The organism is Listeria sp. PSOL-1 (assembly GCF_902806445.1).
In the GTDB taxonomy this organism is placed as follows: Bacteria; Bacillota; Bacilli; order Lactobacillales; family Listeriaceae; genus Listeria.
Genome location: NZ_LR760298.1, coordinates 1,384,113 through 1,441,783, shown reverse-complemented (window position 1 = coordinate 1,441,783; position 57,671 = coordinate 1,384,113). Strand labels below are relative to the sequence as shown.

The 57,671-nt window shown below is 34.9% G+C and carries 53 protein-coding genes and 1 riboswitch (1 of these 54 only partly in view); of the genes, 33 read left to right on the top strand and 20 right to left on the bottom strand.

Annotation, left to right across the window (positions count from 1 at the left end):
• Positions 1-296: 296 nt before the first annotated feature.
• Positions 297-1,787 carry a phosphatidylinositol-specific phospholipase C domain-containing protein gene (locus tag G6Q10_RS06990; protein ID WP_232057799.1) on the top strand — a complete coding sequence of 497 codons (1,491 nt, stop codon included), beginning with the start codon at positions 297-299 and terminating at the stop codon, positions 1,785-1,787.
• Positions 1,788-1,980: 193 nt separating this feature from the next.
• Here G6Q10_RS06990 and G6Q10_RS06985 read toward each other — a convergent pair whose 3' ends face one another.
• Positions 1,981-3,237 (bottom strand): GHKL domain-containing protein, encoded by a 1,257-nt coding sequence (locus G6Q10_RS06985; RefSeq protein ID WP_163654582.1) that lies wholly within the window; start codon positions 3,235-3,237, stop codon positions 1,981-1,983.
• 685 nt (positions 3,238-3,922) lie between these two features.
• Between G6Q10_RS06985 and G6Q10_RS06980 the strand changes: the two genes are divergently transcribed.
• From G6Q10_RS06980 to G6Q10_RS06940, 9 genes are all read left to right on the top strand, one after another.
• A complete protein-coding gene (locus tag G6Q10_RS06980; protein WP_163654580.1) occupies positions 3,923-4,309 on the top strand; it encodes a cyclic nucleotide-binding domain-containing protein in 387 nt (128 codons plus the stop codon).
• 135 nt (positions 4,310-4,444) lie between these two features.
• The gene (locus G6Q10_RS06975; protein ID WP_163654578.1) at positions 4,445-4,639 is read left to right on the top strand and encodes a hypothetical protein; all 195 of its coding nucleotides are present in this window, start codon (positions 4,445-4,447) and stop codon (positions 4,637-4,639) included.
• A 164-nt stretch (positions 4,640-4,803) separates the two neighbouring features.
• Complete coding sequence (locus tag G6Q10_RS06970) at positions 4,804-6,264, top strand: leucine-rich repeat protein (RefSeq protein WP_163654576.1); 1,461 nt, start codon at positions 4,804-4,806, stop codon at positions 6,262-6,264.
• 24 nt (positions 6,265-6,288) lie between these two features.
• Complete coding sequence (locus G6Q10_RS06965) at positions 6,289-6,627, top strand: EF2685/EF0750 family sortase-dependent surface protein (RefSeq protein ID WP_163654574.1); 339 nt, start codon at positions 6,289-6,291, stop codon at positions 6,625-6,627.
• An 83-nt stretch (positions 6,628-6,710) separates the two neighbouring features.
• Positions 6,711-7,745 (top strand): WxL domain-containing protein, encoded by a 1,035-nt coding sequence (locus tag G6Q10_RS06960; RefSeq protein WP_163654573.1) that lies wholly within the window; start codon positions 6,711-6,713, stop codon positions 7,743-7,745.
• A 49-nt stretch (positions 7,746-7,794) separates the two neighbouring features.
• On the top strand, positions 7,795-8,418 hold the full coding sequence (locus G6Q10_RS06955) for a WxL domain-containing protein (protein ID WP_163654571.1): 624 nt from the start codon (positions 7,795-7,797) through the stop codon (positions 8,416-8,418).
• Between the two features lie 15 nt (positions 8,419-8,433).
• A complete protein-coding gene (locus tag G6Q10_RS06950) occupies positions 8,434-9,444 on the top strand; it encodes a WxLIP family cell surface protein (RefSeq protein WP_232057798.1) in 1,011 nt (336 codons plus the stop codon).
• A 430-nt stretch (positions 9,445-9,874) separates the two neighbouring features.
• Entirely contained in the window at positions 9,875-12,793 is a 2,919-nt protein-coding gene (locus G6Q10_RS06945; RefSeq protein ID WP_163654569.1) for a lectin-like domain-containing protein, read from the top strand.
• Between the two features lie 340 nt (positions 12,794-13,133).
• Entirely contained in the window at positions 13,134-13,853 is a 720-nt protein-coding gene (locus G6Q10_RS06940) for a Crp/Fnr family transcriptional regulator (RefSeq protein WP_163654567.1), read from the top strand.
• Between the two features lie 143 nt (positions 13,854-13,996).
• Here the strand turns inward: G6Q10_RS06940 and G6Q10_RS06935 are convergent, their stop codons facing one another.
• Together G6Q10_RS06935 and G6Q10_RS06930 are read right to left on the bottom strand one after the other, a co-directional pair.
• Positions 13,997-14,455: a MarR family winged helix-turn-helix transcriptional regulator gene (locus tag G6Q10_RS06935; RefSeq protein ID WP_163654565.1), complete on the bottom strand. Its 459-nt coding sequence runs from the start codon at positions 14,453-14,455 to the stop codon at positions 13,997-13,999.
• A complete protein-coding gene (locus tag G6Q10_RS06930) occupies positions 14,452-14,868 on the bottom strand; it encodes an SRPBCC family protein (RefSeq protein WP_163654563.1) in 417 nt (138 codons plus the stop codon). Before G6Q10_RS06930 ends, G6Q10_RS06935 begins: the two co-directional genes overlap by 4 nt.
• Positions 14,869-15,250: 382 nt before the next feature.
• Between G6Q10_RS06930 and G6Q10_RS06925 the strand changes: the two genes are divergently transcribed.
• Positions 15,251-19,687, top strand: a complete 4,437-nt coding sequence (locus tag G6Q10_RS06925; RefSeq protein WP_163654561.1) for a 2-hydroxyacyl-CoA dehydratase — start codon at positions 15,251-15,253, stop codon at positions 19,685-19,687.
• 19 nt (positions 19,688-19,706) lie between these two features.
• Positions 19,707-20,057: a DUF2200 domain-containing protein gene (locus G6Q10_RS06920; protein ID WP_163654559.1), complete on the top strand. Its 351-nt coding sequence runs from the start codon at positions 19,707-19,709 to the stop codon at positions 20,055-20,057.
• Between the two features lie 81 nt (positions 20,058-20,138).
• Here the strand turns inward: G6Q10_RS06920 and G6Q10_RS06915 are convergent, their stop codons facing one another.
• The 3 genes from G6Q10_RS06915 to G6Q10_RS06905 form a co-directional block, all read right to left on the bottom strand.
• Entirely contained in the window at positions 20,139-20,780 is a 642-nt protein-coding gene (locus G6Q10_RS06915) for an NAD(P)-dependent oxidoreductase (RefSeq protein WP_163654557.1), read from the bottom strand.
• Positions 20,781-20,851: 71 nt separating this feature from the next.
• The gene (gene rarD / locus G6Q10_RS06910) at positions 20,852-21,778 is read right to left on the bottom strand and encodes an EamA family transporter RarD (protein WP_163654555.1); all 927 of its coding nucleotides are present in this window, start codon (positions 21,776-21,778) and stop codon (positions 20,852-20,854) included.
• 293 nt (positions 21,779-22,071) lie between these two features.
• Positions 22,072-22,605 (bottom strand): YceI family protein, encoded by a 534-nt coding sequence (locus G6Q10_RS06905; RefSeq protein ID WP_163654553.1) that lies wholly within the window; start codon positions 22,603-22,605, stop codon positions 22,072-22,074.
• Positions 22,606-22,761: 156 nt separating this feature from the next.
• Here G6Q10_RS06905 and G6Q10_RS06900 point away from each other — a divergent pair, with 156 nt between their 5' ends.
• Positions 22,762-23,178, top strand: coding sequence for a hypothetical protein (locus tag G6Q10_RS06900; RefSeq protein ID WP_163654551.1), 417 nt, complete (start codon positions 22,762-22,764; stop codon positions 23,176-23,178).
• Between the two features lie 48 nt (positions 23,179-23,226).
• Here G6Q10_RS06900 and G6Q10_RS06895 read toward each other — a convergent pair whose 3' ends face one another.
• A complete protein-coding gene (locus G6Q10_RS06895; RefSeq protein ID WP_370519544.1) occupies positions 23,227-24,630 on the bottom strand; it encodes an amino acid permease in 1,404 nt (467 codons plus the stop codon).
• 177 nt (positions 24,631-24,807) lie between these two features.
• A riboswitch (Lysine riboswitch) is annotated at positions 24,808-24,995 on the bottom strand.
• Positions 24,996-25,247: 252 nt separating this feature from the next.
• Between G6Q10_RS06895 and G6Q10_RS06890 the strand changes: the two genes are divergently transcribed.
• The 9 genes from G6Q10_RS06890 to G6Q10_RS06850 all read left to right on the top strand — a co-directional run bounded on the left by G6Q10_RS06890 (position 25,248) and on the right by G6Q10_RS06850 (position 33,758).
• A complete protein-coding gene (locus tag G6Q10_RS06890) occupies positions 25,248-25,850 on the top strand; it encodes a GTP pyrophosphokinase (protein ID WP_163655802.1) in 603 nt (200 codons plus the stop codon).
• 74 nt (positions 25,851-25,924) lie between these two features.
• Positions 25,925-27,970, top strand: coding sequence for a Na+/H+ antiporter (locus G6Q10_RS06885; protein ID WP_163654547.1), 2,046 nt, complete (start codon positions 25,925-25,927; stop codon positions 27,968-27,970).
• 192 nt (positions 27,971-28,162) lie between these two features.
• Positions 28,163-28,705 carry a helix-turn-helix domain-containing protein gene (locus G6Q10_RS06880; protein WP_163654544.1) on the top strand — a complete coding sequence of 181 codons (543 nt, stop codon included), beginning with the start codon at positions 28,163-28,165 and terminating at the stop codon, positions 28,703-28,705.
• A 15-nt stretch (positions 28,706-28,720) separates the two neighbouring features.
• Positions 28,721-29,815: an ABC transporter ATP-binding protein gene (locus G6Q10_RS06875; RefSeq protein WP_163654542.1), complete on the top strand. Its 1,095-nt coding sequence runs from the start codon at positions 28,721-28,723 to the stop codon at positions 29,813-29,815.
• Positions 29,815-30,624, top strand: a complete 810-nt coding sequence (locus G6Q10_RS06870; RefSeq protein WP_163654540.1) for an ABC transporter permease — start codon at positions 29,815-29,817, stop codon at positions 30,622-30,624. Before G6Q10_RS06875 ends, G6Q10_RS06870 begins: the two co-directional genes overlap by 1 nt.
• A complete protein-coding gene (locus G6Q10_RS06865; protein ID WP_163654538.1) occupies positions 30,621-31,424 on the top strand; it encodes an ABC transporter permease in 804 nt (267 codons plus the stop codon). The genes G6Q10_RS06870 and G6Q10_RS06865 overlap by 4 nt, the downstream gene beginning before the upstream one ends.
• Complete coding sequence (locus G6Q10_RS06860; protein WP_163654536.1) at positions 31,421-32,494, top strand: ABC transporter substrate-binding protein; 1,074 nt, start codon at positions 31,421-31,423, stop codon at positions 32,492-32,494. The genes G6Q10_RS06865 and G6Q10_RS06860 overlap by 4 nt, the downstream gene beginning before the upstream one ends.
• 102 nt (positions 32,495-32,596) lie before the next feature.
• Complete coding sequence (locus tag G6Q10_RS06855; RefSeq protein WP_163654534.1) at positions 32,597-32,869, top strand: DUF3116 family protein; 273 nt, start codon at positions 32,597-32,599, stop codon at positions 32,867-32,869.
• Between the two features lie 292 nt (positions 32,870-33,161).
• Positions 33,162-33,758: an aggregation-promoting factor gene (locus tag G6Q10_RS06850; protein ID WP_232057797.1), complete on the top strand. Its 597-nt coding sequence runs from the start codon at positions 33,162-33,164 to the stop codon at positions 33,756-33,758.
• A gap of 70 nt (positions 33,759-33,828) precedes the next feature.
• Here the strand turns inward: G6Q10_RS06850 and G6Q10_RS06845 are convergent, their stop codons facing one another.
• From G6Q10_RS06845 to G6Q10_RS06805, 9 genes are all read right to left on the bottom strand, one after another.
• Positions 33,829-34,038, bottom strand: a complete 210-nt coding sequence (locus G6Q10_RS06845; RefSeq protein WP_163654532.1) for a lmo0673 family protein — start codon at positions 34,036-34,038, stop codon at positions 33,829-33,831.
• A gap of 77 nt (positions 34,039-34,115) precedes the next feature.
• The gene (locus tag G6Q10_RS06840) at positions 34,116-36,047 is read right to left on the bottom strand and encodes an ABC transporter permease (protein WP_163654530.1); all 1,932 of its coding nucleotides are present in this window, start codon (positions 36,045-36,047) and stop codon (positions 34,116-34,118) included.
• On the bottom strand, positions 36,034-36,291 hold the full coding sequence (locus G6Q10_RS06835) for a hypothetical protein (protein ID WP_163654528.1): 258 nt from the start codon (positions 36,289-36,291) through the stop codon (positions 36,034-36,036). The genes G6Q10_RS06840 and G6Q10_RS06835 overlap by 14 nt, the downstream gene beginning before the upstream one ends.
• Before the next feature lie 164 nt (positions 36,292-36,455).
• Positions 36,456-37,211: a hydrogen peroxide-dependent heme synthase gene (hemQ, locus tag G6Q10_RS06830; protein WP_163654526.1), complete on the bottom strand. Its 756-nt coding sequence runs from the start codon at positions 37,209-37,211 to the stop codon at positions 36,456-36,458.
• Positions 37,212-37,263: 52 nt separating this feature from the next.
• A complete protein-coding gene (gene manA / locus G6Q10_RS06825) occupies positions 37,264-38,223 on the bottom strand; it encodes a mannose-6-phosphate isomerase, class I (RefSeq protein WP_163654524.1) in 960 nt (319 codons plus the stop codon).
• A gap of 17 nt (positions 38,224-38,240) precedes the next feature.
• Positions 38,241-38,960 (bottom strand): NADPH-dependent oxidoreductase, encoded by a 720-nt coding sequence (locus G6Q10_RS06820; protein WP_163654523.1) that lies wholly within the window; start codon positions 38,958-38,960, stop codon positions 38,241-38,243.
• A gap of 130 nt (positions 38,961-39,090) precedes the next feature.
• Entirely contained in the window at positions 39,091-39,264 is a 174-nt protein-coding gene (locus tag G6Q10_RS06815; RefSeq protein ID WP_163654521.1) for a FeoB-associated Cys-rich membrane protein, read from the bottom strand.
• Between the two features lie 18 nt (positions 39,265-39,282).
• A complete protein-coding gene (gene feoB / locus G6Q10_RS06810; RefSeq protein ID WP_163654519.1) occupies positions 39,283-41,274 on the bottom strand; it encodes a ferrous iron transport protein B in 1,992 nt (663 codons plus the stop codon).
• Positions 41,267-41,497: a FeoA family protein gene (locus tag G6Q10_RS06805; RefSeq protein WP_197914085.1), complete on the bottom strand. Its 231-nt coding sequence runs from the start codon at positions 41,495-41,497 to the stop codon at positions 41,267-41,269. Before G6Q10_RS06805 ends, feoB begins: the two co-directional genes overlap by 8 nt.
• Positions 41,498-41,775: 278 nt before the next feature.
• Here G6Q10_RS06805 and pta point away from each other — a divergent pair, with 278 nt between their 5' ends.
• On the top strand, positions 41,776-42,753 hold the full coding sequence (gene pta, locus G6Q10_RS06800; RefSeq protein ID WP_163654517.1) for a phosphate acetyltransferase: 978 nt from the start codon (positions 41,776-41,778) through the stop codon (positions 42,751-42,753).
• A gap of 78 nt (positions 42,754-42,831) precedes the next feature.
• Here pta and pdxT read toward each other — a convergent pair whose 3' ends face one another.
• A complete protein-coding gene (gene pdxT / locus G6Q10_RS06795; protein WP_163654515.1) occupies positions 42,832-43,398 on the bottom strand; it encodes a pyridoxal 5'-phosphate synthase glutaminase subunit PdxT in 567 nt (188 codons plus the stop codon).
• Positions 43,399-43,401: 3 nt separating this feature from the next.
• Positions 43,402-44,289, bottom strand: a complete 888-nt coding sequence (gene pdxS, locus G6Q10_RS06790) for a pyridoxal 5'-phosphate synthase lyase subunit PdxS (protein ID WP_163654513.1) — start codon at positions 44,287-44,289, stop codon at positions 43,402-43,404.
• 121 nt (positions 44,290-44,410) lie between these two features.
• Between pdxS and G6Q10_RS06785 the strand changes: the two genes are divergently transcribed.
• Positions 44,411-45,838, top strand: a complete 1,428-nt coding sequence (locus tag G6Q10_RS06785) for an aminotransferase-like domain-containing protein (protein ID WP_163654511.1) — start codon at positions 44,411-44,413, stop codon at positions 45,836-45,838.
• Between the two features lie 91 nt (positions 45,839-45,929).
• Here G6Q10_RS06785 and G6Q10_RS06780 read toward each other — a convergent pair whose 3' ends face one another.
• Positions 45,930-46,265 (bottom strand): YxeA family protein, encoded by a 336-nt coding sequence (locus G6Q10_RS06780; RefSeq protein ID WP_163654509.1) that lies wholly within the window; start codon positions 46,263-46,265, stop codon positions 45,930-45,932.
• 191 nt (positions 46,266-46,456) lie between these two features.
• Between G6Q10_RS06780 and G6Q10_RS06775 the strand changes: the two genes are divergently transcribed.
• The 6 genes from G6Q10_RS06775 (at position 46,457) to G6Q10_RS06750 (ending at position 52,714) form a co-directional block, all read left to right on the top strand.
• The gene (locus G6Q10_RS06775; RefSeq protein ID WP_370519520.1) at positions 46,457-47,791 is read left to right on the top strand and encodes an MATE family efflux transporter; all 1,335 of its coding nucleotides are present in this window, start codon (positions 46,457-46,459) and stop codon (positions 47,789-47,791) included.
• A gap of 397 nt (positions 47,792-48,188) precedes the next feature.
• The gene (locus G6Q10_RS06770) at positions 48,189-50,480 is read left to right on the top strand and encodes a ribonucleoside-diphosphate reductase subunit alpha (RefSeq protein ID WP_163655794.1); all 2,292 of its coding nucleotides are present in this window, start codon (positions 48,189-48,191) and stop codon (positions 50,478-50,480) included.
• A 43-nt stretch (positions 50,481-50,523) separates the two neighbouring features.
• Positions 50,524-51,573, top strand: a complete 1,050-nt coding sequence (locus G6Q10_RS06765) for a ribonucleotide-diphosphate reductase subunit beta (RefSeq protein WP_163654507.1) — start codon at positions 50,524-50,526, stop codon at positions 51,571-51,573.
• Positions 51,570-52,007 carry a flavodoxin gene (locus tag G6Q10_RS06760; RefSeq protein ID WP_163654505.1) on the top strand — a complete coding sequence of 146 codons (438 nt, stop codon included), beginning with the start codon at positions 51,570-51,572 and terminating at the stop codon, positions 52,005-52,007. Before G6Q10_RS06765 ends, G6Q10_RS06760 begins: the two co-directional genes overlap by 4 nt.
• On the top strand, positions 52,004-52,330 hold the full coding sequence (locus tag G6Q10_RS06755; RefSeq protein WP_163654503.1) for a thioredoxin family protein: 327 nt from the start codon (positions 52,004-52,006) through the stop codon (positions 52,328-52,330). Before G6Q10_RS06760 ends, G6Q10_RS06755 begins: the two co-directional genes overlap by 4 nt.
• A 90-nt stretch (positions 52,331-52,420) precedes the next feature.
• On the top strand, positions 52,421-52,714 hold the full coding sequence (locus G6Q10_RS06750) for a nucleotide pyrophosphohydrolase (RefSeq protein WP_163654501.1): 294 nt from the start codon (positions 52,421-52,423) through the stop codon (positions 52,712-52,714).
• 282 nt (positions 52,715-52,996) lie between these two features.
• On the opposite strand, the gene G6Q10_RS06745 is transcribed toward G6Q10_RS06750, so the two are convergent.
• Positions 52,997-53,590 (bottom strand): competence protein ComK, encoded by a 594-nt coding sequence (locus G6Q10_RS06745; protein ID WP_163654499.1) that lies wholly within the window; start codon positions 53,588-53,590, stop codon positions 52,997-52,999.
• 208 nt (positions 53,591-53,798) lie between these two features.
• Here G6Q10_RS06745 and G6Q10_RS06740 point away from each other — a divergent pair, with 208 nt between their 5' ends.
• The 3 genes from G6Q10_RS06740 to addA form a co-directional block, all read left to right on the top strand.
• Positions 53,799-54,035: an IDEAL domain-containing protein gene (locus G6Q10_RS06740; protein WP_163654497.1), complete on the top strand. Its 237-nt coding sequence runs from the start codon at positions 53,799-53,801 to the stop codon at positions 54,033-54,035.
• Positions 54,036-54,191: 156 nt separating this feature from the next.
• Positions 54,192-57,656 (top strand): helicase-exonuclease AddAB subunit AddB, encoded by a 3,465-nt coding sequence (gene addB, locus G6Q10_RS06735; RefSeq protein WP_370519519.1) that lies wholly within the window; start codon positions 54,192-54,194, stop codon positions 57,654-57,656.
• A protein-coding gene (gene addA / locus G6Q10_RS06730) for a helicase-exonuclease AddAB subunit AddA (RefSeq protein WP_163654493.1) crosses the window boundary here: on the top strand, positions 57,646-57,671 show its beginning. It continues 3,706 nt past the right edge of the window; the window shows 26 of its 3,732 coding nt (coding positions 1-26); its start codon is at positions 57,646-57,648; its stop codon lies off the right edge, out of view. Before addB ends, addA begins: the two co-directional genes overlap by 11 nt.

Genomic DNA, 57,671 nt, shown 5'->3' with positions numbered 1-57,671 from the left:
AGGCCTAAACTTTGTATAGCGTCTAAGTTTTGCTTGCAAGAAATGCGAAGTATTGCGAAAAAAGTTCTATTTTAGATCTTTTCGGGCTGTAAACAAAGTAAGGAAAACTTTGTTTACAGTCTTTTTGTTTATAATTAACATAAATGTTAGTTAAAGAAGAGAAATGATGTTGAAAAAATAGGATTCCGCTGTTGCATCACTATCAATGTTTTTTGAATTATTTGAATTGTTATTCTCATAATGTTACCATGATATATGGAGCGTGCGATATTTTATAAAAGAAGGGATAGAATAGATTGAAAAATAAAATAATTTCTTTGTTGTTATGTGTAGTGTGCGCACTGTTACTAGTTCCTACATCGGCTTCAGCACATTATAACCGAGCGTATTTAAGAAGTGCAGATGAATTTAGGTTTAATAATACGGATTGGATGTCACAAATAGATGAGGAGAAAAGACTTTCTGACATCTCTATTCCAGGGACACATGATACAATGTCTATTGGATATGGGGGGGATATTGCCCAAACACAAGGATTAACCCTTCAATCACAGCTAGCAAAAGGGATACGTTTTATTGATATTAGAGTTAGGGCATATGATAATGCCTTTTCTATTCATCATGGTCCTATTTATCTGCATAAAAATTTTGATGATGTGTTAAATACATGCATACAGTTTTTAAGAGAACATCCAGGTGAAACCATTTATATGCGATTAAAACAAGAATATAGCAGCGTAGATAATGCTGAATTAAATAGAATATTAATGAACTACCTAAACAAGACTGAATTTAATAAATATTTGTATAAAGGAAATAGTAGCAATCCACGATTAAAAACCACTAGAGGTAAATTTGTTTTGTTTAAAGATTTTAGACAATCAGTTGCCCCGGGACTTGAATATCCATATGATTTTGATATTCAAGATAAATATAGTTTAAGTACAAATTGGGATTTATATAGCAAATGGTTAAGCGTCAAAAATCAATTAGTTAAAGCCGATACTTCAAGTAGAAATTCAATATTTATTAATTATCTTTCAGGTTCAGGAGGCTCGTTCCCTTATTTTGTAGCTAGCGGCCATAGTAGCCCAGGAACCGGTGCACCACGCTTATTAACTGGGCTGACAGTTCCTGGTTGGGCCGGAGCATATCCGGATTTCCCAAGAGTAAATTGGGTTGGATCAGTTGCTTCAATCGCCTTTGAGGGGACGAATATATTAACGAATGACTTTATCAAAAAAGATAAACTTCAACGTACGGGGATTGTTGTTGCAGATTTTCCTGGAGAATCTCTTATAAATACGATTATCGGCTTAAATAATAACTTTACAGCTCAAAAGGAACTGATTGATGGCGAATACCAAATAAAAGTTTCTCATGACCGTTCAAAAGTGATAGATGTTGAAAATAAAACCAATCGACAAGTATTAATATGGAAAAATCATGGTGGTGGAAATCAAAGGTGGACATTTAAATATCATTCGAAAAAAGACGCTTACCAAATTTTCACAAATAATGGAACAAATGAAGTCTTAACATGGGACAAGCAAGGAGGCTCTAAACGTGTAGTATGCGCTCCTAATGAAAACGATACTACATCCTATTGGAAAATAGAGCAAACAAAAGATGAGCTTTATGTGATTCGTAATTATTCCAATCTCGACTGGGTGTTAGATGTTGATAATTATTATCCAGTGCAAGGAACCCATATTAAAATGAACGAATACCATGGAGCAAATTCGCCTCAGGTTGCAGCTCAAGTATTTGAAATTGTTCGAAGTTAAATGGAACCAATTCAAAACCAAGGTCCATCTAAGAAGCGAAACATAAAAGAATAAATCGGCGACAAGCGCTTGCAATTGAAGAGGTTTACCAGATTTCCGGTTCTAACGTACAGCCCGTACGCTCCACTTTCCGGTTTCTAGCAAACCTCTTCACTTTGCTCGATTTATCGCATGATGTCTTAGCCGCGTTTAGTTATTTTTTAGTAATGCTCAATGAAAAAATAAATCGTGAGTCTATTTTGTTAACATCGATATGGTAATGAATATTTTCATAAGAGTTACATATTTTCTTGAGATTAAACAGGCCTAGCCCGCCATCTTTTTTACGAGACTGCTTTCGCTGGAATATTTTAGTTAGGTCGATATCTGTATTTATTGGATTGCTAATATGAAAAGCAATCCCTTCATTATTTGTTTCGATTTTAACAATAATAGGAGCACTTGAAGTAGAACCATTATCATAATGCTCAATACTATTATTTAAAATAATTGTTAACACGCGTGCGATATCAAATGTGGAGTCGGTAGGTACTTGAATAGGCTGAGTTAAGGAAACTTGTACCTCCAAATTTGCTCCTTGCGCTTTAGATATAAAACTAGTGAATACACCTCTAATAATAGGTGATGAAATAAATTCTAATTGCTTACTTAGACTACTATGAATGAAATTGGACGAGCGTTTTTCTAAATCATTCAAAAAAGCTAGACTATTTTCCCAATCTTTTATTTCAACTAAATATTTTAATGATAGTAATAGATTTAAGTAATCATGTTTAAATTCTTCAATTTCTTTATAAGATTGTTTTTGTTCCGTGTATTTTTGAATATAATAAATCACCATATTCTCTCGTTTGATATTAAACATGATCGCAATAATACATGTAATTCCAAAGAGTTGGTAAAAAATTAAACTTAAAGAAGTAAAAATATAAAGAGGCTGGTAAAAATCTTGGCCAACAAAATGGATGATTGAAAAAAGAATAAAGAAGGTCGTGTATAAAATAGCGACGATGGTATGTTTTCTTGTATACATAAAAAGCTGCTCTAAAATATGGTATTTCCTATTTAATAATTGAATAATTAAAATAACGATAACAAAGAGAATAAGCACAATAATAGCACTTTCAAAACCATTTATATTAAATAAAAACCTTAATAAGTCAAATCCGATAAAGTTTGAAATACTGACCATATTAAATGAAACGATGACGATTAAAAAATTAATAAAATAATTATTAGTGCGTTCAAAAAGAAAGCAAAATAGGATAATAAAATAAAGCAAGTATATTAATGAATTAAATGAGTATAGAAAAAGACTACAGCCATATAAAAGAACAAGCAACATAAAATAAAGTTTATGAAGCCTAATTTTTTTAAATAGAAAAAGAGATAATATGAACATATTGATAAATAAAGCTGATGAAAAGAAAATTCCATCAAATGAATCCATTGTTAAATTGCTCCATTCGATCACTTATAAAACGTTTTTTTCCCTTTGGTTGGTGAAATAAGCTATAAATATTCATATTTCAGTCTCCTTATCATACTGTCTTATAAAGTGAGTATAACGCATTTTATTGGAAATTTAAAGCATAAGAAAAGATAGAACTGAAAATGCTAACTTTTCACATATTATACTGACTATCAAGTAACGTATTCTTTATAGCATGTCTTGGGCGTAAATGGCAGGGATACTCGCAAAAAGTAATCCGAGTTGTCGATTTGCAAGATAAAAATTGTGACATAACGCATGGAAACTCCATCTAAAATGTTCTCAGATATAGCACTGGCTAGTTCTAATCCATTATGTGCTAAAGTTATTGATTATTCTTATTGTATGAAAATTTACTTATTTAGCTAGCGATGTCTAACCTTAATAAAGTGTATAAAATTTGTCAATAAACCAATAAAAAAGGGAAAAAGTCACGTTTTTATAGAAGAAAAAAAATACATTTTATGGATTTAATTGACATATTTCTTGATAATTAAGCTATTATGGGATTTTTAACGGCATAGAAGAAATTGATTATTGTCAATAAAATGAAACATTTTATGGTAAAAATTGTTAAAACTTCAGAGAAAACATTTTTTTTTTTGCGTTATTATTGTTTAAAGAAAGAGAGGATGAAACAATAATGGAATCTAAAGTAGTTTATAAAACAAGCAATATTTTAAGTTCAAACGAGCAATTTTCCGCGATGTTACTTGAGTTAGAGATGAATAAAGTAAAGAGACATCAATTTTTTTTAAAATGTTTTACTAAAAATCAAGATGTATATGCTGATTTTAGTGTTACTAAATATGTCGTTTTTTTGAAGCAAGGCCTTTGCGTAGTTAGTGAAGCGGATCTCAGTAAAAAAAGAGTTGTGCTAGAAATTTTGGGGGAGCAAGAATTTCTAGGTCTTGGAAGATTATTTGGAGATTCATTAAATGGCAATTATAAAGTAACTACGAAGACATATAGTGAGATTATTTTTATTGATAAAGAATATTTTTTAAATTACTTATCAATAAGACCTTAATTTTCAGAATTGCTAATACAATATACAAGTAAGAAAATATGCAAACTACATAGTAGGATGATTTCTCTTACTCATTATACTAGACGGAAAAAAGTATTGCATTCTTTATACTACTTAGGAGAATCATTAGGTTTTGTGGATGGGGATCATGTCCTCCTTCCTTATGAAGTTACAGCAAAATTATTAGCTGAATATAGCGGAGTAGACCTTTACTTTTTTAATTTAGTGTCAAACGAACTTCTTAGTATGGATGTTTTAAAGTACACCAGTAATGGTGAACTTGCTATTAATACACGAAAACTTGAGGATCTATTTGAAGTTCGTTATTAGTTAGAATATTCCATCTAGTATGGCTTTTTTATCAATTTTGAAGTAGATGAGAAAGCTTTATTTATAGAAAATAAATTTTTCATTGTAGGTAATTATTACAGCAAGATTAGTTTCTAATAAATGGTGAAAAATTTATAAATAGTTAACCAGCAAGGAGGATAAAAATGTTTGTAAGAAAAATATTGTTTGCTGTTATCTCTGTTTTTCTTTTTTGGACAGCGCTAGTATCTTTCCCACTAGATAGCGCAGCAGATGATAAGGAAAGTAATGAAGACTCACCTCAGGTTAAAGCAGCTAAAATCATTGCAAAGGGAGGATTAAATGCAAACCAAGGAGGATACGACTTGGATGCTGGAAAGTGGACATTAGATTCTGAAGGGCTTTTATACATTTCAGGTATGGCTTTTTCACGAGGAAATAATGATCCTGTACCCTATTGGTCAAAAATGAGTCAACAAATAAAAACAGTCGTTTTTGATGACAAATTTGTTGTAGGATCACTTATCAATTCGTGGTACAGCTTTAATAATTATTTCAAGAATTGTTCAAATTTAGAACGTGTTAAATTTCCTACCGACCTTAATATTGTCTATTCGGAGGATTTCGATTCAATGTTTGAAGGGTGTAGTAGTTTAAAAGAAATCGAATTACCCATAATAAAGCCTCGTAAAGCAAGAAATATGTTTAAAGGATGTACAAGTTTAAAAAGCGTTAAATTTAACAATTCTCTATCCAGTAATAAGTATAATGACAAAAATTGGGGTGGCTTTTTTGAAGGATGTGATTCATTGTCAAAAATAGAATTTCCCGTGACTTCAACTCTCGTAGCAGGAGCAATGCTTCCAACACCGCCAAATACTCTGCCTTATTTTGGAAAATGGCGAATTAATGATGAGAAAAAAAGTTATACTCCTATTGAAGCGCTACAAATGATAGATAACTCTAAAGTCCGTGTTGTAGTAACTTGGGCAGAATCAATGGCGACTCTCGATGTTAAAGACTCCGTTATTCCCGTAAACAGTGTATGGAACCCCGTGGATAATTTTGTGTCAGCAACTAATCATGATGGAGACCCCATATATTATAACAATAGTATGTTAGTGGAACGATATGTTGATACTTCTACACCAGGAACATATGAAGTTGCTTATCAACACCCAGATAGAGCTGATCTTAAAAAAATAGTTAAAGTTGAAGTTGTTAATCCAGGCTTTTTAGATTTTAAGTCTGTCCCGTCCACAATGAGTTTTGAAGATAGTGTGATTTCTAACAAATTAGTTGAAGCTAAAAGAAAAGATCCTAATTGGCAACTGACAATTTCAGATACCCGAGTAGTACGCTCAAACTGGAGAATCACAGCTCAGCTACTTACCCCTTTAACGAATGCTAAAGGAGAAACTTTAAATGATGCCTTATTTTTTAGAAAGAAAGGAAGCGCGGATCAGCTAATTAATACAAAGGATACAACGGTTATTTATGAAGGAATAGGTAATTCTACTAAAGAATTATATGATATTCAATGGGGGGAAAACGCGGGTCCAATCATGAAAATACGCCCTGGGAGTGCAAAGCTTGGAGCATATCAAGCAAATATTGAGTTTGCATTACTAAATGTTCCAGCGTAAGCAATGAAAAAAGGAGGATGAGTAATGATGAAAAAAATTCAAGGATGTCTATTCTTTTTCTTCTTAATGATGATTTTACAAGTGCCAATCAATAGTTTAGCGGCTACAAGTGGTCATAGTCAGGCAATCATTACATTTGACCAAAATTCTGTGCCAGATAAAAAAGAACATAAAGCACCAGATAAGTCGAAGCACTCAAAAAACAAGAAAGCTAAAAAATCAACTAGTAAAATTAAAAAATTACCACAAACTGGAGAAAATACATTAGAAATAGAAAGTTTAATCGGTTTTTTTCTTTTATTAACATTACTTTATTTATATAAAAATGAAATAAAGCAATGCAACTTTCAACAAAGGAGGTGAGGGAGAGCGGAGAACATTCATTTCTTCATAGCAGGTGTTTTCAGTAACAAAATAAATTCCAAGTAAAAAGGAGATAAGTAAGAATGAAACTAAAAAAGATGTTCATTATTTTTCTAACTGTGGGGTTAACATTATGTACTTTTATTTCTTTAGATCCAACGAGTATTTTTGCAGCAACAGCAACAAATGCACCAACAGTAAATCCACTCTATGATACAGATACTAAAATTGAAGGAAAAACGGAACCAAACAGTGAGGTGAATGTTAACTTTGAAATTTCTAACGAGCTTATTGCAACGGGTAACTCGGATGCCAAAGGTAATTTTTCACTTGCTATAAACAAGCTAAAGGCAAATACTTCGATCTATGTATATGCAGTAGCTCCTGGAAAATCTGTAAGCTCTCCAACAAAAATTATAGTAGATAGCTTAATTCAAGGGACATCAACTACAAAGGGAGATATTACTTTTAAACAAGATGATTCTAAAGTTGATCCAGTTGACCCAGATGATCCTGATAATCCAGTTGATCCAATAGACCCTGATCATCCAGACGGTCCAGATGGTCCACTTAGCATTAATTACATTTCTAATTTTCACTTCGGGGAACAAATTATTTCAGCTAAAAGTGAGACATATTACGCTGAATTAGATGAGTTAAAGTTAAAAGATGGAAGTGTTGTAAAACGTCCGAATTATATCCAAGTAACAGATAAGCGTGGAACAAATGGTGGCTGGAGATTGCAAGTGCAACAAGGAAATCAATTTTCAGCAACAACCAGTAACGGCGAGAAAGAATTAAAGGGAGCGCAACTAACTTTAAGTAATCCATATGTTGTAACGAATTCTGATAACAACTCAGAAGCTCCAACAGCTGCTGATAAAATCGTGCTTGTTCCAGGTAGTAAAGGAAGCGATGGAGAAGTTATCCCAGGCGCTGCACAAGATGTTTTAGTTGCTCAAAAAGAACAAGGTATGGGGACATGGGTCGAAAAATTTGGGAATGGAGCTGCTGCTGAAAAAAGTATTTCTCTATCAGTTCCCGTTTCTGCAGAAAAAGCAAAAGACGCAACCTATACAACAGAAATGACTTGGATTTTGCTAGATACCCCAGCATAAAAAAATCGATTGGAAATTATCGCTAAATATATAACAAGGAGCATTGGTAATGAAAAAAATAAAAGGTTTAGTCGCAAGTGTGATTGCTGTAAGTGGAGTTGCTTTATTTCATCACGTTGCACTTGCTGATGATAGCAGCTCAACAAAGTCTACAGGGAGTATTGAATTTACGCAAAGTGAGGCAGGAGCCCTTACACTTGATCACATTTCAAAATTAAGTTTTGGAAATCAAAAAACGTCAGGTAGTAGCCAAGTTTATTATGCGACATTAGACGAAAAAGACGGAAAATCAGTTCCAAACTTTGTTCAAGTAACCGATAAACGTGGTAGTAACGCAGGGTGGCACTTAACTGTTACACAAGATGCTCAATTTGCAAATGGGACTAATGTTTTAACCGGAGCAGTCCTTAAGCTAGATAAAGGGATACTGATTTCAGAAGATGACGGGTTAGCACCAACGATTAATCAAGCCATATCCCTAACACCAGGTGTAGCTTCTGACGTTATCAATGCGAAAAGTGAGCAAGGAACAGGTATTTGGGTAGGCAGCTTTGGTAGTGATAATGCTACAGGTGAAAAAGCCATATCATTAACCGTGCCAGGAAAAACTAAAAAAGTAAAAGGTGAGTATAGTGCATCTTTAACTTGGAATTTAACGGATTCACCTGCTTGAGAATGAGGTATTAAATTGAATAAATGGTTTAAAATATTTATATTGATGCTCATGTTAATTATAATCTGTTCTCCTGTAAAAAAAGGTGTAGCAGCTGAAATGAATTTTTCTGTTCAAGCAATCATACCTGAAAATCAAGTAGATACTTCACAAACTTATTTTGATTTAAGGATGAAACCGGATGAGGAACAGGATTTAGAAGTTCAAATTCGTAATAATACAGCTAAAGATATAGTTATTGCAGTGAATGCGAATACGGCAATCACAAATGATAATGGTATAGTAGAATATAATCATAAAACTAAAAAGCAAGATTCTTCCCTCAAAAATGCTTTTAGTGATATCGCTGTAGCTCCTAAGGAAGTTGATATTCCTGCAAAAGCAACAAAAATTGTTAAAATACGCGTGAAAATGCCTGTTGAAAAATATGATGGTATTATTTTAGGTGGTTTATATTTTGCTGAAAAGAAAGATGAAGATAAGCAAAAGAAAAAAGGGAGTAACCAGATATTAAACCAGTATGCTTATACGATAGGCGTTCAATTAAGCGAAACAAGTAAAAAAGTCCAACCCCATTTGCGTTTAAATAAAGTAGCGCCTGGACAAGTAAATTACCGAAATGTACTTAAAGCCAATATCCAAAATGATCAAGCGATGATTATTAGAGAATTGAAGATTACCGGAAAAGTATATAAAAAAAATGGTTCAAAATCTTTATATGAAACCACATTAGAAAATTTACGAATGGCTCCAAATTCTAACTTTGATTTTGCGGTAAACTTAAATAATCAAAATTTTAAGCCGGGTAAATATACTTTTCGAGGTGTAGCAACATCTGAAAAATCGAAATGGGTATTTGAGAAGGATTTTACAATTAAAGGAAAACAAGCAAAAGGATTGAATAATCAAGCGGTAAATGTCGAAAAAGATTATACCTGGCTCTATCTATTAGGTGGAGTGCTGATATTCATTCTAGTTGGTATTATTGTCTTTTTGATTTACAAATTAAAGCGACAACGGAAATAATGTGATTTTAATTAAGCAAAAAGAGTGTGGATAAATGAAATTTTCCTACACTCTTTTTGCTAATAAAAATATATGTATTAAAAAGAAAAAGCACTTTTTAGTTTCATAGAAATTTTGGAGCATTACCATTTTAGTTTTGTTTTAAAAAAATATTAAAAAATTCAGTATATTTTATTTAAAAATTCTAGTTTTAGTCAAAATCATTTAAAAAAAACATAAAACCTAATTATATCCGATTGAATATTTATGCTACGATAGTTATATTCCAAAAAGATTATAGTTAATGCTTTTTAGAAAAATACATATAAGTTATGCTTAAAAGGAGGGAGTATATAGCGCATATTTCTTGATTATTGATAGTATGAATAATATTTTTTGGAAAATAATAAAAATACCCCTAATTTTTAGGAAGAGTTAACTTGGAGGAAATATGTTAAAGAAAATAGGTTATACAACAATTGCTGTCGGAGTAACATTGTCGTCTTTATTGCCTGCAACTAATACATTGGCGATAGAACAAAATAACCCGAGTGTTATTTCGTCAGTTTTAGCTGACACTATTAAACTAGATACGGAAGCAAAACAACTTATTAATCGTTTCATTAATAATAATATTCCATTAAATGGATCGAATTTGTCTGAAGAAGCCATTCAATATTATACAGAATCTTTAGTTAATAATAATATCCCCTTGCCAAAAGGAACACAGCAATGGAATGTTATCAGTAACTATCGTAATCAATTAGCCAAAACTGGAAAAAGTACGGATGGAAATTTTAAATTCAATATTAAAGCCAAATCAGGATCATGGGAAGACGTAAAACAAATTATCAATTCATTATTTATTGATAGCAATACACCATTTAATATCAAAGATATTCCAGGAGTTCCTAATCCAAATAACTCTGCTTATACTTATGAAAATTATTATGCAGAAGTTTTAGTGAAAAATAATATTTCATTACCAAAAGGAACAGAGCGTTGGGATGTTATTAGTAAATACCGTAACCAATTAGCGAAAGTAGGAAAAAGTACCGATAAAAATTTTACATTTAATATCAAGGCTGAAGCCGGATCATGGGATGATATAAAACAAATTATTAATTCGTTATTTATTAATAACGATATGCCATTCAATATTAAAGATATACCGGGAACGCCTGATCCAAATAGCCCTTCTTATACTTATGAAAATTATTATGCAGAAGTTTTAGTGAAAAATAATATTTCATTACCAAAAGGAACAGAGCGTTGGGATGTTATTAGTAAATATCGCAATCAATTAGCGAAAGTAGGGAAAAGTACGGATAAGAATTTTACATTTAATACCAAAGCTGAAGCTGGATCATGGGATGATGTAAAACAAATTATTAATTCATTATTTATTAATACTCATACTCCGTTTAATATTGAAGATATACCTGGCCAACCTATCCCAAAGGATCCTTCTTATACTTATGAAGATTACTACACCGACGTTCTGGTGAAAAATAAAATTTCACTACCTAAAGAAACCCAAAACTGGAATGTCATGAAAAAATATAACGTAAAAATTAGAAGCAATACTGATATTAAGAATTTATTTTCATTTTCTGGTGATGCTAAGCAAATTGGCAGTCGTTCAGCTCGTTTAACTTCAAATGACAAAAATTTAAAAGGATCAATTTCTGGTACCACAACCTTGGATATGCGCGAAGACTTTAACTTAGATTTAAATGTTGATTTAGGGAAAGATAAAAACGGGGGAGATGGTATTGCTGTAGCTTTCCATCAAGGAGAAATAGGTGAACTAGGAGCATATGGTGGTGGTTTAGGTGCATTAGGCTTAAAAAAGGGTATTGCTTTTGAACTGGATACTTTTTGGAATGCCAAAAAAGAAGCTGATTCAGATACTTCTTACAGACATAATGAAATAAATCAAGCACACGCTGGATTTGTTGCTACCGACAAAAATCCAAAAGCATTAAAAGCATTAGCACCCATGCAAAACATAAACGCTTATAAAGGGAATTTAAAAATTTCATGGAATGCTAAAGAGAACTTATTAATTGCAAGCTATGATGGAAAGACTTGGATATTAAAAAATCCAGATATTGATAAAAGTCGAAGATATACTTTTTCAATAAGCTCTGCAACAGGAGCTCATACAAACGAACATTATGTAACAGTCAATGACTTTAACGCAGCTTTTGATCCTATCTTAAAAGGTAAAAATATAAATATTAACGCTGGTGGAAAATTTAATCCTTATGATAGTAGCATTGGTTTAAATGCTTACGATGCTCTTACAGGTGAAAATTTAACTAAAGATATTAAAGTAAGTTTTAATAATGTCAATACTTCTCGTATAGGTCAGTATTCAGTAACCTATTCCGTAAAAAATTCTGCTGGTAAAATGGCTACATTAACAATTTGCGTAAAAGTTGAGTGGGGAAATCCTAGCATCAGTGGCAAAAATATTACGATTCCTACAGGAGAAAAGTTTGATCCATTTGATCCTAGAATCAATTTGCGGGCGTATGAAGCTTATACTGGTAAGAACATAACTGACAACATTAAAGTTATTCGGAATGATGTTAAGCCTTCCAAGCAAGGGACATATACAGTAGTTTATGACGTAGAAGGTTTATATGGAACAAGTTCTCAACTTACACTAAAGGTTGAAGTTCTCGATTATCATCCACAACTTGATGCTAAAAATTTATCATTACACATTGGTGATAAATTTGATTCTCAAGACGAAAGAATTGGCTTAAAAGCATATGATCCAATTGAGAAAAAGGATATTACAGATAAAATTCAATTGATTAGCTCAAATGTTAATACAGAAAAGTATGGTAGCTATGAAGCAACTTATAAAGTGACAAATAACCAAGGTTATAGTACTACCAAAACTATTCAAGTGAAAGTTCTACTCCCAGATACACGGCCATGGTCTGATGGAACCGATGACGGCTGGAAGATGTTTTCTGGTGAAAAAGTAATCCCTCAGAAAAATGCAGAAGCAGCGCTAGATGGAGACTATACTTTTTACGCGGATCAAGCTGTAAGTTTATATAAATCCTTTAATTTTTATCCAGATGAAACTTATAAAGTTGTTGTTTATGTTAAATCTGCTGAACCAGATACAACCTTCCAATTTATTAAAGCTTCATTAAAAGGTAACTCTGCTTCTAATACAAGTGATATCATATTTAATAACCGTATTGTTACGGGAGAAGAAAGTGTTAATGGTTATTATAGATTTGAAGGTCGTTTCACAGCTACAAGAGAAAATAGAAACAGTATTTTAGTTATAGAAAGTTATGGCGCTGCGTATATTGGCTCTATTAACGTGATTGCAGAATAATTAATTTATAAGATAGAGCTAAAACGGATTGAAATGTTATCATCTTAATCCGTTTTTAGCTGTAAAGTGATTTATAATATATGCTGTATGCAATTTTGAACATATGAAAATAAGTTTTTTATTTTATGCTGTAAATTAACCTAAAGCAGCTTATTTGAAATTTAAAATTTTTAAAATGCTAAAGAAAGCGCTTCCTAATTAATTGTTTATTTTCTAATTCGTTATATTATAAAGAAGGCTAACAATAAAATTAAGAAATACTTTATGTGAAAATCAGGAAATCTTTAAATCTAAAGATTATTTTTGCATTAGTATATCAAAAGGAAGGCGGATAAAAATCTTGATAGAATCTAAATTTCTTTGCAAAAAAAATGATACGTCAGATCTAAAAGAACAATTTTCCTCCATGCTACTTGAGTTAGAAGAGAATCGAATAAAGAAGCAACAATTTTTCTCAAAAAGTTTTGCTGAAAATCAAAGTGTATACGCTGATTTTAACGTTACGAAATATGTGGTATTTTTGAAAGAGGGGCTTTGTGCTGTTAGCGAAACTGATCTTAGTAAAAAGAGAATTGTAATAGAAATTTTGGGAGACCAAGAATTCCTAGGTCTTGGAAGGCTCTTTGGCGCTTCAGTAAGTGATGATTACCAGGTAATGACGAAAGCCAAGAGTGAAGTTATTTTTATTGAGAAAGAATATTTCTTGAATTATTTATCAATACGTCCATCTTTTTCAGAACTACTCATTCAATATGTTAGTCAAAAAATATGTAATTTGCATAGCAGAGTACTTTCTCTTACTCACTATACTAGAAAGAAAAAAGTGCTTCATTCTTTATACAATTTAAGCGATTCATTGAGTTTCCGTGTTGGCGAGTACGCACTACTTCCTTATGAAGTAACAACTAAATTACTGGCTGAATATAGCGGAGTAGATCTTTATTTTTTCAATTTAGTAGTAAATGAACTTATGGATATTCAGGTTTTGAAGTATACAAGTAATGGTGAGCTTGCCATTAATATAAGAAAGCTTGAAGAACTTTTTGATGAAAATGACTAAGCTGATCTGAAATGAAAAGCTGTAAGTAAGTTAATATAATAGCCTTCCTCTCGCTTGTAAAGATTGGAATGGCTTTTTTATTTAACATACTAGAATTAGCAGGTGATTCAGTACCTGCTAATCCTAGTATGTTTTTTTCTAGTTTATCTTAAATTTTCTTTGATTAACTTAAGAAGTAACAAATTAAACGTTGATTGATCCTGATCTAAAGTTCCAAAAAAAGTATGATCGATATTTTCTACTAAAGGCAAAGCTTTAGAAAGAAGGTTCGCACCGGAATCTGTTAGTTTTATTGACTTAGCTCTCGTATCTGATAAAGAAGCTTGCCGAATCAATAGTTCTGACTTTTCAAGGTTTCTAATAATTGTAGAAACCGTCATGACATCAATATCTGCTTGTTTGGAAATATCTACTTGGTTGATCTCCTCTTTACTTTGACTTAAGTATCCTAAAGAGGCTAAAATGGTAAATTGCGGATGAGTTAAATTGACCTTTTTTAATTGATCTTTAATCGCTTTATGCCACAAATTATATACTTTTATGAACGATAAACCGACCGACTCAGTTGAATTGTTTTTGAATTCAGATGGAAAATTATTCATTTTGCCGCTTGAGCCAAAGCAAAAATTGAAGTTGGGACATCTGCAAATATTTGCGCTACAAATTTTGTATCTTCAATGGTTTCTTTTCGATTGAGTGGAATAAATTCAACGGAGTGTTTTATTTGTGTTTGGTTGCCCGATTTGCTTAGTTCATGAGTGAAATAAAGATCTCCCATATCTGGAATAGTCGTTTTGTCAGTAAACTCCTTATTTGGCGTAACAGATACTAATTTAAAAGAAATCGATGGCTGTCCGACGAGTTTCATTGTGCCTTGCGTTCCTTGAGTAAAGGCACCTTCTAAAGAAATTGTTTCTAAGTCGTCTTCCCAAGCAAACCATTTGTTGACATCTTCATAAAGAGCCCAAACCTTTTCCAACGTCGCATCTACTTTTACTTCAAAACTGAATTTCATTTTATTCCTGCTCCCTTTAATAAGTATACTTATAATATATCTTTTTACTAAAAGTCTGTCAAGCGAAAATTAGCGTGCAGAAAATAGGAAGTAGAGATATAGGGCTTAAATCGTTTAAAACGCTATTATAGCTTTAGGTTGCGTCTTTAGTTAGCTATTTCCTTTTAAAAACTAGATTGAATAACTCATAAAACGACTACGTTACTAAAAACTTTACAAATATGCGATTTCATGTAGAATGAGAGTTAAATAAAGCAAGAGCTCTTTTTATTTTTAAAGTGAGTGCTCACTCATTAATGAACGTTTACTTCATTTGTGATTAATTAAACAATAAAAAGGAAAATCTCAAGTCATTCGTTACAAAATAGAAAGGAAGAGAGAAATGATTCATGTAGGATTAGACGTCGGTTCCACTACTGCAAAGGCAGTGGCTTTAAATGATCAAGGGGAAATTGTATTTGAATCATACCGAAGACATTATTCTGATATTAAAAAAATAGTTTTAGAAATTATGCAAGATTTAAACGTCACATGTCAAACAGATGAGATCACACTCAATATTACCGGTTCATCAGGTTTAGCGATTGCTAAATTTTTGAAGGTACCTTTTGTTCAGGAAGTGATTTCATGTACAGAAGCGGTGGAGCAAGTCATTCCAGAAGCAGATGTAGTGATTGAACTTGGCGGCGAGGATGCAAAAATCATTTATCTTAAAGGTGGAATTGAGCAACGGATGAATAATGCCTGTGCTGGTGGGACAGGTGCATTCATTGATCAGATTGCGACGTTGTTACAAACTGATCCAACAGGCTTAAATGAACTTGCTAAAGGAGCTAAAACGATTTATCCTATTGCGTCACGTTGCGGTGTATTTGCTAAAACAGATGTACAGCCGCTTTTAAATGAAGGTGCGCGGAAAGAAGATATTGCTGCTTCTATTTTTCAAAGCGTTGTGACACAAACGATCAGTGGTTTAGCTTGTGGGCGACCAATTCGTGGGAAAGTGGCATTTTTAGGTGGCCCTTTAACATTTTTAGATCAATTGCGTTATCGTTTTACTGAAAATTTAAAATTGGCTGAACTGGATATTATCGCGCCAGATCATGCAGAGTATTTTATTGCGCTTGGGAGCGCTTTTACTGGGCGAGGAAGTATTCCTTTACGAATAGAACAATTAATCACTAAGCTTATAGCCTTAGATTTAACAAAAATGGCAAAAGATACAGATACGTTACCACCACTTTTTACAAAAGCAGAAGAACTTGCTGCATTTAGAGCACGACATCTGAAAATGAAAGCACCGCGAACGGACCTTAAAGTTTACTCAGGTGCCGCTTATTTAGGGATTGATGCAGGCTCAACAACAACAAAGCTCGTTTTAATGGGAGAAAATAATGAAATTCTCTATACACATTATGGAAGTAACTTCGGAAGTCCCTTGCAATCGGTTATCGATGCAACGAGTAAGCTTTATGAAGAACTTCCAGAAAGCTTTCGTATTGTTCAATCAGGTATTACTGGGTACGGCGAATCGCTTATTAAAGCGGCTTTAAAAATTGATGTGGGGGAAATTGAGACGGTTGCACATTACCGAGCGGCGCGTGAATTTTTGCCAGATGTTGATTTTATTCTTGATATTGGTGGTCAAGATATGAAGTGCATGAAAATCAAAAAAGGAGCACTGGATAGCTTGATGCTAAATGAAGCTTGTTCAGCAGGCTGTGGTTCATTTTTAGAAACTTTTGCTAAAACGCTTAATTTGACGATTGACGAATTTGCTGAAAGTGCAATAAACGCTAAGGAACCGGTTGATCTAGGGTCTCGTTGTACTGTATTTATGAACTCTAAAGTCAAGCAAGTTCAAAAAGAAGGCGCAAGTATAGAAGACTTATCTGCTGGTCTTGCTTATTCTGTTGTAAAAAATGCGTTGCAAAAAGTGATCAAACTACGTAATCCAAAAGATATTGGTGAAAAAGTAATTGTTCAAGGAGGCACTTTTTATAATGAAGCCGTTTTACGAGCTTTTGAACAATTGACAGGAAAAGAAGTAGTTCGTCCAGATATTGCTGGAATGATGGGCGCTTATGGGGCCGCTTTAATTGCCCGTGAACATTATGAAACGGGTGAAGTAAGTGAAATGCTTGTTCTTGAAAAGCTACGTGAATTTCACGCTGAAACTTCTGAATCGCGTTGTAATTTATGTAGTAATACTTGCCAACTAACGATTACCCGCTTTGATGATGAGCGAAGTTTTATCAGTGGGAATCGTTGTGAACGCGGCGCAAGAGTGGAAAAAACACGTAACTTACTGCCTAATTTATATGCTTATAAATTAAAACGGATATTTGACTATCGAGCGCTAAAAAAATCAGAAGCAAAACGTGGCGTTATGGGGATTCCGCGTGCACTTAATATTTATGAAAATTACCCGCTTTGGTTTACCATTTTTAATGAGCTAGGTTTTCGTGTTGTTCTTTCCGCTAAATCAAGTAAAAACTTATATGAAAAAGGAATAGAAACGATTGCTTCCGAAGCGGTTTGCTATCCTGCAAAGTTAACGCACGGACATATTAGTGATTTGGTGAAAAAGAAAGTCGATGCCATTTTTTACCCATCGGTTGTTTATGAAAAGCCAGAGTTTGGCGAAGCAACTAATAATTTTAATTGTCCTGTTGTTGCCGGTTATCCTGAAGTGATCCGTGTAAATGTCGATGCTTTAGCCGAAGCAAAAATTCCACTACATCATCCATTTCTAACATTGGATAATGAGAAAGCGTTTATTCGAACGATGCAACAGACTTTTCCAGAAATTCCTGCTGATGAAATGAAGCGGGCTGTAGTAGCTGGACTAAAAGAAGCAGAGGCATGTCGAAAAGATATTCAAAGAGAAGGTGAAAGTGCACTCCATTATCTTGCAAAAAACCATGTCAAAGGCATTGTTTTAGCTGGGCACCCCTACCATATTGATCCAGAAATCAATCATGGCCTCCCAGAGCTTATTACAATGAACGGTATGGCCGTTTTAACAGAAGATGCGATTGCTCATCTAGGTGAAATCAAACATAAATTGCGTGTTGAAAATCAGTGGAAATATCATGCACGCTTGTATCGGGCGGCTAGCTTTGCTGCAAGCAGAGACGATCTAGAATTTGTTCAATTAACATCATTTGGCTGTGGCTTAGATGCGATTACAACGGATATGTGTCAGGAAATTATCGAAGGGCATAATAAAGTTTACACATTGCTTAAAATTGATGAAATCAACAACCTTGGCGCGGCACGTATTCGAATTAGATCGCTAAAAGCAGCCATTAACGAGCGTGAACATCATCAAATTAAGCCAGAAGCTATGTTGCGACCAAAAGAACAGCCACAATTTACAAAAGAAATGCGCCAAAACTATACGATCTTAGCGCCGCAGCTTGCTCCTACACATTTTGCGTTACTTGAAGCAGCAGGAAAAGCGTGTGGTTTAGCGCTAGAGATCTTACCAGCTGTCACACCAAGAGCTGTTGATGAAGGCTTGCGTTATGTAAATAATGATGCTTGTTATCCAGCAATTTTAACAATTGGACAAATGATGGATGCTCTAAAACATGGGGAGTACGATTTGAATAAAACCGCTGTTTTAATGACACAAACTGGCGGTGGATGCCGAGCTACCAATTACATCTCTATGTTGAAAAAAGCATTGAATGAAGCCGATTTAAATCATATTCCTGTTATCTCACTTAATGCAAGTGGTTTAGAAAAACAACCTGGTTTCAAAATGACACCAAAAATATTAACTCGTTTTATGGCTGGACTTGCTATTGGCGATGCGCTAGATAAGATGTTATATCGGACAAGACCGTATGAAGCTGTATCAGGAAGTGCGAATGAACTTTATCAAAAATTACTCACACAAGGGAAAAAATTAATGCGTCATTATTCTTTTGGAGCTTATAAACAATTTGCAAAAGAAATCGTCACTGCTTTTGATACATTGCCTCTTTGTGATGAAAAGAAACCACGTGTTGGCGTTGTTGGTGAGATTCTTGTTAAATTTCATCCAGGTGCTAATCATAAGATTGTCGATGTGATTGAATCTGAAGGAGGAGAAGCTGTTGTTCCTGATTTGATGGATTTCTTGCTTTATTGCTGTTATGATGAGCATTTTGCTGTAAATGCTTTTGGTCGTTCAAAAGTAAAATCATTTGTTAAGCAAAGCATTGCAATCCCTACCATCAATCATTTTCGGAAACCGATTAGTGATGCTTTTAGGAATAGCCAGCGTTTTGAAGCACCAGAAAGTATTGAGGTTCTTGCTGAGAAAGCAAGTCAATTACTTTCACTTGGGAATAAAATGGGTGAGGGCTGGTTCTTAACGGGTGAAATGTTTGAGTTACTAGATCATCATGTGCCAAATATTGCTTGTCTACAGCCATTTGCTTGCTTACCAAATCATATTACAGGGCGTGGCATGATTAAGGGATTAAAAAAGCTATATCCACATGCCAATATTATGTCGATTGATTACGATTCAGGCTCAAGCTCAGTAAATCAATTAAATCGGATAAAATTAATGCTTTCTATTGCGCGAAAACAAATGGAAGGTCAAGAAGACCACATGTTTGCTGAGAAAAAGACACATGAAAGATGCAACTGCATCGCCAATACTGTGAAAAAAGTAAGGTCAAGCAGCCCTGTAGAAAAAATAGAGAATACGGTTAAAAAAGCGTGTGAAAGTGACCCGGTCGGAAATTTAGCTCAAACAGTAAAAACAGCTGCTCAAACTGTACGTACTGAAAAACATTCTTCTGATGGAGAATGTCATTAAGATCGTAGGAGGAAAATGAATGCCAAAGCCTAAAATTTTCACAACAAGCTTTGCAAGTGTTTATCCACTTTATATTAAAAAGGCTGAGCGCAAACAACGGACGAAAGCGGAAGTGGATGAAATTATTTATTGGTTAACAGGGTATGATCAAACCATGCTAGATGAACAAATAATAACGGGTGTTGATTTTGAAACATTCTTTGCAGAAGCTCCGCATTTTAATCCAAATGCAGAATTAATTAAAGGGGTAATTTGTGGCGTGCGTGTTGAAGAAATTGAAAACCCGATAATGCAGAAGATTCGTTATTTAGATAAACTCATTGATGAATTAAGTAAAGGGAAGCCCCTTGCAAAAATATTGAGGGCTTAAATAATGGATGTGACATTTAGAACATAAAAGAGTCTAGGGCATCAAGCGATAATCCGCTTGTGATCTAGACTCTTCCATTTTTTATTTCGCAGCGACTGTAAAACGAGATCCTAAGTTTTGTGGAAGCTCTATTTCATCAAGAACTGCTATTGCGTAATCTTCCATGCTGATATGACTATTTCCGTCAGCATCAAAGAGGAGATGATCCTTGCCTACTTGATAGCTGCCCGTTTTTTCACCTGGTTCAAAAACAGCAGGAGGACTTAGATAAGTCCAGTTTAATGTTGCTCCTGCATTTTTTAAAAGCGTTAATTCTTCTGCTTGTGCTTTTGCGGTAGGATAGTATGGACTTTCTTTTAAACCTTTTGACTCAACTAGGAGATGTCCTTCCTCATCAGTAAACAAGCTTCCAGCGCCGCCGACAACGATTAGTCGTGGTAATGTTCTATCTTCTAAGACAGCGATAAGATGTTTTGTTGCAAAAACATGATTTTCTGCTTGTTCAACGGGTGCGCCAAAAGCATCGACTACGACATCAAGCATTTTAAAATCGCTTAGCTTTAAATGAAATAAATCTTTTTGAATGATATTTACATCTTTATAATCATGAGAAATTTTCCCGGCATTACGAACAAATACAGTCACTTCATGGCCACGGCTTAGTGCTTCAACCAAAATCCTTGATCCTACACGTCCAGTTCCACCAATAATACCAATTTTCATGGTTCATTCCTCCATTGCACAAAAATAGTAAGCTATTTTATTATTCCCGGATTCATTTGAAAAAAACATTTTTAGTTGAGTGATTTGTTAACTTGTTCGAGCCGTTTTATTTTTCTGGCAATCATAATATTGGCGGACATAAAGATAATAATCGCTAACCAAATAAATAAAAAAGCAATGAGTTGAACTTGATCAAATTGCTCTTTATAAAATAGAACACCTAAAATGAACATCAGTGTTGGTCCAATGTATTGCAAAAAACCAACCATTATATAGCTAATTCTTTTGGCAGCTGTAGCAAAGAGCAGCAATGGAATAGCTGTAACTACACCAGCTAAGGCTACGAGAATATCTGTTGAAAAAGCATAGCTCATGAAAAACGTTTTTGCAAAAAAGACCAGATAAATAAGCGCAAATGGAAAAATAATCGCTGTTTCAAGTGTTAACCCAGTAAATACTGAAACCGGTACAAATTTTTTAATCAACCCGTACAGGCTAAACGTAACAGCCATAGCAATGGCCGCAAAGGGAATATGCCCACTATGATAAGTTAAAATAATAACACCCACAATAGCAAATAAAACAGCTGTTAATTCGACGTAAGATAATTTTTCTTTTAAAAAAAGCGTAGCAATAAGCACATTAACAAGTGGATTAATATAATAACCAAGACTTGCTTCTGTAACATGTCCACTGTTTACAGTGAAAATAAAAATAAACCAATTCGCAGTGATTAAAATGGCCGCAAAAGTAATCAATATTGCTGTTTTTGGATGTGTGAAAATCGTTTTAATCTCGCGCCATGTTTCTGCTGTTTTGTTTAAAATGGCAATAAAAAGCACCATAAAGACAAAAGACCAAAGAATTCGATAAGCTAAAATCTCAGAAGCAGGAACTCCTCCGATCAGCTTCCAGTAAATTGGTAAGATACCCCAGATCGTATAAGCAAAAGCACCAGCTAGGAAACCAGTTAATTTTTCGCCATATTTTTGCTCCATTTTTTCACCCTTTTCAATTTCAAATCGTATAATATATCTATTTTAGCTTAAAGAGAAGAGGAAATCTATATAAATTTAGAATAGATAAACAAAATAAATCGGCGACAAGCGTTGAAGTTTGCCCAATTTCCGGTAGACATACACTTTGCTTCCAGTTTCTGGCAAACTTCTTTAATACAAACGCTTTCGCTCGATTTGTCGTGTTTGAAATGTAGAACCTACGCTAATTTTTCAAATCGTATTTTCTTAAAAAATAGAGCTAAATCATGCGATGTTCCAAACTTTGCTCTATTTTATTGTTTACTCGCTTCAATTTGGATATCAAGCTTGACTTCATCGCCAATTAATACGCCACCAGTTTCTAAAGCCGCATTGTAATTTAAGCCAAAATCCTTGCGATTAAATTTACCAGTTATCTCAAAGCCGGCAATCATTTTTCCTGTATTAGGGTCTTTGCCACTGCCTTCATAAGTTAAATGAAACATTATAGTATTTGTAACATCACGGATGGTTAGATCGCCTTTTACGTCATATTCATTATCGCCTTTAGGGATAATTTCTTTTGATTGAAATAGAACATCCGGATATTTTTCGACATCAAAGAAATCTTCACTTTTTAGATGGTTATCCCGTTGAGGCTGTCTTGTGTCAACACTGGCTGCTTTCACTTTGAAATTTGCTTTTGCCTCTTGTAAGTTTTCAAGGTCCATTTCAACGTCTGCTTCAAAGTCATTAAAGGCGCCCTTTACTTTTGAAACCATCATGTGTTTTACTTGAAATTCAATTGAGCTATGTGCTGGATCAATTGTCCATTTGTCATTTGCCATTTTAAGTTCCTCCAATATCATTTTCTCTACCAAATCCATATTTCCTTTTCTAAGGCGAGTTAAACATTTATAAAATGAAAAGAATGGGTAAGGATTTTGTAAATCATATTGTGAAAATAAACAGAATGAGATAAACTTTATTTAAAAGGAGAGGTGATGAAGATGATCATAAGTGATTTAGAGAAGGTGAAATTACTTTTGGCTGAATATCATTCTATTCAACAAACACTAGAGACATTAACGATAGAGAATCAAGCGGGTTTGGGACTTACAAAGAAACAACAGGATATTTTGTATCAAGTCTCAGAGGAGGCCCTTCTGTTTCGTCAGTTGGCACCTCAAGTGAAAGCAGCAATGAAGGTTTTGATTGAGCGAGGGCTATTGTTTATTTTCCCTGATAAAAACGATTTTTATGTTAGGCTCACAAAAAAGGGTCGGGCTTTCGTTGATCAAAAAAGTGAAAATGCCTATACGATTAAAGCATTATTGAAGATCACAACAGAGCTTTCAAAAGAAGAGATGGAGCAAGTGATTGCCTTAAATCAAAAAGTAGCTAGACTATTAAAAATATAAAAATCCCCTCAAAAGTAGGAATAAAAACCAGCTTTTGAGGGAACTTTTTTATTTATGATCAAATTTTGCTTTATCTAAAGGAATGAGTTTCGTTTTTTTCGTGAATTTATACGCTAACCAGAAAGTAAGGAAGATCGGTAGTCCAATATAAGAAACGCCCATCTTTTGCCACCAAGTAGGATTGGCAAATTCTGGATGAAGAAAAGATTGATAATCTTGGCCAATGATAACCAAAATACAAAGGACAAGTGCTAAGATGGGCCCAAATGGGAAAAATTTAGCCCGATATTTTAGTTCATTTAAGTCATGGCCTTGTTTAATAAAAGCACGACGGAAACGATAATGACTAACGGCGATCCCTACCCAAGCGATAAAGCCAGTTAGACCAGAAGCGCTAAGCAACCAAGTATAAATAATACTTCCATTTTCAGATAATGTCGTAATAAAGGTTAAAGCCCCTACGAGCGCTGTAACGATAAGCGCAGCCATTGGAATACCACGTCGATTGATTTTAGCTAAAAAGCGGGGTGCAGAACCTTCTTTTGCCATAGACCAAAGCATTCGTGTAGAAGCATAAAGCCCAGAATTTCCAGCAGAAAGTACGGAAGTTAAAATGACAGCATTCATAACAGAAGCAGCAAAGGCTAAGCCAGCTTTTTCAAATACAAGTGTAAATGGGCTGATTGCTACATCTTCAGCACCACTTCCAAGTAAGTTTGAGCTAGTATAGGGAATAATCAATCCAATAACGAAAATCGCAAAAATATAAAATAATAAAATACGCCAGAAAACTTGTTTAATTGCTTTAGGTACACTTTTTTCGGGTGTTGCACTTTCACCAGCAGCAATTCCAACAAGCTCTGTCCCCTGAAAAGAAAAACCAGCGATTAAGAACGTTCCAAGAATAGCAAAGAAACCACCCTTAAAAGGAGCTTCAGCTAGTGTAAAGTTTTTCATACCGATATATTCTCCACCAAGAATACCAAAAATCGTTAGGATGCCTATGATTAAGAAAATAATAACGGTGACTACTTTGATGATTGAGAACCAATATTCTGATTCTCCATAAGCCCGAACAGATAACGCATTAAGACCAAAGATAAGCACTAAAAAGATAGCGCTCCAAAGCCATCCTGGAGTATGTGGGAACCAAAATTGAATGATTAAAGCAGCCGTTGAAATGTCGACAGCGAGTGTAATTGCCCAGTTAAACCAATAATTCCAGCCAAGTGCAAATCCAAAGGCCGGGTCAACAAAACGACTAGCATACGTACTGAATGAACCAGATACTGGCATATAAGTTGCCATTTCTCCAAGGCTTGTCATTAGGAAAAAGACCATCATGCCGATCGCGATATAAGCAACAATCGCACCCCCAGGGCCAGCAGTATGAATGGCGTTTCCACTTGCAAGAAACAACCCTGTACCGATTGAGCCTCCAATGGCGATCATAGATAAATGGCGTGTTTTTAGATCGCGTCTAATTTCTCCTTGATTTGTTTTTTCCAAAGTTAATCTACCTTCCTTATTAATATAGTTTTAAATAAAATTTGAGGGAGGGTGTTGCGCGACAAAGAAAAAACGCTCTAATCTTAGGAAGAGAGCGGCATAAGTAAATTGACCGCATCCTTGTCAGATAGCACACCTGCTAGTTGCAACAGACAACAGCAGCAGTCCAGCAGCTTTCACCAACTGTCCCAGCAAAATAGACCGCACATCTAGTTCACTTCGGCAAGTTTCCTGTTCATAATAAATCAAGTGGGAGAGTGCGTCCCTTTCTATTATTACTTGTGATTCTTGCAACCTCTACCTCACCAAAATAGGATGAGGATTTTTATTTCATTTTCTTACATATTAAATTAGAATCTCAGAGAAAGCAAGTCTTTTTGAAGAAGTGGCAGTTTTCAATTAATTATCGTTATTTGAAAAGATAAGAAATAATTAAGTTTTACGGATTTCAAAGCCTTTTTTATGAAAGTATAGTAGAATGAATGTAGGTCAAGCAAGAAGGAAAGGAGTTGTCATTTGTGCAACCTTCTGTAGATGAACTAAAGGCGTGGCGTAATGTTATGTTATTACATCGTTTCGCGCTTGAAGAAGTCAATACGAAATTGAAAATATTAAATGAGGAATTCCAATTTATTCACGATTATAATCCAATGGAGCATTTAAAGTCACGTGTAAAATCACTAGAAAGCATTGGTGCAAAGCTAGAAAAAAAAGGACTTGATATCACTCCTGAAAATGCAGTGAAACATGTTCATGATATCGCGGGTATTCGGATTAGCTGCTCATTTCTTTCTGATATTTTTAAAATTAGAGAGATGCTTGAAAATCAAGATGATATCTCTATTTTGCGTGTAAAAGATTATGTAACTAATCCCAAACCTAATGGATATCGAAGTCTTCATTTACTTTGTGAGATTCCTGTATTTTTAACCAATCGATCTGAAAAAATTGTGGTTGAAATTCAAATTCGCACAGTTGCTATGGATTTTTGGGCAAGTTTGGAACATAAAATTTATTATAAATATCAACAAGAAGCTCCACGTCATTTAATAGAAGAATTAAAAGAAGCAGCAGAGATTGTCATGAATTTAGATGATAAAATGAAAAAATTAAATGAAGAAATTGACGAATATAAAAAGCATATTGAAGATAATGAAAATTAGTTAACTTTCTTAAATAGTTTGCAGCCTTCTTGTATTTCAGGCATAATAGAAATACAGGAAAGGAGAAGACTTCTGTGGAAATTTTTCTATATGTTTTATTGTTATTAATTGCGATTTTTACTTCTAACTTAATTAACCGCTTTGTTCCATTTGTTTCGATACCACTTATTCAAATTGGGCTAGGTATCATTATTGCTCTTTTACCACTTGGTTTTACATTAAAATTAAATCCGGAATTATTCCTTGTGATGTTTATTGCGCCACTTTTATTTAATGATGGAAGGCGTACAGATAAAAAAGCACTTTGGCGAATGCGAACGCCGATTTTGTTGATGGCTCTTGGTTTAGTATTTGTAACCGTCATCGTTATCGGTTATTTTGTTAATTGGTTAATTCCAAGTATCCCACTGGCTGCGGCTTTTGCTTTAGCTGCTTCTCTTGCGCCAACAGATGCGGTTGCTGTTGGTTCGCTTTCAGATCGGATTAATTTACCAAAAAGAATGATGAGTTTACTTGAAGGTGAAGGACTGATGAACGATGCTTCAGGTTTAGTCGCTTTCCAATTTGCGATTGCTGCGATGGTAACTGGAACATTTAGTTTGGTTGATGCAAGCCTTAGTTTTGTCGTTATTGCGCTTGGTGGTATTCTTGTTGGGCTTATTTTTAGTTACATAAAGTCTCAATTTTTGAAATGGGTGAGAAGCCTTGGGATGGAAGATATTACATTTCATATGCTCATCCAAATATTAACCCCATTCTTAATTTATTTAGTGGCCGAGGAGCTTCATGTTTCTGGAATTCTTGCTGTTGTTGCAGGGGGGATTATTCATGCAGTGGAAAGGAAGAAACTAGATCCGCAGCAAGTGAAGTTAAGCGTTGTTTCAAAAAGTACATGGTCGGTAATTATTTTTGTACTGAATGGGCTGGTCTTTTTGATATTAGGGACGCAACTTCCTTCGATTATTGAGGTTGTATGGAGGGATTCAGATATAAGCAATACCCAAGTGATCGCTTATATTCTGCTCATTACATTTGCTCTTATTGCGCTTCGTTTTCTCTGGGTTTATGGCTTTTGGCTATTTAATGTCCGGCGAGATCAGAAAAGAAAAGCTAAGCCTAGATTAGCACTAAAATCTGCTACCTTAACAAGCCTTTCTGGTGTTCGCGGAGCAGTTACTTTAGCAACAGCGCTTTCCATTCCATTTATTCTTGATAACGGGAGACCATTTCCCGAAAGAGCATTAATTATTTTTATAGCATCCGGGGTCATTTTATGTTCGCTTTTAATCGCGACGTTTATTTTGCCTGTTTTAGCACGGAAGGATGAAGCGACGACAACCGATGTGCGTGCTGAAAAAGCTGTTCGCGTAAAAATCTGGCGCTCTGTTATTCGAAGTTTGTATGAACAAGTCACACCAGAAAACAAATCAGCAACGGAATATATTATTAAACGTTATCGTCAGCGTATTCATGATATTCAACAAGATGCAACCATGAAAAGAATGAGCCAAACTGAAAAAGCGAAGCGACTAGAAATTATTTCTTGGCAGCAAGAAAATACCGAGAAGTTATATCGAGAACATAAAATCAGTGAAAATCTAGAATATCGCTATCAACATTATTTATTCTTAATGGAATCTGCACTAAAAAAACGCTTTAAGATGAAAGTTAAAACACTTCTTATTTTTATTTCTCGGGTAGGTATGATGTTACTTCATCCTAAAACTTGGAAAGAACGGAAAAAAAAGTTTTCTTCCATACCTAAAAAACAACAAAAGGCAATTCAAGAAATTCAGTTTTTGCGTGAACAAAATGAACGTCTCGTTATTGAACGTTTGCGTAGTGAGCTAAATGAACAAAATGAAGATTTAATCAATCCTTTAATTACTGAGCATCTTATTTTATTAGATCATGCAAAACAAATCCCTGGTAAACCTAAAACGCAAGCAAACTTCGATCAAAAAGTGCGAGAAGTGGAAGTGGCTAGTATGCAGCTTGAGCGTGATGCAATTCAACAGCTATTTGAGGATGGCAAAATTTCACGTGATTTAGCAAAGGATTTACGCCAAAACTTAAATATGATGGAGCTTTACCTGTTTGAAGGTGACATGATGGAGTAAAAAAACAGCGTATAAAGTGATGAAAAAAATCATTTTATACGCTGTTCTTTTTTATAAATAAAAAAAGGGTTGAAGTTATAAAAAGCATGTTGTATAATAAATCTTCCTGAAAGTAAACATAAAGTTTATAAATAATAAACAAGTGTCTTTAGAAGTTTACTATTTCTAAACAAGAAAGAAAGGACGAGCGCAATGGATATTGGCCAGCGCATTAAAAATTTACGGCTTAGTAAAAATTTAACGCAAGAAGAGTTAGGCGAGCGAACGGATTTAACAAAGGGCTATATTTCACAACTTGAGCGTAACTTGAGTTCGCCCTCGATTGAGACATTATTTGATATTCTAGAGGTGCTTGGCATTACGCCAAAAGCTTTTTTTGACGAAGAAGATAATCATCAGAAAGTTATTTATGGCGAACAAGAGCATACTTTTTATGAAGATGAAGAAAAAGGTTATCAAGTAACCTGGCTTGTTCCAGAGTCGAATGAAAAAGAAATGGAGCCCGTTTTTATTGAAATTGCACCAAATAGCTATTTTAAATCATTTGAACCTTCATTAGCTGAGACTTTTGCTTATATTTTGAGCGGTGAAGTAACCATAAAAATTGGTCGAAAAGAGTATGTTGCCAAAGAGAGGGAAGCGGTGTACTTTACAGCTTATGAAGCACATCAATTAATAAATACTAGTGATAAATCTGTAAAAATGATTCTTGTTGCAACAGATTCGTATTTATAGAAGGAGGTTACTTAAATGGCAGAAACAATCATTCGCTTTGAACAAGTGACAAAGCAATTTGATCATGATGAACCAGTATTACGACAAGTGAGTTTTGAAATTGAAAAAGGAAAATTCTATACATTACTTGGACCTTCGGGATGTGGGAAAACAACGATTTTACGTTTAATTGCTGGATTTCTTGAAGCTTCATCTGGGGCAATTTATTTAAATGATAACAAAATTAATCATATCCCAGCCAATAAGCGTCCAGTAAATACTGTATTTCAAGATTATGCTTTATTTCCACATTTAAATGTTTTTGAAAATGTGGCTTTTGGTTTGCGCATCAAAAAATGGAATAAGCAAAAAATTGCTGAAAAAGTGAAAGAAGCCTTGCGCTTTGTTAATTTAAGCGGCTACGAAAAGCGGGAAATTAGCGAGATGTCGGGTGGACAAAGGCAACGTGTGGCTATTGCGCGAGCGATTGTTAATGAACCAGAAGTTATTTTACTTGATGAACCACTATCTGCGCTCGATTTAAAATTACGTACAGAAATGCAATATGAATTACGTGATTTACAAAAGCGTCTTGGTATTACTTTTATTTTTGTTACGCATGACCAGGAAGAAGCACTTGCAATGAGCGATGAAATTTTTGTTTTAAATAAGGGCGAAATTCAGCAAAGTGGCACGCCAATCGATATTTACGATGAACCAATTAATCGCTTTGTAGCAGATTTTATTGGCGAATCAAATATTATTCCTGGAAAAATGATTCAAGATTTTGAAGTTGAATTTACTGATAGATGCTTTCAATGTGTCGATCAAGGATTTAATCCAAATGAAACCGTTGAAGTCATTATTCGGCCAGAGGATTTAGAAATTACAACAGCAGATGCTGGAAAATTACAAGTAAGCGTGGATTGGACACTTTTTCGTGGTGTTCATTATGAAATCGGCTGTATAGATGAAAGTGGTAATGAATGGCTTGTTCATACGACAAGAAAAGTAAAAATAGGTGATCATATTGGACTTTCATTTGATCCAGAAGCGATTCATGTTATGCGTCTTGGTGAAACAGAAGCAGAATTTGATAAGCGTTTGGAAAGTTACGATGAGGCGCTATAATGACTAGACGAGCTCGTTCAATTTATCTTATTCCATATATGCTTTGGATCATTTTATTTGTGATTGCTCCCATTTTGTTGATTATTTATTATTCTTTTTTTGATGTAGATGGGGGTTTTACGTTTAGTAACTATGCGCATTTTTTTACACCCGTTTATTTAAAGATGACGCTTAGTTCATTTTGGTATGCTTTTTTGATTACAATCTTCACACTGATGATTTCGTATCCAACTGCTTATTTACTTACACGGTTGAAACATAAGCAATTGTTGTTACTTCTTATTATTTTACCTACTTGGATTAATTTATTATTAAAAGCGTATGCGTTTATTGGTATTTTTGGAACGCATGGGGCGGCAAATCAGTTTTTATCATTTATCGGTATTGGCGAAAAGCAGATTTTGTTTACTGATTTTAGTTTCTTATTTGTTTCCACGTATATTTTTATTCCATTTATGATTTTACCCATTTTTAATGCACTTGAAGAAATTAACCCTTCATTGATTCAGGCAGCTCGGGATTTAGGTGCTTCGAATTTTACAACATTTAGACGTGTTATTTTTCCATTAACTGCTGATGGTGTGAAAGCTGGATGTCAAGCTGTTTTCATTCCGGCATTATCACTTTTTATGATTACACGCTTAATTGCCGGAAATCGAGTGATCACGCTTGGAACCGCAATTGAAGAGCATTTTCTGGTAACACAAGATTGGGGCATGGGTGCAACGATTGGTGTCTTTCTTATTATTGCGATGGTTTTGATCATGTTTCTAACCGGAACAAAACGGAAGCGAGGTGCTCGTAAATGAAAAAAATAACGGGTCATTTTTATCTTGCTGTTGTTTTTATTTTGCTTTATGCTCCGATTTTTTATTTACTGTTTTATTCGTTTAATTCTGGTGGTACGATGCATGGTTTTAAAGGATTTACACTTGATTATTATCGCGAAGTTTTCCAAGATACGCGCCTTCTGATTATTGTACTGAATACATTTGTGATTGCCCTTCTTTCTTCAGTTATTGCGACGATCATTGGCCTTTTTGGTGCACTTGCGATTAAATTTTTGCCACGTCCGTTTGCGAAAAATTCACTTCTTAGTTTGAACAATGTTTTAATTGTGAGTCCAGATGTAATTATTGGCGCGAGCTTTTTGATCTTTTTTACGATTTTAGGTATAAAATTAGGTTTTATCTCGGTGCTTGTTTCGCATATAGCTTTTAGTATCCCAATTGTTGTGTTGATGATCCTTCCCAAACTACAAGAAATGAGCCCAACATTAATCGATGCAGCTCGTGATTTAGGTGCAAATCAATGGAATGTGCTTTCAAAAGTTATTTTACCCTATATCGCGCCAGGTGTTTTAGCGGGCTTTTTTATGGCACTAACTTATTCATTGGATGATTTTGCGGTTACATTTTTCGTAACAGGTAACGGCTTTTCAACGCTTTCTGTAGAAATTTATTCTAGGGCAAGACAAGGCATTTCACTCTCTATTAATGCGTTATCAACATTGATTTTTCTTTTTACAATTTTACTTGTCATCGGGTATTACTTTATTAATCGTAAAAATGGTAAACGAGCTTTACGTACAGGTGGTGGTAAGAAATGAAAGCTTTGTTGAAAATTTTTATCCCCGTCTTACTTCTTGCGCTCGTTATGATGTTTATTGCAAGTAGTATGAATCGTTCAGAAGGTTATGCTGGAAACAACACATTAACCATCTATAATTGGGGTGATTATATTGATCCAAAACTCATTACGAAATTTGAAAAAGAAACAGGGATTAAAGTCATTTACCAAACGTTTGATTCAAATGAAGCCATGATGACCAAAATTGAACAAGGTGGAACTACATTTGATGTCGCTATCCCAAGTGATTATGCAATTAATAAGATGAAACAAGAAAAACTTTTAATCGCATTAGATCACAAGAAACTTTCGAATGAAAAATATCTTAATCCTCGCTTTATGAATTTATCGTTTGATGAAAAAAATAAGTACTCTATGCCATATTTTTGGGGAACATTGGGTATTATTTATAATAAGAAAATATTTCCAGATAAAAATTTTGATCAGTGGGATTCACTCTGGGATGAAGCATTAAAAAATCAAATGCTATTAATTGATGGTGCACGTGAAGTCATGGGTCTAGGATTAAACAGCTTAGGCTATTCACTAAATGATACAAACAAAGATCATTTGCAACAAGCACTTAAGAAATTGAAGAAAATGACACCTAATGTAAAGGCGATCGTTGGCGATGAAATTAAGCTGTTAATGGCTGACAATGAGGCAGGCGTTGCTGTAACGTTTTCTGGTGAAGCTTCAGAAATGTTGAGTGAGAATAAAGATCTTGATTATGTCGTCCCAAAAGATGGCTCTAATCTCTGGTTTGATAATATGGTTATCCCTAAAACAGCTAAGAATATCAATGGAGCACATCAGTTTATTAATTTTATGCTAAGACCAACAAATGCGGCTGCAAACGCTGAATATGTTGGCTATTCAACGCCAAACAAAGAAGCAATAAAGCTTTTACCAAAAGAAGTATCAAGTGATAAACGATTTTATCCTGATTTAAGTAAGTTACATGGACTTGAGGTTTATGATAATCTGGGAAAAAGAATGCTGGCTTATTATAACGAGCTTTTTCTTGAATTTAAGATGTACCGAAAATAATAGAAGAAACATGCATTTCGTTAAGGTATAAATTTGCTTGCATTTTTTTAGAAAACAGAATAAACTCGGTTCTATCCCAATGAAGGAAGAGTTGAATTTTTTATGCAAGAACCATCTGATAAAATGAAGTATGCTGTATTAAAATATGTGATGGATCCTAATTTTTATTTTATTAATTTTCAAGATGAAATATTTGATGCGGATCATTTAAGCGGAAAAGAAGCGCTAACGAGAAATGAGATCTTATATACAGTATATTGGCTCGAAAGTGAAAGTTATGTGATTAGAAAACGGGTAAATGCACCTGCTAATAAGACTTATTTTATCTCTGAAAAGGGCAGATCATTATATGAAAAACTAAAAAAAATGAGCTAAATAATGAAGAAATTGCTTAAAATAACAAAAAAATCATCGAATTTTAAGTGTAAATATTTCAAGTGCGCGGAAAAAATTAAAAATAGTATGTTCAGGAAGAGATTCGCGCCTTGTTGCGTATTCCAAGTGATTTTTTCACAAATCAATAAAAATCATTTCAGCGAATTTTACTCGAAAATCGATGGTTATGACTTCATATTGAAATAATATGAAATGGTCTAGTAGTTGTTTTGAAATATTGGTATGTTATGATTAGGACTCATTAAAAGTTAAGGAGTTGTTCTTTATTAAGATGAAAAAAAACGTACTAAAAATGGCTGTAGCTACATTTGTCGTAGGGGTAACAACGGTCGTAGGTGGTCATTTGGCAGACGCAAAAACGATTAATGTATCACAAGGAGATACATTATCCAAAATCGCTTACGAAAACAACACCACAGTGAGTAAAATCGCCCAAACCAATGGAATTTCAAATATTAACCTAATTTACGTAGGACAATCATTAGAAGTAGGAGATAACGTGCAAACTACAGCACCAAAACGCGTAGTGAAAGCTGCACCTACTACTACCTCTACTACTAAACAACAAGCGCCAGTTCAGCGCCAAGCAGAAAGCAAACCAGTTGCACAACAAAATGCAACAGTTAAAACAGCAAGCGGTTCTGAACAACAAGCCAAAGAATGGATTGCACAAAGAGAATCTGGTGGTTCTTATTCAGTAGTAAGTGCAAGTGGTACTTATGTTGGGCGTTACCAATTAAGTAAATCATATTTAAATGGCGATTATTCTTCAGCAAATCAAGAACGTGTAGCAGAAAATTATGTGAAGAGCCGTTACGGTTCTTGGAGCAATGCCAAAGCTCACCACCAAAAAACTGGTTGGTACTAAATCGATAATTTATAGTAAAAAAGAGCCTATCTTTTCGGAGATAGGCTCTTTTATATTGTAGCTTAAGGAATTAATGAATAGCATGTCCCATTTGAAAATAAGCGATGAGAGCGGTATTAACAAAATAAGTTAAGTCGTATTTTGTTAATTCGATACATTTTTCTTCAAAAAGTTGTTTCATTTCTTCTGTTGTGATGTGTTGAATGGATAAGCCATTGATTTTAGCATCATCTTCAAGCCGAATGGATTCACCATTCACTGTGTAAATTTCAATATACAAAATACCACAACTCCTTTTTCAAGCAAATGCTTGTTTGAATGATTTAAGCGTAACACTTAAAAAGCAGAGAAGCAAATTTATTTTATTTCTGCTTCAGTTACAATGCGTGTGTAGCGGCTAACTGTTAATAAATAATAACTAATATAAATGAGCGTGTAAATTCCCGTACTTATAATCATTGGCGAAATGAGTGAGTAATTAAATAAGTGGCAAAAAGCAATTAAAATAATTGAACTATGACAAATTCCAAGGAAGAATGGCGTGAAAAAGATAATAAACAGCTGTTTAGCAATACAATATTTCATTTCTTTCTTTGAAATACCCATATGCGTTAAGCGTTTAAAAGTTGCTTCATCTTCATAAGCATGGGTTAGCTGTTTGAAGTAAATGACGCTACCAGTTGAAACAATAAAGACTAAACTGATGAATATCCCAATAAATAAAATAATACCGGTTATATTTTGTACCGCTTGTTGTCTTTCAGGATAACTATTAAAGTACGCGTTTTCAGGTAAGTGCTGTTTAATCTTTGCGCTTAATGAAAAGGCTGTTTTTGGATTTTCTACATTGATTGAAACGATTTGCTGAATTGGCATGTTTTCTCTTGAAGCTTGTTGAGCAAGTGTATCGTTTACAACTAATAGGCCATAAGGAAAAGAATAGGGTTTCTTGTAACTTTGCTTGATGAGTTGAACGGTCGGTTTGTTGGCAAGAGCAAGTGTAAATTGTTTAAAATTATTTTTTTGTGTTCTTCTTGATTTATATGGACTAGGAATAAAAAATGCTTGATTTGTTTTTAAAGAAGCGGGCTTACTATTTGGACTATTTTGCTGATTAATTTTATTAAAGGTGCTTAAAGAGACCGTTTGAAAGGCTTCATAGGCTTGGTATTCTATCGGCAAGTGATTGTTTTTCATTGATTTGATGAGATAAATCTTACTTGTCATCATCGCTTTAACTGGGTGCCCCATGTCAACACTCTTTATAAGTTGTTGTAAATGATTTTGGCTTATTTTGTCTGTGAGTTGGTATTCAAATGTAGATGGCGTTGAAGCTTTGCCTAAGCTATTAGTATTAGAATAAAAACCGCTAATCATTCCAATAAAAACTAAGGAAGCAGCACTTACTAAAGCAACCATTGTCAGCGTTTTAATGGATGAAACAACACGGAACTCTAATTGTGAATAAGTAATTAGGCTAGTTCCTTTATATACGCTTTGTCTAGTGCGCTTTATTCTAAACAATAAAATGAGTGTGTATCGAATAAAAAGGTAACTTCCTAAAGTAATCAGAAAGAGAATGAGACATGCAGTAAGTGGAAACGGCCAATTGATTAACACGGTAAAGCTAAAGGATTTAAGTGCGATAAAATAGCCAGTACAAATCATAGGGACTGCTAAAAGTGCATATAAGACAAAACGCTTTTGATATTTTTTAGGCGTTTTTTTGGGGAAAACTAATTGATGTAAGTTAGCTGTATAAGTAAGCTCAAAGCTCACGAACGATGTAAAAGCAATAATTAAGATGAAAACAATGAATGTGTTAAATAGTGCTTCCCAAGAAAATAGAGTGTGGCTTGTTGCATTTACTTGAATCAATCTAAGTAAGATATTTATGAACAACTTCGAAAAAAGAGTACCGCCTATAATTCCAAAGATCAATGCGAGTAAACCAAGTAAAAAATTTTCATAAAAAAGTATTCTACCAATTTCCCTTTTACTTAGTCCAAGTAGCGAATAAATTCCGATTTCTCTTTTGCGTTTTCTTGTAAAAAAATAAATGGTATAAAAGATAAAAAGCGCAATAAAAATAACCAGGAAAATGGAAGAAAACGAGAAAAAACGTGATGTATTGTCACTATCTGGTAGGTTTTTTATAACAAGCTGATCTGTTGATAATAAAACAAAGAGATAATAAATCATAATACAAAAAGTGACAGAAACAAAATATAAAAAATAATGAGCCAGATCATGTTTAATATTTTTTTTCGCGATGTTAAAAAGCCGCATGGAGCACCGCCTTAAACTGAGTAAAATCTTTTAAAATATGCTGCCAAAAATACGTTTGTGGGTGAAGTGAATTAGGATAAGGTTTATGAATAGCTGGTTTAAAGTAAAGGATACCAGCGGATGAGTTAGTGAAAAAAAAAGTTAAGCGACGTTTTTCTAGCTTAGCTCTACTATTTAATAATTTTGCTGTTTTAGATAACGTTTTCTGCAATAAATAGTCGTTGTGTAAGTACGGCAAAATCATATTGATCCTTCTTTCTAATCTTTGTGTTAATTATATTGTAACTTTTAGCTGCCAATTATGCTACTTTATAAAGTGACAAAAAAGCTTTATTTCTTACATTTTTGACACATTATATGCGAAAAAGCCTTTTATTTCGTTATTTTACGAAATAAAAGGCTCGATTTTTATAATGAAAAGTAATCTGTCAGGTCTGTCGCCTGGAGTAGGTTTCCAATGAAAAATGGTCCAAACTCGGCGTAGCGTGCACTGGATTCGTCAAAACGCATCTCAGTTACGATATACTTAAATTCAAGCGCATCGTCAGAGAAAAGTGTGACGCCCCATTCATAATCATCAAAGCCGATTGAACCGGTGATAATCTGTTGTACTTTTCCAGCATAAGAACGACCAATTTTACCGTGATCAGAAATAAGCGATTGCCGATCTTTTAGTGGTAGCATATACCAATTGTCATTTCCTTCACGCTTTTTATTCATTGGATAAAAACAAAAATGTTTTTTTGCTGGAAGCTCTGGATAAAGTTTTGATTGAATGATTTTGTTTTCATATGGATCTTCATCACCAGCTAAATGAGTGGCAAGGTAATTACTAAGTTCAACAACGGACACATAAGAATACGCAGGAAGAAGATAATTTGAAATAGCTAGTTTATTAAAGCGCATTTCAATCGCGTTAAGCTCTTCAAGTGTTGGCCGTAATAAAAATAAAACAAAATCAGCTTTTTGACCAACAATGGAATAAAGGATTTGATCGCCTTCACCCATTTTTTTTGTGATGTCAAGATCAGCTAGGAAGCTTTTGAATTCTTCTAAAGCTTGTTCGCGAGTAGTACTACTTGCTTCGCGCCAATTGAGCCAATCAATGATTCTAAAATCATGAATAGAATACCATCCATCCAATGTTTTTACTGCTTCGTTCATAGGTGTTGCACAACCTTTCTGTTTGTATTTATTAAGTATAGTGTAGCATAAATTAGTTTTTTATTCGTGGCGTAGATGAAATCGCAGTAACTTCACCAGAAATCGTAAAAGAAGAAACGGTATTTGGTATGAGGAAGTGATCTCCTTTTTGGATAGAGGTTCTATTATTTTCGATAATGAGCGTGCCTTTTCCCTTTAAAATGCTGACCAATGTATAATCAGCTTTTTGTTTTAATGTTGCTTTTTGAGTGATCGCCCATTTATAGACGCAGAAAAACTGATTTTCGACAAAGACCGTTTCTGTGAAGCCATCTAATTTGTTTATTTTGCTTTTTAAAGAAGCATCCTGATGAGGAATTGTTGTGACATCAATTGCTTTTTTTAAATGAAGTTCACGCTTATTTCCAGAAGCATCTTTGCGGTCGTAATCGTATACGCGATAAGTTGTATCAGAATTTTGTTGTGTTTCAAGGACAAGTGTGCCTGTTCCAAGCGCATGGATGGTTCCACTTGGGACATAGTAAAATTCACCAGGTTTAATTTTTACTTTGCGAAGGAGCTTATCCCAATTTCCCTCATCAGCCAAGCGTTCAAATTCTTCTTTTGTTTTCGCATTATGGCCATAAATTAATTCAGCACCAGGTTCACAATCAATAATATACCAGCATTCTGTTTTACCTAATTCACCGTTTTCGTGTTTTTTTGCATAATTATCATCAGGATGGACCTGTACAGATAGATCGGTATTGGCATCAAGAATTTTAGTTAACAAAGGGAATGTTTCTTCAGTTGGGTGGCCAAATAATTCGGGATTTTTCTGCCATAAATCAATTAATGTTTTTCCTTGATACATGCCATTTTTTACAATTGAAGGACCATTTGGATGAGCTGAAATTGCCCAATCTTCACCGATTTTATGATTAGGAAGGAGATACCCAAAGTAATCATGCAGTTTTGTTCCACCCCAAATACGTTCCTTAAATACTGGTTCAAAAAATAAAGCTTCGTTCATCGATTAAATCCTCCAATTTATTTATTTCCACCTAAGTAGCCCTGTTTTTTTAAGGCAGTAGTAATCCCATGATAATAAGGTTTATCATAGGCATTTGCGAGTATTTCAGTATAGCCTTTTTTAAAATAAGGTATGATTTCTTCGTCGTATTTTTCAAGTAGTGGTAGTGTATCTGTTTGATAAGTTTCTTCAAAGTAAACGGCTGCTTTTGGTAAACGTGGCTTAACTTTAGGACGATCTGCTGGATAGCCAATACAAAGGCCAACGACTGGGAAAACGAATTCTGGCAATCCTAAAAATGCAGAGGCCTCTGCTAAGTTACGCCGAATTCCACCGATGCAGACCGTACCTAAGTCAAAACTTTCTGCTGCTAAAATGGCATTTTCACATGCAAGCCCGATATCTGTTGCGGCAACCAGCAATAAATCTGGTTCAGTTTTTGCACCGAAAGATTTCCCATGTTTTTCGCTAGCCAATTGAATACGATAAAAGTCAGCAACAAATATAAGGAAAACAGAGCAATCGGCAACGTAAGGATTCCCTGTTAATTCGGCGAGCTTATCTTTTCGTGCTTGATTTTTAATGCCAATAATAGAATACTGTTGTCCATTCATCCAAGAAGGAGCGCGTTGTGCAGATTCAATAATCGCATTTAATTGTTCAGTGGGAATTTCGCGATTTGTTTCGTATTTTCTGATGGAACGATGGTTTGCCATCTGTTTAATGAGTGAATTCAAAATATTACCTCCAGTTGAAGATGATTTCATCTTTAGTATAGCTTTTTTGTTGGTAATATTAAAATAGAAAGATCTTTAGAAGGATAAAAGCGATAGGATCAAGCCAATAAAAAGAACTTGAGAGTCATTTTCAACTTCCAAGTTCTCCTTTTTTATTTAGCGAACGATCTTCACATTCACAAATTTTCTCGAGTTCGCATGCTGCACATTTTCCAGCCTTACTTTTCTTAATGTAGTGGATTAAGCTATATAAAGTATAGCCAAAAATCAAACTACCCAATAAAAGATTCACGATTAAACTCACAAAACACGCTCCTTTTCTTCAAATAAATAAACGACCAATTTGATAAACAATAAAAACAACGACATAAGCAGTAACTAGCGCATAGCCTACTGCAAAAGCTGTCCATTTGAAGCTTGAAGTTTCTTTGCGAATAGCAGCAACCGTTGCTAAACAAGGAATATAGAGCAGGATAAAGAGCATGAAACAATAGGCCGAAAGTGGTGTATAATGCCCAGCAACAATTTGCCCAAGATTTCCTTCAGGAGCAGAATAAATAATTGCCATCGTAGAAATAATAACTTCTTTAGCTAAAAATCCAGGAATAAGTGTTGCTCCTGCTTGCCAAGATCCAAAGCCAAGTGGCACTAAAAGAGGTGCAATGAAGCTACCAATCATGGCTAAAAAGCTTTCACCCATTGGCACACCAAAACCATTTGGGCCAGCATAGTTAAGCAACCAGATGATAACAGAGCCGGCGAAGATAAACGTTCCAGCTTTTCGCAAAAAGCCTTTCCCTTTTTCCCATGTGCTGCGCCAAAGCGTTCGTGGCGAAGGAATGCGATAAGGCGGTAACTCTACGACAAAAACAGATTGATCGTTTTTTAAAATCGTTTTTGATAAAATTTTTGTTACAATAAGTGCTAAAACAATCCCAATGATGTAAAGGGATAGAACGATTAGTGCTTGATAACGCGCAAAGAAAACACCAGCAAATAATGCATAAACTGGTAAACGTGCAGAACAAGACATAAAGGGTGAAATCAGAATGGTAAGGAGTCGTTCTTTTTGTTCTTCAATTGCCCGTGCAGCCATAATTCCAGGAACATTACAGCCAAAGCCAATAATCATTGGAATAAAAGCTTTGCCATTTAAACCAAATAGCTCCATAACACGATCCATTACTACGGCAATTCGTGCCATATAGCCAGAATCTTCTAGGACAGAAATGAAGAAAAAGATCACTAGAATTTGCGGAACAAAAACGACAACACTACCAACCCCAGCAATAATGCCTTCTGTAATTAAGGCGATTAAAAAAGATGAGGCGCCTATCATTTCAAGCCCTGAGGTAACCCAATTGGTTAAATTACCAGAAATAAATTCATCTAAAAGATCAGAAAGCGGCGTTCCTACCCACGTAAATGTAATCTGAAAAATGAGCCACATTATTCCTAAGAAAATGGGAATCCCCCAAAATTTATGCGTCAAAATCTGATCCAATTTATCAGAAAAAGGAATATCTGCTTTGCGTGTATATTCCACTGCTTGTAAACAGATATCTTCAATAAAAGCGGTACGAGTTTTATAAATTTGTTGTTCAAGTGGTATGCCAACTTCTTCTTCTGTTTGAAGTCGAATACTAACAGCTTCTTTTAAAATGCCATGCTGATCTAAAAAAGAATCAATCACTTCATTTTTTGTTAAAAATTGAACTGCTAAAAAGCGCAGTTGTTTAGCTGGAAGCAGGCCTTGCATTAAATGTATTAATTTAGCGATTGCGTTTTCAATGGCATGACCGTAATTAAGCTTGAGTGGGCTTCTTTTTGCGATATGTTTTTCCGTTAGAGACGATAAAATATCAACCGTTCCTTTTCCAGATCTAGCAATGACTGGAACAATTGGAATGCGTAGGGCTTTAGTAAGAAGGGGAATATCAATTTTTATCCCGCGACCAAGCGCTACGTCAATCATGTTTAATCCCATGACAACAGGGGCCCCGAATTCAAGCAATTGGATGGTTAAATTTAAGTTCCGTTCAAGTTGTGCGGCATCAACAATATTTAACATGGAATCAAAGGTCTCTTCCAATAAGAAACGAGTAACAACGGTTTCATCTTTAGAAATAGGATTTAAATCATAGATACCAGGTAAATCAATCAATTTTCCTTTTTTAGAACGTAATGTCCCGATTTTTTTCTCAACAGTAACCCCACTCCAGTTACCTACATATTCATAAGAGCCGGTTAACGCATTGAAAAGTGAGGTTTTACCGGTATTAGGATTTCCAAGCAAACAATATGTATTAGCCATTTAATTCCACCATAATCTCACAAGCATCACAGTTACGAATACTGATATATTGTCCTTTTGTTTCGAAAGTGCAAGGGCCGCCAAAAGCGCCTTTTTGTTTGATACATATCTCACAACCTTCTGAACAACCTAATGATATCAAGCGTCTTTTGAGCAATTCGCTTGTGAGGTTCATATCTTTAATCCGTACATGATCCCCCACGACCATTTCATTCAATCTCAATATATTCGCCTCCTTATGAAAAATGAATATGATAATCATTATCAATTAAATTTATTGTATCATGAAATAATCAAAATATAAAGCTTTTCTTGAGTAATACAGTAAAAAAATTGTTGCTTAAGGAATGGAGTAAAAGAAGGGATTTGGCCGTTTTTCTGTTGTAATACAAGAGGGATTTTTATTTTTCTGTTTTTTAGTATCCCTAGCTCTGTTAACGTTATAAAAATTGTAGTACTATTAATGAAGATAACTAAAGTGTAAATTGGAGGAATTTGTAAATGAGTGACTTATTTTCAGTAATTAAGGAACAAGTTGCTGGTGAAAATGTACGCATTGTTTTACCAGAAGGAAATGATGCAAGGATCGTTAAAGCAGCGGTTCGCTTAGCAGAAGAAAAAGTCGTTGTACCTGTTCTTTTAGGTTCAAAAGAGGATATTGAAAAAACAGCGAAAAAGATCGATGTATCGGTTTCAGGTATCGAAATTCACGAGCCCGCAAGCGATCCACTATTCGATGAGTTAGTCCAAGCTTTTGTAGAGCGTCGTAAGGGAAAAGCAAGCGAAGAAGATGCGCGTAAGATGCTAGTAGACCCTAACTATTTTGGAACAATGCTCGTGTTCACTGGCAAAGCAGACGGACTAGTAAGTGGCGCCGTCCATTCGACAGGTGACACAGTTCGCCCGGCTCTTCAAATTATTAAAACGAAACCAGGTGTTAGTAAAGTTGCCGGTGCAATGATTATGGCACGTGCGGAAGAACGTTATTTGTTTAGCGATGTTGCAATCAATATCGCACCAACAGCAGATGACTTAGCTGAAAATGCTACTGTAAGTGCTGAAACAGCTAAGATTTTTGGAATTGATCCTCGTGTTGCAATGTTGAGTTTTTCAACAAAAGGCTCAGCAAAATCCGATGAAACAGAAAAAGTAGTAGAAGCAACAAAATTGGCTAAAGAAAAAGCACCAGATTTAATCCTTGATGGTGAATTTCAATTTGATGCAGCTTTCGTTCCTTCTGTTGCTGCACAAAAAGCACCGGGCTCAGTGATTAAAGGAGATGCAAATGTCTTTATTTTCCCAAGTCTTGAAGCGGGTAATATTGGGTATAAAATTGCACAGCGCTTAGGAAACTTTGAAGCTGTTGGTCCGATTTTACAAGGTCTTAATGCACCTGTTAATGATTTATCACGCGGTTGTAATGCAGATGATGTGTATCATCTAGTCCTAATTACGGCTGCCCAAGCAATTAGTAAGTAAATAATAAAAATAAATCGGCGACAAGCGTTTGGATTTATAGGTTTTGATAAGTAAATCTAAGCGCTTGTCGCTTGATTTTTAACAACAATTTTCAATAAAGTATTCTAGTAAGCGTGTATCATTTGTTAGCTCTGGGTGGAAGGCTGTAACAAGGACATTGTTTTCATGCGCAACAACCACTTTTTCATTAATAGCTGCAAGCACTTTAACATTTTTACCAAGTTGTGTCAGAAACGGGGCACGAATAAAAATCGCTTGAAATGGTTTATCACCTAATACTGGGATGGTTAAGTTAGTTTCGAAGCTTTCTTTTTGTCGGCCAAAGCCATTACGAATAACCATGCCATCTAAGAGGTTTAAATTCTCTTCATCAGATAAAGTTGTTTTTGCTGCTAAAACCATTCCAGCGCATGTACCGAAAATACCTTTTTTTTCTTTGGCGAAATCTTTTATAGGTTGAATAAAATGATAGCGTTTCATTAAATGGCGCATGGTGGTACTTTCCCCGCCTGGAAGAATTAAGCCGTCAAGCGTTTTTAAGTCTTCAGGATGTTTAATGGGGAGTGCATGATGTCCCATTTTCTTTATGATAGAGATATGTTCATGTATAGCGCCTTGTAATGCTAGAACACCAATTGTTTTCATTTTTTACCAACCTCGATCCTGCATACGTTCTTCCGGTGTTAAACGAGAGATTTCAATGCCTTTCATTGCTGTTCCTAGCTCTTTTGACAATTTACCAATCAGCTCATAGTCTGTAAAGTAGGTTGTTGCTTGGACAATAGCTTTTGCAAACTTAGCAGGGTTTTCTGATTTGAAAATTCCTGAGCCAACAAAAACGCCATCTGCACCGAGTTCCATCATTAAAGCAGCGTCAGCAGGAGTAGCCACACCACCAGCAGCGAAATTAACAACAGGTAGCTTTTGAAGGATTTTCATTTCTTTTAGTAATTCATAAGGGGCACCAAGTTCTTTTGCCATTGTCATAAGTTCAGCATCATCTTTGTTAACGAGTTCGCGAATTTGACTATTTACTTTGCGCATATGTCTTACAGCTTCAACGATATTACCCGTTCCAGGCTCACCTTTTGTCCGAAGCATGGCCGCACCTTCTCCAATGCGGCGGAGCGCTTCTCCTAAATCGCGACAACCACAAACAAATGGGACAGTAAATTCACTTTTTAATAAATGAAATTCGTCGTCAGCTGGCGTTAATACTTCACTTTCATCAATATAATCAACACCCATTGCTTCAAGAACACGAGCTTCAGTAATATGCCCAATTCGTGCCTTTGCCATGACAGGGATTGAAACCGCATTCATTACTTCTTCAATGATGCGTGGATCTGCCATTCTTGCGACACCGCCAGCAGCTCGAATATCTGAAGGAACGCGTTCAAGAGCCATAACAGCTACAGCGCCTGCTTCCTCAGCAATTTTTGCTTGTTCAGCATTTACGACATCCATGATGACCCCATTTTTTTGCATTTGCGCCATGCCGCGTTTTACTTTTTCAGTTCCAGTTATTTTTTCCATGTGTTTTCCTCCATTTCTAATTTGTGTATCTTTGTTACTTATGATAAGCTATGACTTAATTTGAAAAAACAACCAATTGGATGTTTTTTAACCCATCCAATTTTAGGGAGAGGATTGCTTAATGTGGAATTTTCAAAAACAAGAAAAAAAGCCTTTATACCAACAAATTGTTTGCCACATCGAAAAGTTAATTGAAACGGGGAAACTGTTGCCAGGCGAGAGATTACCCTCCGAAAGAAAACTTGCTGAAAGACTTGGTGTCAATCGGTCCACGATTATTCACGTGTTTGATGAATTGGAAACTGCTGGAATGATTATCCGAAAAAAGGGCAGTGGAACTTATGTAAATGAAGATAAATGGGGAATTCTTACAACTGGAAAAACCAATTGGCGGCATTATGTGAGCCAAGGAGCTTTTCATACCAATTTGCCCTATATTCGTTCGATGCGTGAACTAGGTAAGCAATTTCCAAAAGAAGTGATCGACCTTGCAACAGGGGAATTGCCAGTTGAATTATTACCGCCTATTCAAGTACCAAACTTATCTTGGCAATCCTTTTTAAAAAAAGAAGGTGCAGAAGATCCATTTGGCTATCTACCGCTAAGAAAAACAATCAAAACGCACATGCAGCAAAAACTTGGGATTTCAACAGATCATGAAGAAATTTTGATTACATCTGGTGCGCAACAAGCCTTATTTTTAATCACGCAATGTCTGCTTTCACCTGGAGATGCGATTGCAATCGAAGCACCTTCTTATTTTTATTCACTTTCGCTTTTTCAATCAGCAGGCTTACGAATTTACGCCTTACCCGTTAACGACTTTGGCGTAGACTTGAATGTATTGGAAGAGCTTTACTCAAAGCATCGCGTTAAAATGGTATTTCTTAATCCAACTTTTCAAAATCCAACTGGAATGGTTATGACTAAAGAGCAGCGACAGTGTTTGATTGCTTGTTGTGCTAGACTTAAAATCCCAATTGTAGAAGATGATCCATTTGGACAATTTACGTATGATGTTCATTCATTACCAAGACCACTTAAACAATTAGATGCTGAAAATGTTCTCTATATTGGTTCGCTATCTAAAGTCATGGGAAGTACAACACGGATTGGTTGGTTGGCGGGACCACGTGCTGTTGTTGAACGATTAGCAGCTGCTAGGCAGGAAATGGATTTTGGCTTGAGCATTTTTCCGCAAGTATTAGCAGATGACGTCTTAAATTCGACAAGCTATTTTGAACACATTAAGAAATTGCAGACGCTTTTAGCTGAAAGAAAAGAATGGCTTGTGTCTGCTTTGAATGCTTATCTACCAAATGGAATCAGCTACAATGCACCGCTTGGAGGATTAAGTTTATGGGTAAAATTAACTGATTTTGATACGTTGACTCACTTTAATTTATTTTTGGAAAAAAAATTACTTGTCATGCCAGGTTTTTTATTTGGCGTAAAGACGTCTACTTTACGGCTCACTTTTGCTCGATTAAATGAGACATTGGCTGAGGAAGCGGTAAGACGTTTGGCGATGATTCTTGGAAGAAAATAAATGGGTGGGGGTGGAGAGCTCTTAGTGAGTTCTCCACCCATTTCGGGGATAAGGCGCAAGCTCGCCATATGAGGAGATTGAAAGTTAGCGTTTATTGCTTTTTAGCATAGTATTTTGGCATTGACATCACTTTTTGATAACTGGCAAGCAATTTATTGGCACCGACAACAATTTTAACAGGCCTATTTTCTGGTAGTTTGGTGTCGGAGTAGAAGGTGATTTTGCTTGTTCGACCATTCGCTTTACGAGCAGTAGTAATATATTGATAGCCTTTAAAATGACTTTTTTTCACTTGAGAGCCCGCGGTATTAATTTTGACATAATAAAAATTAGCGCTAGCAGAGTTAGGTGTAATATATTCAAAAATGGCACAAATAGAGATTAAAATGGCTGTTAGGAAAATGATAAGACACTTTTTATTTTTCATAATAAATTTTCCTCTCATTTTTTGATATCCTTAGTTTACAACTTACTTCATATTTAATCCCTCGCTTAAAATGACAAAGTAAATCGATAAACTTACATTTTCGTCACAAAGCCAATTTACAGCTTGCTAAAAAGACTTGGATATGTTTAAATAAGGAGGCTAATTAACGTTAGGTATAAGAGGGTGGGAAAGTGGAAAAGATAAATCAAATAATGGAACAAAAACCTGTTGGCAGAGTATTTTTGCATTATTTAATTCCTTCGCTAATTGGGATGCTTTTGATGTCTGTCAATATTGTTATGGACGGCATCTTTGTAGGACATCGGCTTGGCGGGGTGGCTCTTGCTGGAATTAATATTGTCGTTCCGGTCTTCTCTTTATTTACGGCAATTTCGCTTTGGATTGGAATTGGTGGAGCTACACAATATTCATTTGCACTTGGTGAAAAAGATTTTGAAAAAGCAAAAGCTATTTTTACGCGTTCAGTAGTGCTTGTTATCTCTATTACAATAATGTTAGCGGCGGTTGCTTTTATTTTTAGATTTCCTTTAGCGTATTTGTTAGGTGCAAACAGTGAGACGATTCATTATGTCATGGAGTATATGAATATTTTACTGCTGTTTGGTTTTATCCTGACACTTGAAAATATTTTAAGTATTTTTGTACGAAATGATGGCAATCCTAACTTAGCGATGATAGCTTTGATTGTCACAGCTGTTGTTAATATCATTCTTAACTATATTTTCTTATTTATTTTGGATTTTGGTGTTTCGGGTTCGGTGGGTGCAACCATGGCTGCAATGGTTATAGGTGTATTCATTCTTGCCACGCATTTTTTTAAACAGAGTAGTCATTTAAAGTTTGTTCGGTTTAGCTTAACGCTTGCGTCGATCAAGCACACTTTTGCCATAGGCTTGCCGAGCTTCTTATCTGAACTAGGCCTATCTGTCTTTACAATGGGATATAATATTGCGATTGCAGCAGCTGCAGGAACAGCTGGAGTAGCTGCATTTTCAGTTTTAAATTATGCCCATAGTGTCATTTTGATGACATTTTTAGGGATGTCTTCTGCCATTCAGCCACTTATTAGTTATTACCGTGGAGCTGAACTTGCTATACGTGAAAAAAAGACTATCCGCTTGGCTACAAGTGTAGCAGTTGGAACAGGAGTGGCGTTTTTTATCATTGGCCTTTTATTTGCTAAACAGATTATTGATTTATTTGGAAATTTCTCTACTGAAATCGAAAATCTGGCCATTATGGGTGTTCGCGTGTTCTTTACTAGTTATCTATTTATGGGTTTTAATTTTGTCATGATGAAGTACTTTCAAACAACCAATCGTATTGGTATGGCTATATGGATTACGATCGCACGAGAATTGATTTTCATGGTTATTTTCTTGGTTGTTTTACCACCATTTTTAGGCGCATTTGGTGTGTTTTCAGCAATCCCCTTGTCTGAATTAATTGTTGCAATAACTGTTTTTATTTATACATATAAAAAGCACTTATTTCATAATGATTGACATTTGACTTGTGAAATTAAAAAATTTGTTTTAGCGTGACAATTTAATCTTACTAAATCTAGTCTATTAAAGTGTTTAAGCCACAACCTATAGTGGCTTAATTTTTTTGGATGTGCGCTCACTCACAAAGAAATAACCATCAAAAATTTTTTTAGTAGCGCTCAAATGTTCTGCCAACAGGTTTTAACCATATTTACCAAAAAATAGCAAAGTACTATATCTTGCATTCACAAATGAAAAGTTATACCATATATAGTATCGAAAGCGAAATAATACTTCATAGTTTTTTAACTTTTTCAGAAAGTGATTATTCTGGTTGAAGTTAATTTTTTTGTCCTAATGGAATGTTTTTATGCTCCATAAAGAAGCGTTTAAGCCGCTTGTAAAATGGAAAGAAATGGGGAGTGTGTCAATGACTACTTATATTGTAAAAGACGGAGGGAATCGCAAACTACCTTTTGATAGAGAGCGCTTAAGCCGTTATTTAGACAAAATTCATGAAGAGTTTCCAAAGCTTGATATAGAAGATTACAAACGTAAAATCTTTAATTTTATTGAGAAAAAAGAAGATTATCCAGCAGATGAGCTTGTTGACTATTTAATTCGTGAAGCTGAGGCTAAAACGGATATTCACTTGCCAGATTGGGAACACTTTGCAGCGCGTCTTTATCTAAACAAACTCTATAAAAAAGCTAGTAAAAATCGCTTTTATAATGATGACGATAAATATGGTTCATATGTTGGTCTTCAAGAAAGTTTAGGAGAACGTGGAATTTATTCAGGTAGTATTTTAAAAAATTACTCCAAAGAAGAGTTAATTCAAGCAGGAGATATGGTTGACCCAGAAAAGGATAAACTATTTACATACAACGGACTTTATCTTTTGGCGACGCGTTATTTAGCTACTGATCAAGCGCGAAATGTTTATGAGTTGCCACAAGAACGCTGGTTAACGATTGCGCTTTACTTGATGCAAGACGAGCCAAAAGAGCAAAGAATGAAGCTTGTTGAAGAAGCTTACTGGGCTCTTAGCAATTTATACATGACAGTGGCAACACCTACCCTTGCTAATGCTGGGAAAACAGGTGGCCAACTTTCTAGCTGCTTCATTGATACGATTGATGACAGCTTACAAGGGATTTATGACAGCAATACAGATGTTGCTCGCGTATCTAAACATGGTGGTGGTGTTGGTGCATATATTGGCTATGTTCGTTCGACAGGTGCATCAATTCGCGGGGTTAAAGGTGCGAGTGGCGGGGTTATACCATGGATCAAGCAATTAAATAATACGGCTGTAAGTGTGGACCAACTTGGACAACGAAAAGGAGCGATTGCTGTTTACCTTGACGTTTTCCATAAAGACATTGAAATGTTCTTAGATTTACGCTTAAATAATGGTGATCAACGCTTGCGTGCCCATGATGTCTTTACGGCAGTTTGTATCCCTGATTTATTTATGGAAACTGTTGAGCGCCGAGGAGATTGGTATTTATTTGATCCTCACGAAGTAAAGGCGAAAAAAGGCTGGTATTTGCAAGACTTTTACGATGAACAAAAAGGCGAAGGTTCTTTCCGTGAGAAATATGAAGAATTAGTTGCCGACGAAAATATTAGTAAAAAAATTGTTAAAGCGATTGATATTATGAAGCGCATTATGATCAGTCAATTAGAGACTGGCAATCCATTTATGTTTTATCGTGATGAAGTTAACCGCATGAATCCTAATAAGCATGAAGGTATGATTTATTCAAGTAACTTGTGTACTGAAATTATGCAGAATATGAGCCCAACCAAAATGATTCAAGAAATTATTTCTGGCGATCAAATTGTTATTACTAAACAAGCAGGAGATTTTGTTGTTTGTAATTTATCTTCTATTAATTTGGGACGCGCTGTAGTAACAGATGAAGAAAATACATTAGAACGCTTAATTGATATTGAAGTGCGCATGCTTGATAATGTCATTGATTTAAATGTGCTTCCAGTCCCTCAAGCGAGCATTACAAATAAAAAATATCGTTCCATCGGTCTTGGCACATTTGGCTGGCATCATTTATTAGCTCTAAAAAATATCGAATGGGACTCCGAGGAAGCTGAACAATTTGCTGATGAGCTTTATGAAAAGATCAATTATTTTACCATTAAAGCAAGTGCTAAATTAGCTAAAGAAAAAGGCGCTTATAAAATATTTAAAGGTAGTGATTGGAGCACTGGTGAATACTTTTCTTATCGTAATTATACAACCGAAGCATGGCAAGAGCTTGCAGAAGATGTAGCCCAAAATGGTATTCGTAATGCTTATCTTGTAGCAGTCGCGCCAAATATGAGTACAGCACAGATCGCAGGTTCAACTGCATCAATTGATCCAGTTTATAGCGCCTTTTATTATGAAGAGAAAAAGGATTATCGACGTCCGGTTATTGCGCCAGGCCTGAACTTAAATACCTATCAATTTTATGAAAAAGGTGCGTATAAAGTAGATCAGTTCTCAAGCGTACGACAAAATGCACGTCGTCAACGTCACGTAGATCAGTCTCTTAGTTTTAATTTTTATGTTCCAAGTGGTATCAAGGCAAGCAAGCTATTAGAACTCCATTTAACAGCTTGGCGCAAAGGGCTTAAAACGACTTATTATGTCCGTTCGAATGATATTTCAGTTGAAGAATGCGAATGGTGCTCTAGTTGATTAAATAAGGTATTACCAGTACAAAGGAGGTTTAGTGCTTATTATGCCAGAACAAAATGAGCAGTTAACACGTATTAAAATTTTAGAACCGATGTCCCCAAATCGCTCCACTGCAATTATAAATGGAGTTACAAGTGGTATTTTAAATTGGAACGATATCCCTTATCCTTCCTTTTACCGAGCGTATAAGGAATTATCGACTAACTACTGGATTCCAGATGAAGTTGATATGAAAGGTGATGCCAAGCAGTATCCTGAACTTTCGGAAGAAGAAAAATATGCTTTTGATGCGATTATTGGTTTGCTTGCAACGCTTGATTCTCCACAAACGCGTTTCATGTATAATGTGGCGGAATATATCACTGATCCAGCTGTTCATGCCAATATTGCGATTATTGGTCAACAAGAGGTCATCCATAATGAAAGCTATTCTTATGTTCTTGCTTCAATTACAAATTTACAAGAACAAAAACGAATTTTTGAATTAGCGCGGACGCATCCGACGATTATTAAACGTAACGAACCTATTATGGACGCTTATGATAACTTTATGAATGATAAGACACCAATTAATCTTGTCAAAGCACTCATTCAATCTTCCATTTTAGAAGGAATCAATTTTTATAGTGGCTTTGCTTATTTTTATAATTTAGTGCGCCAAAATAAAATGAACGGTACAGGTAAAATTATTAGTTTTATAAATCGTGATGAGCTTGCACATTCTAAATTTATTTCAGAAGTTATTCGCGCTATTCTTGGGGAAAACCCAGAGCTGCAAACAGATGAGCTTATTGAATATACACATAATGCTTTTCGTCTAGCGGTTCAACTTGAATCTGAATGGTCTGCTGAAGTTTTGCAAGGTATTGAAGGAATCGATGTAGAAGAAATGGTTGATTACGTTAAATATCGTGCCAATAAAATGCTTGGGATGCTTGGAATTGAAGAACTTTATCCCGGATATAGTGATAATACAATGACCTGGATTAAAGCTTACGCGGATAATTTTACAGAAACGAAAACCGATTTTTTTGAAATGCGTAATTCTAGTTATAAAAAAACAAACGTCGATAATGGTTTTGACGACCTATGAAAATCCTCCTTGCTTATGATTCATTAAGTGGGAATACAAAAGCTGTTGCAGAAGAAATTGAAAGGCTACTCCAAGAACAAGATCATGAAGTTACAACTTTTCGCGTTTCTCCATCAGCAAATTATCCATTAGATAAAGCATATGATTTATACATGTTAGGAGCATGGACTGTCGATTATGGCAGAACACCCACTGACATGAAAGATTTTATCGCTGAACTTGAAATGAAACCAAAGCATGTTGCTCTTTTTGGAACGGGCGAGACCCAGTGGGGGATTGAGAATTTTTGCGGCGCTGTTGACCGAATGAGCCAATATTTTAAGAGTGATTATCCTACATTAAAAATTGAACAAATGCCACATCGTAAAGAAGATTACGAAGCAATTTATCAGTTTGTTCAACAAGTATTAGAAAAAAGAGGTGGAGTCAAATGACAAGTATTGAAATTAAATCATTAGACGAATTTAAGCAACATATGGATTCTGACGAGTTAGTGTACGTAGATTATTGGAAAGATAACTGCCCAAATTGTAAAATGCTAGATTTATCATTCCAAGAATTTAGCAACTCTACTCAAGCTAGCCATGTAAAAGTGCTTAAGGTGAAATTAGAAGAATTAGGCGAAGACTTCTTTTTTGCTCGCGATGTACGTCAAACGCCTACTTTAATTCTTTATAAAGGTGGAGAAGAAATGTCACGTTTAAATGGCTTTATTCCACCAAATAAAATTGAAGAAGCTTTAGTAAACAATATTTGATCGCTTTGTAATCGTTAGCCAGAATAATTCCCTTATTAAAGGTGTTATTCTGGTTATTTGCTTAGTTGAACAGAAAAGGAGCTGAAAAAAGTGCGAGCACTACAAGATGAGATCACAGAATTTTTAAAGGAACGAAATTGGCTTGACCAATATCAACATCCGAAAGAGCTAGCTCTATCTTTGACGTTAGAAGCATCTGAACTACTAGAATGTTTTCAGTGGCGCACCAGTGAAGAAGCTATCACAAAAGAGCGAGAACATATTTTGGAAGAAACAGCAGATGTACTTATCTATGCTTTGCAAATTATCGAAAGCCTTGGTGAGGATGCAGAGAAAGTTGTGCAAAGAAAGCTAGCTAAGAATAAAGCTAGAAATTGGAAGTAGCTTGAATACGACTCTAATAAAAGTATGAAAAGTTTTGTGCCAAAAGAATTGGAGTAAGAGATTCAATTTTAATAAAAATGATAATCACCGGCTGCCCGTTTTTATTTTAGTCAATTTAGCTGAACCTTTAGATATAGCAACAGATTTTTCACAAAACAATATAACTATGCTTCGCGGGAAATACTTTTCCGTTAATTGAAAATCTTAAACTAAAAAGTGGTTCTGTACAAAGAGTTACAATGGTTAAAGATCAGGAGAGTTACACTATTATCCACAAAAAACTTATTCCTGTTCCCCTTCTTCTCTCTTATTAACATTAAAGTGATAAGGTTTCCTCGGCTCTGCTGTCATAGAGGTTGGCGGGAAAAACATGTTAATATATGGAAAATCCATTTCTATTTTACGCATTTTTTGTGAAAACTTCATATGAAGCATTGAAGTTCGCGCCATTTGATTATTAAAAGACATGAGTGACATATCAAGAACCGCTGTATCAAAATTAGCAAATTGTATATAAGTTTGATTAATGTTAATTGCGCGATATTCTTTAATGTGCTGCGGGAAAATCCAATGACAATTTGGGTTAATTGGTGATGTTGTTGGAAAAGCATAGGTAAAAGTCATTGGGTCAATAATAATCGGTGGTTTGTGTGTGACGCCAATTAGGTGTTTTGTGCCATCTTTACGTCCTTCGTAACTGCTACCAAAGAAATTGCAACTGGTTTTAATTAGCTCAAACGGGGTAAAATTAGAAGTATAGCAAGTATTTATTTCTAAAATCTCAGAATAGAGCTTGTCCCCATTTGGAGCTGGTGAGATCATCATGGTGTGTGGGTTCACTTCGTAAATTGATTTTTTTGAAGAGCCTTTTTTCATTTTAAGTCAACTCCCATCAAGTTTTATTTGCGGCTAAAATAATTTGAAAGGGCAGCTAACAGCGATGATTAGTGGTATGTAACTTTTTAGCTATTATAGCATAAGTCTTACTAATCGTCATTAAAATTTGAAAAAGTTTAATTTTCACCCTTTTTATGAGATTTTAGCTTGTTATCATGAATTTTTTCAGGTAAAGGAGTGAGTAGTCGTGGAAATGGGTGATTTTTCTAACTCATTAATGAATCAAGTTGGCTTGTTAAAAGGGGAAAAAGAGCTGATTAATGCTTTTGTTGAATGCTACATGACAATGCTCCTAGAAAAAAGAAAAATCGAAATGCTAAAAATAGAGATCGACCATGCTCTTGAACATAGGAATAAACAGAAATTTGTACAACTTACAAATCATTTGTTTGAAGTTGAAAAGGAAATGCTGGATTTTGAATGAGTTTTATGAAAAACTAAGGTAGTGGAATATGCCTTAGTTTTTTTATGTTGAAAAAACGTTTTTTGAGTAAAAAAAGCATTAAAAAAAAGAATGGACGAAATTGACAAAGTAAGTTAAAATGAAAAAAAGCAAACAAACGTTCGGAGTTGAGGGTTGATGTTACAATTAATTACTGGTGAAGCAGGCAGTGGAAAAACAACTAATATGATTCAAGATATTAAGCAAAAAACAGAGACCGATTCTAAAACTCAAATCATCATCATCGTACCAGAACAAATGACATTCCAGATGGAAACCTATTTCCTAGATAAAGCTTCTTTTAAAGGAATGATGAATGTCCAAGTATATAGTTTTAGTCGCTTAGCTTTTCGTGTATTGCAAGAAACAGGGGGCCTTTCTAACACATTTTTAACTAATACCGGAATGGAAATGCTAGTTAAGCAGGTGCTTTTTGAGGAACAAGATTGGCTTAAGCTATTTACAAAATCTGCTAACAAAAAAGGTTTTTGTAAGGAATTGCTCACTTTATTTAAAGAAATGAAACAATATGAAGTCACAGATGATGCACTAGCGAGTACTACAGGAGATAAAGGCATCCGTGAGAAAGTAAGAGATGTCGCTTATATCTATCAAAAGTATCAAGAAAAACTATTTGGGAAATACCTTGAACAAGAAGACTATTTAAGATTATTTAGTGAACAAATTCAAGAGAGTGAATATATACAAAATGCGTATATTTATATTGACGGTTTTGATTATTTTTCAACACAAGAATTAACAGTCATCGGACAATTACTTAGCGCTGCTAAAGAAGTCATACTATCGCTTACACTTCGCAGCCATCAAGCGTCAAGTGAATATGACATGTTTCAATTAAATTTAGAAACGATGCAATCCATACGTGAATTAGCGCTAAAAGCAAATATTCCTGAGAAACAAGCCATCCACTTAAGCGAAAGCAAGAAAGAACAAGCACAAGGGATTAAACAATTAGTGCAAACTTGGGGAAGTAATTATTTTTCTGTTAACCAAGAAACGGCAGGACTTCATCTACATCAAGCTAATAACCGACGCTCAGAGCTTGAAGGGATCGCTCGAGAAATACGGAGATTGGTTATGTCTGAGCAATATCAATATCGTGATATTGCGCTTTTAATAAGGAACAATGAAGATTATGATACATTAATCGAACCTATTATGGAAGCTGAAGAAATTCCTTATTTTTTTGATAAAAAACGTTCAATGGCCAAACATCCACTTATCGAATTTATTCGTTCTAGTTTAGATGCAATAAGGTGGAATTGGCAATATGATTATATTTTTCAGGCGGTAAGAACTGAGTTTTTTAATCCAATCCATGAAGATAATGTATCTTTTCGCAGCAAAGTAGATTTATTTGAAAATTATCTACTAGAAAATGGAATTTACAATAAAAGTCGATGGTTTCAAAGTGAAAAATGGTACTACCGTAAAATTCGTGGTTTAGTTACAAAGATAGGAGTTCAAACGGATGAAGAGCTAGCAGTTGAGGCTACTTTAGCTAAAGTTAGAAAAAGTATAGAAGAGCCATTATTATTTTTAGAAAAAGGAATGAGTTCTAAAAAAACGGGACGAGAACTGGCTACTTTATTATATGATTATCTAATATTAGTTGACGCCCCCAATCATCTGGAACAACGACGCGAAAAAGCAGAAGAAGAGGGGTTACTTGAATTAGCTAAAGAACATGAGCAAGCTTGGAATTCTGTCATAACATTGTTGGATGAACTTGTTGATCTCCAAGGGGATTCGGAGATGATGAGTGAGGAGTTTTGTGATCTTGTTCAAACCGGACTGGAAGCAATGGAATTTTCTCTTCTTCCACCGGCGATTGACCAACTTGTTATTTCAGATATTGCCAATGCTCGTTTACTAGATATGAAAGTTATTTTTGTTGCTGGGTTAAATGATGGTGTTTTACCAAGAAAAGTTCAGGAAGAAGGCATTTTTTCTAATCGAGATAGAGAAGTGCTTGAGGCACAGGGGATCCAGTTAAAGCCTAGCAATAAGAAGCTTTTTATGTATGAAGAGTTTATTGCTTATCGTATTTTTAGTTTGCCTCAAAATGAACTGTATTTAAGTTACCCAGCTGCTGACGAAGAAGGAAGAGTACTCGCTGAATCAACGTATTTACGCAAATTAAAATCTCAATTCCCCAATTTAAAAGAGGAAATCTATTTAACTGATCCTGCTCTTTTAAGTGAAAGCGAACAGAAAGAATATATTTCATCAAAAAAAGCAACACTTACACTTTTAACCAAGCAATTACAAAGGTATAAAAATGGTTATGCTATCCATGATATTTGGTGGGATATATATAATTATTTTATAGAACAAGATAATCTAGCCGTAAAAAAAGTATTAGCAGGATTAAACTATCAAAATAAAGTTATCTCACTTACTGAAAAAACAGCTACTGCGCTGTTTGGCGAAAAGATTCATGCTAGCGTTTCTAGAATGGAAAAGTTTTTTAGTTGTCAGTTTCAGCATTTTGCTCAATATGGACTGAAGCTTGAGGAGAGGGCGACTTACCAATTACAGCCAGTGGATATTGGTGAAGTTTTTCATGGGGCAATGGAATGGATTTCAGTAAAGTTAGAAGAAATGTCCATCGATTGGGGAGATCTTGATGCTTCTGATTGCGAAACACTTGCTACACAGGCAATGAATTATTTAGCTCCTAAATTACAACATGAAATTTTATTAAGTTCGAATAGAATGGCATATATTAAATATAAGTTGTTAAATATTATTACTCGAACGACGAAGGTGCTAAATGAACAAGCCAAAATCAGTGGATTTAAGCCAATTGGATTAGAAATTAATTTTGGTTTGGGTGGAAAGATTCCGCCAATGAAAATCCCTCTCAAGCAAAATCATGAATTATTATTACAAGGTAGAATTGACCGAATTGATCAAGCGGAAAGCGAAGGAAGAGCCTTTTTACGAATTATCGATTATAAGTCAAGTGCTCATGATTTATCGCTTCCAGCAGTTTATTATGGAATTTCTTTACAAATGTTAACATATCTAGATGTGGTGACTACAAATGCAGAAAAACTCGTTGGTAAAACTGCTGAACCAGCTGGTGTTCTCTATTTCCATATGCATAACCAGCGTATAAACGCTAGCCTTCCTTTAACAGATCAAGAATTGCAAAATGAACTTCAAAAAAGTTATCGTATGAAAGGCCTTATACTATCTGATCCAGTATCAGTTAATTTAATGGATGAAACATTAGAAAATGGGAAAAGCTCGCTTGTTGTACCAGCGGAATTAAAGAAAGATGGATTATTGAGTTCTCGTTCAAAAACAGCGACTAAAGAGCAGTTTGACCAATTACGACATTTTATTAGAGGGAAATATCAAGAAGCTGGCAACCAAATTTTAAACGGGAAAGTTTTTATTAATCCTTATAAATTACGTGACGCAACACCTTGCCATTTTTGTCCATTCCGTTCAGTTTGCCAATTTGATCCCGCGACAGGGAATGATCATTATCGTTACTTTAAAAATGAAAAACCATCTATCATATTAGAAAAAATGAAACATGAAGGAGATGATGGGAACCATGAAGCGTAATCCAATTCCAGAAAT

What these genes read in the sequence shown, in the direction of transcription:
- G6Q10_RS06985 (WP_163654582.1), bottom strand. Translation starts at nt 3,237, where the DNA reads ATGGATTCATTTGATGGAATTTTCTTTTCATCAGCTTTATTTATCAAT.
- G6Q10_RS06980 (WP_163654580.1), top strand. Translation starts at nt 3,923, where the DNA reads ATGGAATCTAAAGTAGTTTATAAAACAAGCAATATTTTAAGTTCAAAC.
- G6Q10_RS06970 (WP_163654576.1), top strand. Translation starts at nt 4,804, where the DNA reads ATGTTTGTAAGAAAAATATTGTTTGCTGTTATCTCTGTTTTTCTTTTT.
- G6Q10_RS06965 (WP_163654574.1), top strand. Translation starts at nt 6,289, where the DNA reads ATGATGAAAAAAATTCAAGGATGTCTATTCTTTTTCTTCTTAATGATG.
- G6Q10_RS06960 (WP_163654573.1), top strand. Translation starts at nt 6,711, where the DNA reads ATGAAACTAAAAAAGATGTTCATTATTTTTCTAACTGTGGGGTTAACA.
- G6Q10_RS06955 (WP_163654571.1), top strand. Translation starts at nt 7,795, where the DNA reads ATGAAAAAAATAAAAGGTTTAGTCGCAAGTGTGATTGCTGTAAGTGGA.
- G6Q10_RS06945 (WP_163654569.1), top strand. Translation starts at nt 9,875, where the DNA reads ATGTTAAAGAAAATAGGTTATACAACAATTGCTGTCGGAGTAACATTG.
- G6Q10_RS06935 (WP_163654565.1), bottom strand. Translation starts at nt 14,455, where the DNA reads ATGAATAATTTTCCATCTGAATTCAAAAACAATTCAACTGAGTCGGTC.
- G6Q10_RS06930 (WP_163654563.1), bottom strand. Translation starts at nt 14,868, where the DNA reads ATGAAATTCAGTTTTGAAGTAAAAGTAGATGCGACGTTGGAAAAGGTT.
- G6Q10_RS06925 (WP_163654561.1), top strand. Translation starts at nt 15,251, where the DNA reads ATGATTCATGTAGGATTAGACGTCGGTTCCACTACTGCAAAGGCAGTG.
- G6Q10_RS06920 (WP_163654559.1), top strand. Translation starts at nt 19,707, where the DNA reads ATGCCAAAGCCTAAAATTTTCACAACAAGCTTTGCAAGTGTTTATCCA.
- G6Q10_RS06915 (WP_163654557.1), bottom strand. Translation starts at nt 20,780, where the DNA reads ATGAAAATTGGTATTATTGGTGGAACTGGACGTGTAGGATCAAGGATT.
- rarD (WP_163654555.1), bottom strand. Translation starts at nt 21,778, where the DNA reads ATGGAGCAAAAATATGGCGAAAAATTAACTGGTTTCCTAGCTGGTGCT.
- G6Q10_RS06905 (WP_163654553.1), bottom strand. Translation starts at nt 22,605, where the DNA reads ATGGCAAATGACAAATGGACAATTGATCCAGCACATAGCTCAATTGAA.
- G6Q10_RS06900 (WP_163654551.1), top strand. Translation starts at nt 22,762, where the DNA reads ATGAAGATGATCATAAGTGATTTAGAGAAGGTGAAATTACTTTTGGCT.
- G6Q10_RS06895 (WP_370519544.1), bottom strand. Translation starts at nt 24,630, where the DNA reads ATGATCGCCATTGGAGGCTCAATCGGTACAGGGTTGTTTCTTGCAAGT.
- G6Q10_RS06890 (WP_163655802.1), top strand. Translation starts at nt 25,248, where the DNA reads ATGTTATTACATCGTTTCGCGCTTGAAGAAGTCAATACGAAATTGAAA.
- G6Q10_RS06880 (WP_163654544.1), top strand. Translation starts at nt 28,163, where the DNA reads ATGGATATTGGCCAGCGCATTAAAAATTTACGGCTTAGTAAAAATTTA.
- G6Q10_RS06875 (WP_163654542.1), top strand. Translation starts at nt 28,721, where the DNA reads ATGGCAGAAACAATCATTCGCTTTGAACAAGTGACAAAGCAATTTGAT.
- G6Q10_RS06870 (WP_163654540.1), top strand. Translation starts at nt 29,815, where the DNA reads ATGACTAGACGAGCTCGTTCAATTTATCTTATTCCATATATGCTTTGG.
- G6Q10_RS06865 (WP_163654538.1), top strand. Translation starts at nt 30,621, where the DNA reads ATGAAAAAAATAACGGGTCATTTTTATCTTGCTGTTGTTTTTATTTTG.
- G6Q10_RS06860 (WP_163654536.1), top strand. Translation starts at nt 31,421, where the DNA reads ATGAAAGCTTTGTTGAAAATTTTTATCCCCGTCTTACTTCTTGCGCTC.
- G6Q10_RS06855 (WP_163654534.1), top strand. Translation starts at nt 32,597, where the DNA reads ATGCAAGAACCATCTGATAAAATGAAGTATGCTGTATTAAAATATGTG.
- G6Q10_RS06850 (WP_232057797.1), top strand. Translation starts at nt 33,162, where the DNA reads ATGAAAAAAAACGTACTAAAAATGGCTGTAGCTACATTTGTCGTAGGG.
- G6Q10_RS06840 (WP_163654530.1), bottom strand. Translation starts at nt 36,047, where the DNA reads ATGCGGCTTTTTAACATCGCGAAAAAAAATATTAAACATGATCTGGCT.
- G6Q10_RS06835 (WP_163654528.1), bottom strand. Translation starts at nt 36,291, where the DNA reads ATGATTTTGCCGTACTTACACAACGACTATTTATTGCAGAAAACGTTA.
- hemQ (WP_163654526.1), bottom strand. Translation starts at nt 37,211, where the DNA reads ATGAACGAAGCAGTAAAAACATTGGATGGATGGTATTCTATTCATGAT.
- manA (WP_163654524.1), bottom strand. Translation starts at nt 38,223, where the DNA reads ATGAACGAAGCTTTATTTTTTGAACCAGTATTTAAGGAACGTATTTGG.
- feoB (WP_163654519.1), bottom strand. Translation starts at nt 41,274, where the DNA reads ATGGCTAATACATATTGTTTGCTTGGAAATCCTAATACCGGTAAAACC.
- pta (WP_163654517.1), top strand. Translation starts at nt 41,776, where the DNA reads ATGAGTGACTTATTTTCAGTAATTAAGGAACAAGTTGCTGGTGAAAAT.
- pdxT (WP_163654515.1), bottom strand. Translation starts at nt 43,398, where the DNA reads ATGAAAACAATTGGTGTTCTAGCATTACAAGGCGCTATACATGAACAT.
- pdxS (WP_163654513.1), bottom strand. Translation starts at nt 44,289, where the DNA reads ATGGAAAAAATAACTGGAACTGAAAAAGTAAAACGCGGCATGGCGCAA.
- G6Q10_RS06785 (WP_163654511.1), top strand. Translation starts at nt 44,411, where the DNA reads ATGTGGAATTTTCAAAAACAAGAAAAAAAGCCTTTATACCAACAAATT.
- G6Q10_RS06780 (WP_163654509.1), bottom strand. Translation starts at nt 46,265, where the DNA reads ATGAAAAATAAAAAGTGTCTTATCATTTTCCTAACAGCCATTTTAATC.
- G6Q10_RS06770 (WP_163655794.1), top strand. Translation starts at nt 48,189, where the DNA reads ATGGGGAGTGTGTCAATGACTACTTATATTGTAAAAGACGGAGGGAAT.
- G6Q10_RS06765 (WP_163654507.1), top strand. Translation starts at nt 50,524, where the DNA reads ATGCCAGAACAAAATGAGCAGTTAACACGTATTAAAATTTTAGAACCG.
- G6Q10_RS06760 (WP_163654505.1), top strand. Translation starts at nt 51,570, where the DNA reads ATGAAAATCCTCCTTGCTTATGATTCATTAAGTGGGAATACAAAAGCT.
- G6Q10_RS06755 (WP_163654503.1), top strand. Translation starts at nt 52,004, where the DNA reads ATGACAAGTATTGAAATTAAATCATTAGACGAATTTAAGCAACATATG.
- G6Q10_RS06745 (WP_163654499.1), bottom strand. Translation starts at nt 53,590, where the DNA reads ATGAAAAAAGGCTCTTCAAAAAAATCAATTTACGAAGTGAACCCACAC.
- addB (WP_370519519.1), top strand. Translation starts at nt 54,192, where the DNA reads ATGTTACAATTAATTACTGGTGAAGCAGGCAGTGGAAAAACAACTAAT.